Raw genomic sequence first — 57,671 nt, forward strand, 5'->3', positions numbered from 1 at the left:
GCCGCGATCTTCGCGAGCGAGCCGCCGAATTTGCCGACCGCGGTCCGCGCGGCCGATACGATCACTACGTCCGTCATTTCCCTTTCCTCCAGGCCCGCACGACACGGCGCATCGCTACCGGCCCTGTTAAAAAAACTGCGGTGCACCGGACAGCGTGCGCCGCTGTCCGTCTTTCGTCAATCGCGCTGCAACACGTAGCGACCCGGCGCCGGTTCGATCACCGGGAACTGCGCGGAACCGGCCTTGGCGGGCGGCGCCACCTTGCGGCCGCCGTACTGGTCGAGCCACTCGACCCAGGTCGTCCACCAGCTGCCCGGCTGCTCGGTCGCGCCGGCGAACCAGTCGTCCGCGGATTCGGGCAGATCGTTGTCGTTGACCCAGTAGCTGCGCTTCTTCTTCGCCGGCGGATTGATCACGCCCGCGATGTGGCCCGACGCGCCGAGCACGAACTTCAACGGGCCCGTCAGGATCGACGTCGACGCGTAGGCCGTCTGCCACGGCACGATGTGATCCTCGCGCGACCCGTAGATGAAGGTCGGCACGTCGATGCGCGACAGGTCGACGGATTCGCCGCACACGGTCAGCGCGCCCGGCACGCGGAGCTTGTTCTCGAGATAGGTATTGCGCAGGTACCACGCGTACATCGGGCCCGGCAGACTCGTCGAGTCGCTGTTCCAGTACAGCAGGTCGAACGCGGCGGGCGTGCGGCCCTTCAGGTAGTTGTCGACGACGTAGTTCCACACGAGGTCGTTCGGCCGCAGGAACGAGAACGTGTTCGCGAACTCGACGCCGCGCATCAGCCCCGGTGCCGCGCCGTTCTTGCCGCCGATGGTCTGCTCGCGCATCTGCACGTGCGCCTCGTCGACGAACACGTCGAGGATGCCGGTGTCGGTGAAATCGAGCATCGCGGTCAGCAGCGTCATCGACGCGGCCGGATGTTCGCCGCGCGCGGCGAGCACCGACAGCGCGGTCGCGAGCATCGTGCCGCCGACGCAGAAGCCGAGCGTGTTGATCTGCTCGCGGCCGCTGATCTGCTGCACGGCGTCGATCGCCGCGAGCAGCCCTTCGTTCATGTAGTCGTCCCACGTCTTGTGCGCGACCGACGCATCGGCGTTGCGCCACGACACGAGGAACACCTGATGGCCGTTCGACAGCGCATGCGCGACGAGCGAATTCTCGGGCTGCAGGTCGAGGATGTAGAACTTGTTGATGCACGGCGGCACGATCAGGAGCGGCCGCTCGAACACCTTGTCCGTCTTCGGCGCGTACTGGATCAGCTGGATCAGGTCGTTCTCGTAGACGACCGAGCCTTCGGTACACCCAAGGTTCTTGCCGACCACGAATTGCGATTCGTCGGTCTGCGAAATCTTGCCGCGCTGCATGTCGCCGAGCAGGTTCATCATCCCCTGCCGCAGGCTTTCGCCCTGCGTCTCGAGGATCGATTTCTGTGCATCGGGATTGAGCGCAAGGAAGTTGCTCGGCGCGGCGGCGGCGGTCCATTGCTGGACGGAGAAACGGATACGTTCGCGCGTCTTCGGATCGGTCTCGAGCGCGTCGGCCAGTTCCTGCAGGTAGCGCGCGTTGAGCAGATACCACGCAGCGGCGAACGCATGCGCGGGCGAAGCCTTCCACGCATCCGCGCTGAAGCGGCGGTCCTTCAGTTCAGGCGACTCGAGCTTCGCCGCGGCGGCCTGCTGCATCAGCGTCATGCAATCGCGCGCGTAGTCGGCCTGCAGCTTCTGGAGCCGTTCCGGCGGGATCGCGGCCACCGGCAACTTCAGTCCCGCGAACGGCGAAGCCAAGCCGCCGAAGGCGCCCAGATCGGGCATCGACGGCATCTGGAACGGAACGGATGTCGGGAACTGGAATGCGGCGAACGGATTCGCGGTGGTCGCCGCCGATGCGGCGCGCGCCGGATCGGCGAAACCGCGCCAGGCGTTCAGCCATGCCTCGAACATCTGCTGCATCGGCTGGGTAGCCTGGTCGAATCCGGTGCTGCCTGCGGAAGTGCCCGCCTGAGCGGACGTCGACGAATTTTTCGATGCTGTCATTACCTGCCTTACCGGTGATTCGTGAGCGTCAATCGTGAAATCCTGCTCGCGCGCGGCGTGCCGGCTGCGAGCCGGGCCGTCATGCTCTGGAGAGGCGTCTCCAGATTCTGCCGCAGTGCGGTATTTTTATCATTATCGTTTTCCCCATGTGAAGCACTGCGTCAAACCACCGAACATTTCTGCTCGGAGATAATCCGTGCGCAACAAGCGGGACAAGGCTTCCGGCGAAACATAAAACATTTTGATCGACTTGACTTCGCGATTATTCATTCGGTTGTCCATGCAACGCCGCATTGCCGCGCCAATATCGGAATAACCGATTTCGCAGCGCAACAAACCAAGCCGCGCGCGAGCGCGCGCGGTCAGCCGTCAATCTGCCAGCCAGATCGCCGCCGCCATGCGGCCGGTCACGCGGTCGCGCCGGTACGAATAGAAGCGCGCGTGTTCGGTGACCGTGCAGGCGGTCCCGCCGCTCACGTGCGCCACGCCTGCACGCGCGAGGCGCAGGCGCGCAAGCGCGTAGAGGTCGGCGAGATACTTGCCGGGCGCGCCGTCGATCGCGACGAACGCTTGCCGCGTCTCATCATGCTCCGACTGCGGAGCCGTGTCGAGAAACGCCTCGCGCACATCGGCGCCGACTTCGAATGCCCGCGGGCCGATCGCGGGCCCGAGGTACGCATGGAGTTCATCCGTCGCGCCGCCGGCGAGTGCCGCGACGCGCGCCGCGGTCTGCTCGACGATGCCGGCCGCGAGCCCCCGCCAGCCAGCATGCGCGGCACCCACCGCGCGACCCCGCGCGTCGCACAACAGCACCGGCAGGCAATCCGCGACCATCACGACACAGACCGCGCCCGCGCGGTCCGTCACGCTCGCGTCGGCCTGCACGGGCGCCTCGGCACCCGGCGCGGCCTCGATCACCTCGTCCGCGCGCACGATCCGCGCGCCGTGAACCTGTTCGAGCCATGCCGCTCGCGACTGGCCCGCCAGCGCGAGCAAGCGCGCGCGATTCGCGGCGACATGGGCCGGATCGTCACCGGTATGCAGGCCGAGATTCATCCCGCCCGGCAACGCGGCGCCGTCCTGCCAGCGCCCGTACGGGCCCTCGCTCACGCCGCCGTCGCGCGTCGTGATCAGCGCACGCACGCGCGGCGCCACCTGCCAGTCGGGCTGCACGCAGTCCTGCCACGTCAACGGCGCCAGGTTCGTCATCGGCACTCACTCCTCCTCATCGTCGTAATCGTCGTCGTGATCCTGATAATCGCCGGCGAAATCGTCATCGTCGTAGACACCGTCTTCATCGTCGAATTCCTCGTCGCCCTGCCCGAAGCCCAGCGCCGCGACGAGCGCGTTCATGTCGTCCGGCAACGGACAACGCCACTGCATCGTCTTGCCCGTCACCGGATGCACGAGGCCGAGCCGCCAGGCGTGCAGCGCCTGCCGCGCGAACCCGCCCGGCAGCGGCGCGACCGAGCGCTTGCCGCGCGCGCGCCCGTACACCGGATCGCCGAGCAGCGGATGCCCGACATGCGAGCAGTGCACGCGGATCTGATGCGTGCGGCCGGTTTCGAGATCGCACTGGATCGCGGACACCGGCTGACGTTGCCACATGCATGTGTCAACCGTGCGGAAATGCGTGCGCGCGGGCTTGCCCGACGCGCCGGTGACGACGGCCATGCGCGTGCGCTCGCGCGGATCGCGGCCGATCGGCGCGTCGATCGTGCCGTCTTCGGGCATCATGCCCCAGACGAGCGCGAAATAGCGGCGCTTCACCGTGCGGGCCTGCAGCTGGCGCACGAGGTCGGTCTGCGCGGCGAGTGTGCGCGCAACCACCATGAGGCCGGACGTCTCCTTGTCGAGCCGGTGCACGATGCCCGCGCGCGGCAGGCCGGCCGCCGCGTCGCCGTAGCGGTGCAGCAGGCCGTTGAGGATCGTGCCGCTCCAGTTGCCGGCAGCCGGGTGGACGACGAGGCCCGCCGGCTTGTTGATGACGACGAGCGCGTCGTCCTCGTAAATCACGTCGAGCGGCACCGGCTCCGGCGTAAACGCCAGCTGCTCGGGCAGCAGGTCGGGCACGAGCTCGATCCTCGCGCCGAGCGGCACCGGCTGGCGGATCTTCGCCGGCGCGCCGTCGACCAGCACGCGCTGCGCCTCGATCCAGCTCTGCAGGCGGCTGCGGGAGAATTCGGGGAACAGTTGGGCAAGCGCTTTATCGAGGCGCTCACCCGCGAGCGACAGCGGCACTTCGACGACGCGCGGCGCTTCGTCGGCCGCCGCGGACGGCACGACAGGCGGCTGCATCGCGTCTGCAGCGAGATCGTCGTCGGGAGAATCCCCCGACGCAGCGTCGGCGGGCCGATCGCTTGGGCTATAATCTTCGCGATTTGACTTGCCCCGCGGGGCATTCTGCGAACTTGAACGGGTCATTTAGACTGGGTCACCGAGACTTGAAGCTAGGACATGCGAGCATGATGAATTCGACCAAACGTACGGCCAAAACCGTCGCCGCCCGAGCTGCGGTGGTAGCGGCCGCGGCCCTCATCGCCGGCTGCCACGGCTTGCCGCAGAAGCAGGACGAGACGGCTACCTGGTCGAACAACAAATTATACTCAGAGGCCCAGGACGCACTGTCCGGCGGCGACTGGGGCAAGTGCGCGAAATATTTCGAATCGCTGCAAGGTCGCGATCCGTTCGGCCGTTTCGCGCAACAGGCGCAGATCAACGTCGCGTACTGCAGCTGGAAGGACAACGAAGCGGCAGCCGCCGATCAGGCCGTCGACCGCTTCATCCAGCTGCATCCGGATCACCCGGACATCCCGTACGCGTACTACCTGAAGGGGATGATCCACTTCAACGACGATCTCGGCCTGTTCGGCCGCTTCTCCGGCCAGGACATGAGCGAGCGCGATCCGCAGGCACTGCGCGAATCGTATGACGCGTTCAAGGTCGTCGTCGACCGGTTCCCGAAGAGCAAGTACGCGCCCGACGCCGCCGCCCGGATGCGCTACATCGTCAACGCGCTCGCCTCGCACGAAGTGCACGCGGCCGACTACTACTATCGGCGCGGCGCCTATGTCGCGGCGATCAACCGCGCGCAGCTCGCGATCAAGGACTACAAGGGCGCGCCGGCGATCGAGGACGCGCTGCACATCATGATCCTGTCGTACGGCAAGCTGAACCAGCCGGAACTCGCGGAAGACACGAAGCGCGTGCTCGCCGGAACCTTCCCGGACAGCCCGTACATCACCGGCCATTCGCGCCCCGGCACGAAGAAGTCGTGGTGGCAGTTCTGAGCGACGCCCAAGCACCAACAAAAAACCCGGCCATCGAGCCGGGTTTTTTGTTGGTGCCGCCCGCAGCAGGCGGCAGCGCGGTCACGCGCGTTTTGCCGCGCGATGCTCGTCGAAGAAATCCTGCACGACCGCGATCTCGCGGGTGCGCTTGAACGGCGGCAGGCTCTGCCAGATCCGTCGACCGTAAGGCTTGTCGACGAGCCGCGTGTCGCAGATCATCAGCACGCCGCGATCCGTCTCCGCGCGAATCAGCCGGCCCGCGCCCTGCTTCAGCGTGATCACAGCCTGGGGCAGCTGGTGAACCGCGAACGGGCTCAAGCCCTTCTTGGTCAACGCATCGAGCCGCGCGGCCAGCACCGGATCGTCGGGCGGCGCGAACGGCAGCTTGTCGATCACGACGAGCGACAGCGCGTCGCCGCGCACGTCGACGCCTTCCCAGAAGCTCTGGCTGCCGACGAGAATCGCATTGCCGTACGAACGGAACCGATCGAGCAGTTCGGTACGGCTGGCATCGCCCTGCACCAGCAGCGGCGTGTTCCAGCCGCGCGACTCGATCACGTCGCGCAGTTTCGACGCGATCCGGTCGACCGCGCGCAGCGTCGTGCACAGCATGAACACGCCACCGCCCGATGCCTCGATCGCCGGCAACGCGGCATCGAACACGGCATCGGTAAACGCCGGTGACGACGGCTGCGGCAAGTTGCGCGGCACATACAGCAGGCCCTGCGTCTGATAGTCGAACGGGCTTGCGAGCGTCATCGAGCGCCGCGAGCTGAGGCCCATCTGGGCCGCGTAGTGCGTGAAGTCGCCGCGCACCGACAGCGTCGCCGACGTGAACACCCACGCGCGGGGCACGCCGGCACGCTGCTTCGCGAAAATCGGCGCAACCGACAGCGGCGTCTCGTGCAGCTGGACGGTATGCGCGAACACTTCGACCCAGCGCACCTTCTCGTTCGGGTCGTCGGTGGCCGCGTTGTCGCCGGCGGCCGCGGCATCGGCCTTCGCGGCCGATTCCGCCGCGCCGGGCGCGACCCAGCCCGCGAGCAGGTCCTGCAGCTCGCGTGCGCGCCGCAGGCACGCACCGAGCGACTCCGCCCGCTCGGCCTGGCTCGCGAGCGCCGAGGCAAGCGCATCGAGCGCCACCTCGAGCGCGTCAAGCGCGCCGAACATCGGGTGATCGTCGCCCAGTTGCGCGAGCGACATGCGCACGATCTGGTCGTTTGCGAACGCGAGACGCAGGTCGCGCGCCGCACGTTCGAGATCGCCGCCGAGCTTCACCCACTCGACCGCATCGCGCGCATGGCTCAGGCCTTCGGCGACCGTGTCGCGCGCGAGTTCGAGGATCTGCGTGGTCGACAGCGTCTCGCCGAAGAACAGCGTGGCCGTCTCCGGCAGCTGGTGCGCTTCGTCGAAGATCACCGTGTTCGCGTTCGGCAGCAGTTCGGCCATCCCTGTGTCGCGCAGCATGATGTCCGCGAAGAACAGGTGATGGTTGACGACGACGATGTCCGCCTGCTGCGCCTCGCGGCGCGCCTGCATCACGAAGCACTCCTTGTAATGCGGGCACTCCTGGCCAAGGCAGTTGTCGCGCGTCGACGTGACCATCGACCACACGGGTGCCGTCTCCGGCACGCTCGCGAGCTCGGCCTTGTCACCGCTCTTCGTGACCTTGGCGAACCGGACGATTTCCTGCAGATACGCGGTGTCCTGGCGCGACGGCAGGCGGCCGTTGTCGGCCGTGCGCTGCAGGTAGTAATGGCACAGGTAGTTCGAGCGGCCCTTGAGCATCGCGACCGTCACCGGCACCGCGAGCGCATTGCGCACCGTCGGGATGTCGCGCTGGAACAGCTGGTCCTGCAGGTGCTTCGTGCCGGTCGACACGATCACCTTGCCGCCCCACAGCATCGCGGGCACCAGATACGCATAGGTCTTGCCGGTACCGGTGCCGGCCTCGACGATCAGCGTGTTGTCGCCGGCGTCGCCGTCGGCTTCGACCGCAGCCCCCTCCGCGGCGGATTCGGCCGCCTTGTCGCCTTCGCCGAGGCGGCGTGCCGGCCGCTTGCGGGTCTCGAAGATTTCCGGCTCGGGCATCCGGCGCGCGGACGCCTCCATCGCGGACGCGACCGCGCGCGCCATCTCGATTTGCGACTGACGCGGGTGATAGCCGTCGAGCGCGCGCGCGAGCAATCCGCCATCGCCGAAGATCGTGTCGAGTTCGTCGACGCGCTTGCGGCTCAGCTCGAAGGTGCCTTCGGGCGCACGAACGCGCCCGGCGGACGACGCGTCACGCCGGGCATCGGGGTTGGCTTCAAGCGGTGAATTCAAGGCAAGCGTTCCTGTGTCCAGCGCCCGGGCGGCGCCGGCGCTTGCCAGGCCGCGCTCAGGCGCGCTTATCCGGTTCCAGCTGCGATTGCAGCAAAATGATTTTGTCCTTGGCCGCCAGCTTTTCCTTCTTCAGCCGGTGCAGCGTGATGTCGTCGATGTCGGAGTGTCCTTCCTTCAGCTCGATCTCCCGAGCGAGCTGCTGGTGCTGCTCCTGCAATGCAGCCAAACGGTTGTGCAATTCCTGCTGCTGTTCCGTGGGACGGTTTTGCATATGCGCCTCCTCATCGAAGCAGCGCGCCGACTGGCGTGCCGGCACGCACGAGACTGACTCCGGATCAATCCAACACGTTACTGCCCCTGCTGTTGCTGCTGCTTGGCCTTGTCGGCCGCTTCCTGCTGACGCCGCTCGACATCGGCCTTGTGCTGCGCGGCTTCCTTCTGCTTCTGCTCGTAGCGCGCGGCGTTGTCCGCCCGCTCCTGCGCCTTCTGCGCGCCCTGCTGGCGCGCCTGGTCGAGCTTGCGCTGGAAGTCTGCCTGCTTCTGGTCGTATGCCTGCTTGTTCGCGGCGCGCTGCGGCCCCTCGGCGCCGCGCTGCGCCTGCTTCAGTGCATTCTGCTCCTGCTTGTCGCGGAACGCAGCCGCGTTCGCCGCATCGTTCGCCGCGCGCTGCGGCGCTTCCGCCGCATTCTGCGCCTGCTTCAACGCCTGCTGCTGGTCGCGCTGCTGCGCCCGCACCGCGCGCTGCTCGTCGTCGAGCGCGAGCTGCTCCTGACGGATGCTCGCCCGCTCCTCGCGCATCCGGTCGCGCGCATTGCCGAGACAATGATTGACAAAGAACTTGCTGTAGCAATCGTGCTCCGCCACGGCATAACGATAATCGTTTTCCGCGGAACGTTGATTGAGCACTTTTTGACGGGCGTCAAAATCCTGCGTGGCGGGGGGGGCGACGGGCGCGGCCACTGCGGCGTCCGGCGCGGTTGCGCCCGATGCCTGTGCGTACGTGACGGTAGACCCGGCGGACAAAGCCGCGGCAAGCGCTGCGCCAAGCGCGACGAGAGAAATGCGGGAAGTTGGCAACGTCGTAGGAAAGCTGCGGGACATGTTCAAATTCTATCACCCCCGGCTGGACGCTCCGCCATTTATGGCAAAATGCCCCGCTTCACTCACCCGCGGCATCTGGTCCGGCGGGCCCGTCTAGCAGCCCGCGCCGCGCGGCCTGCCGGCCCGCGCCGCGATTTCAGCAGGCAGATCATCCACGACATGACGGAAACCGTAGCACTCAAGATCGTACAGCGCATCGCCACCGAACTGTCCGTCCAGCCGCGCCAGGTCGCGGCGGCCGTGCAACTCCTCGACGAAGGCTCGACCGTTCCGTTCATTGCCCGGTACCGCAAGGAAGTGACCGGCAACCTGGACGACACGCAGCTGCGCCAGCTCGAGGAACGCCTCCTGTATCTGCGCGAGCTCGAGGACCGCCGCGCGGCGATCCTGTCGAGCATCGACGAACAGGGCAAGCTGACCGACGAACTGCGCGCCGCGATCGACGCGGCCGACAGCAAGCAGGTGCTCGAAGACCTTTATCTGCCGTACAAGCCGAAGCGCCGCACGCGCGCGCAGATCGCGCGCGAAGCCGGCCTCGAGCCGCTCGCGCAGGCGCTGCTCGCGAATCCGCTGCTCGACCCGCAGACGGAAGCCGCCGCGTACGTCGATGCCGACAAGGGCGTCGCCGACGTGAAGGCCGCGCTCGACGGCGCGCGCGACATCCTGTCCGAACAATTCGGCGAAACGGCCGAACTGCTCGGCAAGCTGCGCGACTACCTGCACAGCCAGGGCGTCGTATCCTCCGCGGTCGTCGAAGGCAAGGAAAACGAGGAAGGCGAGAAGTTCCGCGATTACTACGACTACGCGGAAACGATCCGGACCGTGCCGTCGCACCGCGCGCTGGCACTGTTCCGCGGCCGCAATGCCGGCGTGCTGACCGTCAAGCTCGGGCTCGGCGAGGAACTCGACGCGCAAGTCCCGCATCCCGGCGAAGCGATGATCGCGCGCCATTTCGGGATCGCGAACCAGAGCCGCCCGGCGGACAAGTGGCTGTCGGACGTGTGCCGCTGGTGCTGGCGCGTGAAGGTGCAGCCGCACATCGAGAATGAACTGCTCACGCAACTGCGCGAAACGGCGGAAGCCGAAGCGATCCGCGTGTTCGCCCGCAACCTGAAGGACCTGCTGCTGGCCGCGCCGGCCGGCCCGAAGGCCGTGATCGGTCTCGACCCCGGCCTGCGCACGGGCGTGAAGGTTGCCGTGGTCGACCGCACCGGCAAGCTGCTCGCGACCGATACGATCTACCCGCACGAGCCGCGCCGCGACTGGGACGGCTCGCTCGCGAAGCTCGCGCGCATCGCCGCACAGACGCAGGCCGAGCTGATCAGTATCGGCAACGGCACCGCGTCCCGTGAAACCGACAAGCTCGCGAGCGAGCTGATCTCGAAGCATCCGGAACTGCGGCTGCAGAAGATCGTCGTGTCGGAAGCCGGTGCGTCGGTCTACTCGGCGTCCGAGCTGGCCGCAAAGGAATTCCCGGAGCTCGACGTGTCGCTGCGCGGCGCCGTGTCGATCGCCCGCCGCCTGCAGGACCCGCTCGCCGAGCTCGTGAAGATCGAGCCGAAGGCGATCGGCGTCGGCCAGTACCAGCACGACGTGAACCAGCGCGAACTCGCCCGCTCGCTCGATGCGGTGGTCGAGGATTGCGTGAACGCGGTCGGCGTCGACGCGAACACCGCGTCGGTTGCGCTGCTCGCGCGCGTCTCGGGCCTGAACGCCACGCTCGCGCGCAACATCGTCGACTACCGCGACGCGAACGGGCCGTTCCCGTCGCGCGATCACCTGCGCAAGGTGCCGCGCCTCGGCGACAAGACCTTCGAGCAGGCAGCCGGCTTCCTGCGCATCAACGGCGGCGAGAATCCGCTCGACCGCTCGTCGGTCCACCCGGAGGCTTATCCGGTCGTCGAACGGATCCTCGCGAAGATCAGCAAGCGGATCGACGACGTGCTCGGCAGCCGCGATGCGCTGTCCGGCCTGTCGCCGGCCGAATTCGTCGACGAACGTTTCGGCCTGCCGACCGTGCGCGACATCCTGTCCGAACTCGAAAAACCGGGTCGCGACCCGCGCCCCGAATTCAAGACCGCAACGTTCCGTGACGGCGTCGAAAAGGTGTCCGACCTGATGCCGGGCATGCTGCTTGAAGGTGTCGTGACGAACGTCGCGGCGTTCGGCGCATTCGTGGATGTCGGCGTGCATCAGGACGGCCTCGTCCACGTGTCCGCGATGTCGACGAAGTTCATCAAGGATCCGCACGAAGTCGTGAAGGCCGGCCAGGTCGTCAAGGTCAAGGTGCTCGACGTCGACGTGAAGCGTCAGCGCATTTCGCTGACGATGCGCCTGGACGACGAAGCGGCCACACCGGGCCTGGCGCCGCGCGCCGGTCAGGATCGCGGCAATGCCGGCCGCGGCGCGGCCCGTCCCCAGCGTTCGCGCGAGCCGGAACCGGCCGGCGCGATGGCCGCGGCGTTCGCGAAGCTGAAGCGCTGAGCACGCGAAGGCTGTCGACGAACGAAAAAAGCCCGCCGGAAGGCGGGCTTTTTCATGGCCTCGGCAAGCGCGGCCGAACCGGCTTGGGCCGCATATGCGGCCCGCGTGCCGGTCAGATTTCGATCTTGGTGCCGAGCTCGACCACGCGGTTCGCCGGGATCGAGAAGAAGTCGGTGGGCTTCGCCGCGTTCTGATGCATCCATGCGAACACGCGTTCGCGCCAGATCGACATGCCGGGCAGATGCGTCGGCACGACCGTTTCGCGCGCGAGGAAAAACGACGTATCCATCAGTTCGAACGTCATGTCATGGGTGCGGCCGAATTCCTCGAGCACTGCCTTCACGTCCGGCGTCTCGTTGAAGCCGTATTCGGCCTTGACGATGTACAGGCCGCCGCCCGCGTCGCGCGCACTCAGGCGCTTGTCGTCGCGCACATACGGGATGTCACGCGTGACGAACGTCAGGAAAATGGTCCGCTCATGCAGCACCTTGTTGTGCTTCAGGTTGTGCAGCAGGCTGACGGGCACGAGCTTGTCGTTACCGGTCAGGTAGATCGCGGTGCCCGACACACGGTGCGGCGGATGCGCGAGCAGCCCCTGCAGGAACGGCTCGAGCGGGATACCGTCGGCAGCCGTACGCTCCTTGACGATGTGGCGGCCCGTGTACCAGGTCATCAGCAGGAAGAACAACAGCGCGCCGATGCCGAGCGGCAGCCAACCGCCCTGCGCGACCTTGAGCAGGTTCGCGCCGAAAAAGCCCAGGTCGACCGCGAGGAACACCGCGATGATCGCGCCGACGAGCAGCCGGTTCCACTTCCACACCTTCACCATCACGACGGCCGCGAGCACGGTCGTGATCACCATCGTCGCCGTCACCGCGATACCGTATGCTGCGGCGAGGTTGTCGGAGCTCTTGAAGCCGATCACGATGCAGAGGATCACGAACAGCAGCAGCCAGTTCACGACCGGCACGTAGATCTGGCCGATCGCCAATTCGGACGTATGCAGCACCTTCATGCGCGGCACGTAGCCGAGCTGGATCGCCTGCGACGTCAGCGAATACGCGCCGGAGATCACGGCCTGCGAAGCGATCACGGTCGCAACCGTCGACAGCACGACGAGCGGCAGCAGCGCCCATTCCGGCGCCAACAGGAAGAACGGGTTCTCGATCGCCTTCGGGTTCTGGATCAGCAGCGCGCCCTGGCCGAAGTAGTTCAGCACGAGCGACGGCATCACGAGCCCGTATGCGGCGAGGCGAATCGGCTTCGCACCGAAGTGGCCCATGTCCGCGTAGAGCGCTTCCGCGCCAGTCAGCACCAGCACGACCGAACCGAGCACGACGTAGGCCTGCAGCACATGCTCCGACATGAACGATGCCGCGTAATACGGGTTGATCGCCGCGATGATGCCCGGCACGCGCACGATGTGATACACGCCGAGCGCCGCGATCGCGATGAACCACAGCACCATGATCGGCCCGAACAGCTTGCCGACCATCGCGGTGCCGTGACGCTGGATCCAGAACAGCGCGATCAGAATCACGATCGTGATCGGCATCACGAGATGGGACAGGTGCGGCGTCGCGATCTCCAGACCTTCGACCGCCGACATCACGGAAATCGCCGGCGTGATCACGGCGTCGCCGTAGAACATGCACGCGCCGAAGATCCCGAGCGCCATCAGCGCGCCCGCGACGCGGGTTTTCGAGTCCAGCGGCCGCAGCGACAGCGCCATCAGCGCGAGCACGCCGCCCTCGCCGTTGTTGTCGGCCCGCATCACGAACAGCAGATACTTGATGCCGACCACCAGGATGATCGCCCAGAACAGCAGCGAGATCACCCCGAGAATCGAGCCTTCGGTGAGCGGAATGCCGTGTGCGGGGCTGAACGCCTCCTTCAGCGAATACAGCGGGCTCGTGCCGATATCGCCGAACACGACGCCGATGGCCGCTATCGCAAGCGCCCGCATCGAATGTTGGTGCGTCGAATGCGCATGGGCTGCGTCGGTCGCCTGGATCGTGTCGTTCATATGAAGCTTAATAATCGGGTCCGGTTCGGACAAAACGAGCGCTATTCTACTCGCGCCCCCCTGAAAAACCGTCCTGCCCTGTTGCCCTGAAGCCACGTGATCCACGCCGCGCATGCAATCCCGCGCAAGCTGTGGCAGGGCTGCCATCATAGCCGGGGACGCGCCGTCTGCCTACCGCGAACACCGATTGTGGCGCTCACCGGCCCGCCGCTGCAATAAAAAACGGCGCCGCAAGCGGCGCCGTACAAGGCTTTCCTTCGATCGACCGGCCGCTCACGCGCCCGAGCCGTCGCGCTGCGCGCGACCGCGCTTGATCCACGCCTCGAGATTGTGAGGACGAACCGTGTCCCACTCTTCGAACGGCTGATGAATCCACGGATTCGTCGGCAGATACTGCGTGTGATAGTCAGGCTTGACCTTCGAGCAACCCTTGTACCAGAGCACCGCCGAGCGCACGGCCTTGACCGCCGGATAACGCTCCTTCAGGTGCTCCTGCACGCGCGCGAGCGTAACGCCCGAATCGACGAGATCGTCGACCAGCAGCACGTTGCCCTCGAGGTTGCCACGCGTCATCGTGATGTACTGCGCGATGTCGAGCTCGCCCTGCTCGGTGCCGGCCGCTTCGCGATACGAACTCGTCGCGAGGATCGCGAGCGGGACGTCGTAGATGCGCGACAGTTGATCGCCGACGCGCAGACCGCCGCGCGCGAGGCACAGGATCTGGTCGAACTTCCAGCCCGATGCATGCACCTGGAGCGCAAGCAGCTCGATCAGACGATGGTATTCGTCCCAGCCTACCCACAGGTTCTTGTCGTCGTTGCGCGGATCGGTCATCAAGTCTGCCGCCGTCATCGTGATTTGCTGCGTCATGCTGAGAATTACACCTTGAACGGATGGCGAAGCAGGATCGTCTCGTCGCGATCCGGCCCCGTCGAAACCATGTCGACCGGCACGCCGGCCACTTCCTGGACACGGGTCAGGTATGCCTGAGCATTCGCCGGCAATGCGTCCCACGTCTTGATGCCGACGGTGCTTTCCTTCCAGCCGGCGAACGTTTCGTACACGGGCTCGCAGCGCGCGACGTCGGCCGCACCGCGCGGCAGGATGTCCACATCCTTGCCGTCGATCTTGTAGCCGACGCACAGCTTGACTTCATCGAGGCCGTCGAGCACGTCGAGCTTCGTCATGCACAGGCCCGACACGCCGTTGATCTGGATCGAGCGGCGCAGTGCCGCTGCGTCGAGCCAGCCGGTGCGGCGCGGACGGCCGGTGACCGAGCCGAATTCCTTGCCGACGTTCGCCAGCGTAACGCCGATCTGGTCCTGGCGCTGCGGATTGTCCGCGTCGTACAACTCGCTCGGGAACGGGCCCGAGCCGACACGCGTGCAGTACGCCTTCGTGATGCCGAGGATGTAGTTCAGCTTCTGCGGACCGACGCCGGCGCCCGCCGATGCCGCACCCGCGACGCAGTTGCTCGACGTGACGAACGGATAGGTGCCGTGGTCGATGTCGAGCAGCGTGCCTTGCGCGCCTTCGAACAGCAGGTTCTGACCGGCGTTGTTCGCGTCGTACAGGCGGCGCGACACGTCGGCCACCATCGGCTTCAGGCGATCGGCATAGCCGAGCATCGTGTCGAGCGTGGCCTGGAAATCGACGGCCGCGCCACCCAGGTACTGGGTCAGCACGAAGTTGTGGAAATCGAGATTTTCGCGCAGGCGGTCGGCGAAGGTCTTCGCGTCGAACAGGTCCTGCACGCGCAGCGCGCGGCGGCCGACCTTGTCTTCGTACGCGGGGCCGATGCCGCGGCCGGTCGTACCAATCTTGCCGGCGCCCTTGCGCGCTTCGCGCGCCTGGTCGATTGCGATGTGGTACGGCAGGATCAGCGTCGTGGCTTCGGAGATGAACAGGCGATCGCGCACGTTCACGCCGGCCTCTTCCAGCTCGCCGATTTCCTTGAACAGTGCCTCGGGGGACAGGACGACGCCATTGCCGATGTAGCAGGCGACGCCTTCACGCATGATGCCCGACGGAATGAGGCGCAAGATGGTTTTCTTGCCGCCGATGATGAGGGTGTGGCCGGCGTTGTGACCGCCCTGGAAACGCACGACGCCCTGAGCGTGGTCCGTCAGCCAGTCGACGATCTTGCCCTTGCCTTCATCACCCCATTGCGTTCCCACGACGACGACATTGCGCCCGGGAGTCACGTTCACTGCGCTGGCAGACATGTTGATTCGTTAGCTGGTTAAAAACGTATTCTACCTATGTTCGCGGGCGATTCCGAATTTTTCCGTTTCGCTTCAACGATATGCACGTCGAACGACGGCCCGCGAACCTTTGTTTAACGGGGTTCGACCACCCACGCACCGTTACGCTCGACAAGCGAACGGTCGCAGGCGAACTCGTCGAGCACGTGGTCATGCCCCGGCAACGCCTGGATCACGACCTCGCCCGCATCGCGCAACGCCGCAACGGCCGCGCTCAGCGCGTCGTCCTGTGCCCACGGCGCGAGAATCGCGGTACCGCGCGCCTCGATCGGCGAAATCCGCGCAAGCTCGCGCAGGTCGAGTGAGAAGCCCGTCGCCGGGCGGGCGCGACCGTAGGCCTGGCCCACGTGGTCGTAACGGCCGCCGCGCGCGATCGCGTTCGGCACGCCGTCGATGTACGCCGTGAACATCGCGCCGCTGTGGTACGCGTAGCCACGGAGGTCGGCGAGATCGATCGCCACCTCGACACCCTTCGCCTGCGCCGCGAGCTGCGCGAGATCGTCGAGCGCGCGCGTGATCTCGGGCAGCACCGGCAGGCGTGCACGTGCCTCGTCGAGCACGCTCGCGTCGCCGTACAGATGCGGCAGCGTCCGCAGCGCCGCGCGCGTATCGGCGCCGAGATCGTCGGTGAGTTCATTCAGCAGCGGCACGTCCTTGCCCGACAGCGCGTCGTAGAGCGCCTCGCCGCGCTCGGCGGCCTGCGCGTCGCGTGCGAGCAGCGCCGCGAGCACGCCCGCGTGACACAGATCCAGACGGATCCGCGACAGCCCCGCAAGGTGCAGCGCGTCGAGCATCAGCTGCTGGATCTCGAGATCGGCTTCCAGTCCGGCATGTCCGTAGATTTCGGCGCCGATCTGGATCTGCTCGCGCGTCGCATGCAGGCCGCGCGGACGCGTATGCATCACGTGGCCCGCATAACAGAGACGCGTCACGCCCTGGCGGTTCAGCAGGTGCGCGTCGATACGCGCAACCTGCGGCGTGATGTCCGCGCGCAGGCCGAGCGTGCGGCCCGACAGCTGATCGACCAGCTTGAAAGTACGCAAGCGCAGGTCGGCGCCGCCGCTCGTCAGCAGCGACTCGAGATATTCGAGCAGCGGCGGCATCACCATTTCGTAGCCGTACGAACGGAAGCGATCGAGCAGCCTGCGGCGCAGCTCCTCGATCTTGCGCGCTTCCGACGGCAGTACGTCGGCGATATTCTCGGGAAGTAACCAGGTCGACATCGTTACGGTCCTACGACAGGAAACAGGGCGCGACACGCGCGCCGCGAGATGAATCGGAAATCGGAAATCGGGCGGAACGAACGGCGGGTGCGCCGTCCGGATCAGGTGGCGAGCAGCAGCAGGACGAGCCCGAGCGCCATCACGATGAGCCCGCCGATCCGGATATGATGCGGCGGCCGCTCCGCTATTCTACGAAACGTGTCGCGCCAGGCGACGGGAAACACGAAGGGGAACGCCCCCTCGATGATCAGCATCAGTGCTACCGCGAGCAACAACGAGCCAGCCAGATCCATGCGAGCGACGGCGCCGCTCGACGCGGCGCCCCAAGGTCAGTGTTTGCGGGGAGCGGGTGCCGCCGGTGCGGCACCGCCCGTCGGGCTGCGCATGAAACGGAAAAACTCGCTGTCGGGGTCGACGACGATGATGTCGTTGCGCTTGAAGGTATTCCGGTAAGCCTGCAGGCTCGCGTAGAACTGGTAGAACTGCGGATCGCGGCCGAACGCATCGGCGGCGATCGACGCGGCCTTCGCGTCGCCCTCGCCCTTGATCGTCTGCGCGGACTTGTACGCATTCGCGAGCACCGCCTGCTGTTCGCGTTCCGCGTCGGCCTTGATCTGCTCGACATCGGCGGCGCCATCCGCGCGCACCCGTGCGGCCTGGTCGCGCAGCGCGGCAATCATCCGCTGATAGACGGCATCCGTCTGCGCAGCCGGCAAGTCGACGCGCGTCAACTGCACGTCGACCACGTCGACGCCGAAGCCCGACGCCTTCGCGCGCACCGCGTCGCGCGCCGCATTGGCGATGTCGCGCTGGCCGCCGAGCGCGTCGTCGAGCGCACGCTTGCCGAACGCGTCGCCGAGTGCGCTCTTCAGCGCGCCGGCCAGACGCTCGGTGGCGGCCGCCGGGTCGCCGCCCGTCGCCGTGAAATACTTCATCGGATCGCTGATCCGGTACTTGACCGCATACGCGACGAGCAGGTCGTGCTTGTCTTCGGTCGCCAATTGCAGCGGATCCGACGACTCGAGCGATTGCAGGCGCGTGTCGATCAGCGTCGCCGTTTGCAGCGGCGGCGGCAGCTTGAAATGGATGCCGGGGCCCGCGAGTTCGGGTTGCGCGCCGTCGCGGCCCGACAGCACGGCAGTGTGGCGCGGGTCGACGGTCAGGACGGTCGACGATGCCGCGAAGGCGGCGATCACGATTGCGACGACGAGCGCAATGATTCGGTTCATGTTCTGCGCTCTCCGTTACTTCGTATCGTCTTCACGCGAGCGGCTGCGGAACGCTTCGCGCGACCGCAGCACGTCGCTGCCCGGTGCGGGCGCCGCTGCGCCCGAAGCCGCGCTCGCGGGTGCGCTCGACGCAGCGGCGGCCGGAGCCGAAGCCGCGACGGGCGCGGACGCACCGGCAGGCGTCGTGGCATTCGCGGCGTCTTGTCGCCCCTGCTCGACGAGCTTGTCGAGCGGCAGATACACGACGCTGTTGCCACCCTTGTTGCCGACGAACACTTTCGTCGCGTTCGAATAGATTTCCTGCATCGTCTCGAGGTACATCCGCTCGCGGATCACCGCGGGCGCCTTCGAATACTGTGCATAGACCTGCTTGAACCGGTCGGCGTCGCCCTCTGCCTCCGTGACCACGCGATCGGCATACGCCTTCGCTTCGTCGGCGAGTTTCGCGGCATTGCCCTGCGCCTTCGGCAGCAGGTCGTTCGCATAGGCCTGCGCGGCACGCTTCGCGGCCTCGCGATCTTCGCGCGCCTTCGCGACTTCGGCGTACGCGGCCTGCGTCTGCTCAGGCGCCGCGACGCTCTGCATCGTGACGGCCGTGATCTCGAGGCCCGATTGGTAGCGATCGAGATCGCGCTGGATCGCGGCGGACAATTGCTCGCGCAGTGCATCGCGATCCTGGTTCAGCATGTCGGCCGCGCTGCGCGTGCCGACGATCGCGCGCACCGCGGCCTGGGCGGCCTGCGACACACTGCGCTCCGGATCGACGCTGCGGAACAGGTAGTCGGTTGCCGAACGAATCCGATACTGGACGATGAAACGCACGTCGACGATGTCGGCGTCGCGCGTCAGCATCGCCGCTTCCTTCACGTTCGCGAGACGCACGACGTTGTTGCGGCCGATCTCGATCGAACGGACCTGCGACGTGTCGACGATCTCGTGCGACGCGAACGGATACGGTGCGCGCCAGTGCACGCCCTGGCCTACCGTGCCGGACAACTTGCCGAACTGCAGCACGACGCCCGTCTGGCCGTCCTGCACGACGAACAGCCCGCTGCCCGCGTAGACCGCGACCAGCACGCCGATCACGATGCCGACGCCGACGCGCGCGGCCCGGCCATTGTCGGGCCGGAAGCCGTTGCCGCCCTTGCCGCCGAACAGGCCGCTCAGACGCCGGTTGAAGTTGCGCCACATCTCGTCGAGATCGGGCGGACCGTCACCGTCGCCACCGGGCGGACGCTTCGATTCATTCGCACGCGGACGGGATCCGTCGTTGCCCTTGCCTTCGCCGCGCCCCCAGCGGGGATCGTTGATCGACAGCAAGGCGCGCATCCGCCGCCAGGTACTCCGCTCGTTGTATTCGTTCACCAGAGTTTGTTCACCAGATTAGACGCCGGCGAACCGGCCGGGACCGGTTAGCGCCCGTGTTCGGAAATCGTGTGGTCTTCGTGTGGTTCAGCGGGTGCGCCGTCGAGCGCGCCGTTGGGTAACGTCGCGCCGGAAAGGTGTTCCGCGGAGGCGATCTCGGCGATGGCGGCACGCAACGCATCAAGACCCTGACCGGTGCGTGCGCTCAAAAAGACGCGCGAAATATTACCATACTCGTCCCGCTCGACCGCGTCGCCGCGGGCCGCCAGCTCGGGCACGGCGTCGATCTTGTTGAACACCAGCACCTGCCGGATCGTGTCCGCACCGATCTCGTGCAGCACGCCGTTCACCTGCTCGATCTGTTCGAGCCGCACCGCGCTCGACGCGTCGACGACGTGCAGCAGCAGATCCGCATGGATCGTTTCCTCGAGGGTCGCGCGAAACGCGGCAACCAATTGGTGAGGCAGTTCGCGAATGAACCCGACCGTATCGGATACGACAATCTGACCTGCCTCGTCGCCGAGGTACACGCGCCGCGACGTCGTATCGAGCGTGGCAAACAGCTGGTCGGCCGCATAGGCCTGCGCTTTCGTCAGCGCATTGAACAGCGTCGACTTGCCCGCGTTCGTATAGCCGACGAGCGACACCGACATCGTGCCGCTGCGCGCGCGCTGACGACGCTGCGTGCTGTGCTGCCTGCGCAGCCGGTCGAGCCGCGACTTCAGCATCTTGATGCGCTCGCCGATCAACCGGCGGTCGGTTTCGAGCTGGGTTTCCCCGGGGCCGCGCAGGCCGATACCGCCCTTTTGCCGCTCCAGGTGGGTCCACGCGCGAATCAGGCGGGTCGACAGGTATTGCAGCTGCGCCAGCTCGACCTGCAGCTTGCCTTCGTGGCTGCGGGCACGCTGCGCGAAGATATCGAGGATGAGGCTCGTGCGATCGACCACCCGCCTGTTAAGCGCCTGCTCCAGATTGCGTTGCTGGGCCGGTGCCAGTGCGTGGTTGAAGATGACGATTTCGACGTTGTGCGCGTCGCAGGCAAGCCGCAATTCTTCGGCTTTGCCGCTGCCGATGAACATCTTGGCATCGGGACTGGCGCGACGACCCGTGAGGGTGACGGCGGGACGGGCCCCCGCACTGGAGGCGAGAAGACTGAGTTCTTCGAGGCTGGCTTCGAAATCGGTCTTGCCGAAGTCGATGCCGACGAGCGCTGCGTTGATCAAATTATCGGGTGTCAAGATAAGGCGGCTGGCATCGGTCGCTCGCGGCGACCGGACGCCGGCCGCTGCGATGGGTTAGGACGAGGCTTCCGCGTCCGGGTGGAAATTCACCGGGCGCGCCGGCACGACCGTCGAGATGGCGTGCTTGTAGACCATCTGGGTCACCGTATTACGGAGCAACACGACGTACTGGTCGAACGATTCAATGTTCCCTTGCAGCTTGATGCCGTTGACGAGATAGATCGAAACGGGAACGTGCTCTTTGCGCAGTGCGTTCAAAAACGGGTCTTGTAACAATTGCCCTTTGTTGCTCATGGCGTACTCCATCTTTTTTTGCAGGTTGATCTGGATTGGCGACGAAGAAAAAGAGATCCGGCGCCAATCGCTACACTATAGCCGATTTTGCATGCCCCGCCCGGGCGTAGGCCATGCGGCCTATCCCTTGCAGGACATGCTTCAGCCCTTGTCCGCGTACGGGTTGTTCGACGAACGGAACTCTATGCGCAATGGAGTCCCGGTCAGTGAGAAAGTTTCGCGGAATCGGTTTTCGAGGTAACGCTTGTAGGTTTCCGTCACGGCGTCGAGCGCGTTGCCATGGATGACGATCAGCGGCGGATTCTGGCCGCCCTGGTGCGCGTAGCGCAGCTTCGGACGCACCGGACCGCGACGTCGCGGCTGCTGGAACTCGACGGCCTCGATCAGCGCGCGCGTGAGCTTCGGCGTCGGCAGTTTCGCCATCGCCGCCGCGTACGCGTCGTCGACCGAGCGCATCAGCGCGCCGATGCCGGTCTTCTTCGCGGCCGAAATGTAGTGCGATTTCGCGAAGTCGAGGAATTTCAGCTTGCGGGTCAAATCCGCTTTCGCGCGATCGCGTGCGTGATCGTCGAGACCGTCCCACTTGTTGACGCCGATCACGAGCGCGCGGCCCTGTTCGACGACGAAGCCGGCGATGTGCGCGTCCTGGTCGGAAATGTCCTGCTGCGCATCCAGCAGAAGAATGACGACGTTCGCGTCCGAGATCGACTGCAGCGTCTTCACGACCGAGAATTTCTCGATCGCCTCGAACACCTTGCCGCGGCGGCGCAGGCCCGCGGTGTCGATCAACGTATATTTCTTGCCGTTGCGCTCGAAGTCGACGTAGATCGAATCGCGCGTCGTGCCTGGCATGTCGAACGCGATCACGCGGTCCTCGCCGATCAGCGCGTTCACGAGCGTCGACTTGCCGACGTTCGGCCGGCCAACGATCGCGATCTTGATGCCGCGCGACGGATCGTCCTCGTCCGCTTCCTCGGGCTGGCCCGCGTATGCGACTTCCAGCGCCTCGTTGATCATGTCGGTCACGCCGTCGCCGTGCGCGGCCGAGATCGCGCGCGGATCGCCGAGCCCGAGCTCGTAGAAGTCCGTCGCGACCGCCGTGTACTTCATCCCCTCGGCCTTGTTGACGACCAGGAAGATCGGCCGGCCAGTCTTGCGCAGGTAGTCGGCGATCGACTTGTCCTGCGGCGCGAGGCCGTTACGGCCGTCGACGATGAACACGACGACGTCGGCTTCCTCGACGGCCTGGCGCGTCTGACGTGCCATCTCGTGCAGGATGCCGTCCTTCGCGACGGGCTCGAAGCCGCCGGTATCGACGACCAGATACGGCCGTGCGCCGACCCGCCCTTCGCCATAATGGCGATCGCGCGTCAGGCCCGGCAAGTCGGCGACCAGCGCATCGCGCGAACGCGTGAGCCGGTTGAACAGCGTGGATTTCCCCACATTGGGGCGCCCAACGAGGGCAATGACCGGTTTCATCTGTGCTTTCTACGGTGATGCGCAGCAGCGGGAGGCCCGCTGCTGCGGGCGGCTGCGCTGAATGAAAATATCACGAATTCGCGCCGCGCCGGATGCGCGCGCCGGGCGCGCGTTGCGCGCCGTCGTCTTTCGTTTCGAACAGCCTTTCAAATACCGAGCGGCCGGGGACACCGGCCGCCTTCATGTCGCGCGACCGCGGCGCGCGGGACGAGCCCGCAGCGCCACGGTCGCGCCTGTTACGTGCGCGTCAGCGCGGACGGAACCCGTACAGACCACCGTCCCTCGTCTGCACGACGAGCGTATTGCCCGCCAGGACCGGCGCCGCGGTGATCGCGCTGCCGTCGGTCTTCATTCGGGCGATGAAGCTGCCGTCCTCGCGCGACAGGAAGTGCACGAAGCCCTGATAATCGCCCATCACGACCGCATGGCCGAGCAGGTAGGGCACGCCGACGTCGCGGCTCTTCAGCTTGTCGTTACGCCAGAGCTGGTTGCCGCTCGCCGCGTCGTAGGCCGTCACGACCGACCAGTCGTCGCCGCCGGCGACGACCGAATCGTCCTGCGCGAGACCGCTGCGGCTCGAGAACGCCTTTTCCCACAGCGGACGGCCCGAGTTCGCGTCGAAGCAGCCGAGCTGGCCCTGGAACGTGACCGCGCACGCTTCGGCACCCACGAGCGTCGGCGGACCGCTGACGTCGTTGATGCGCTCCACTTCGGTCACGCCCTTCGGGAACGACACGGGCGTCTGCCAGAACGGCTCGCCCGTCTGCAGGTTGATCGCGACGAGACCGCCGCCGGGGAAGCCCGCCAGCACAGCCGCATCGCCCGCGAAGGTCATGCCGGCCGACACGCGCAGGTTCAGCGGCACCGCGCGATTGCGGTAGTTCCACTTCTGTTCGCCCGTCTGCGCGTTGAACGCGATCACTTGGCCGTCGATCGTGCGCACGATCACGAGACCGTTGCCGACCAGCGGCGGCGAGAAGATCTCGCCCTGCACGCTCGTCTTCCACAGCTGCTTGCCGTCGGGGCCCAGCACGAACACGCCGCCCTTCAACGCGCCGACCGCGGTCAGGTTGCCATCACTGCCGACCCCGGCCGACAGGTCCGAACCGACCTTCGCGCGCCACAGCGTCTGGCCCGTCTTCGCGTCGATCTTCTCGACCGAACCGTTCTCGCCCGCCGCGTAGACGGCGTCGCCAACGGCCACCGGCGAGAACAGATAGCGCCCGCCCTTGCCGACGCTCGCCTTCCAGACCTGTTGCACGTCCATGACGGGCTTGAACTCGGTGAGCGGCGTCGGCACGCGGCGCGCGTCCTTCGACGACGAGCAGGCCGCCAATGCCAGGACAGCCGCCGCGCAGGCTACGGGCACAGCGTAACGTTTCAGCAAATTCATCGGTTAGCGAAGCAGAGTTAAGAGGTTGAGGGGGCCGGGATCAGCCGCCGAGCGCATCGAGCTTGAACTGCACGAGCTGACGCGCGGACTGGTCGTCCTGCGACAGGCCGGCGAGCGCGAGCTTGTACGCGGCGCGCGCATCGTCGGTCTTGCCTTGCGCCGCAAGCAGATCGCCACGGCGATCGGCCACGAGGCCCTTGAATGCATCGACCGGCGTGCCGGACAGCAGCGCGAGGCCCGCATCGTACGCCTTCTCGTCGAGCAGCAGCGATGCGAGACGCAGTTTCGCGATCTGCTTGTACTCGTCGTCCTTGGCGTGATCGACGGCCCATTGCAACTGCGCCTTCGCGCCGGCGGCGTCGCCGGCCGCGTACAACGTCTTCGCCGCCGACAGTGCGGTCATCTGCGCATACGGCGTGCTGCCGAACTTGCTTTCCATGTCGGCGGCCGCGCGAGCCATCGTCGCCTTGTCATTCGCGGCGGCGGCCTTCTGCACCTGCTCGTACAACCCGGAAGCCTCGGCGGCCTGACGGCGCTGCCAGTAATTCCAGCCGTTGAAACCGGCCGCGACGACCAGCGCCGCGAGCACGATCCACGTGGTGAGGTTGCCCCAGCGGGCCCACCACGCCTTGAGACTTTCAATCGATTCTTGTTCGTCGTGATAACTCATCGGCGAGCGATTCCTTCCTTTTCAGGCTTTTCTTGTCGAGCGAATGCCAGCGCGATCAGTCGTCGCCGTCTTCGGCGGATGCAACCATCGCATTGATTAGGAATTCGGTCAAGCTTTCGACCGGTACGGTCTGCTGAACGTTCTTTTCCCCGTCCTCGCCCGCACCGCGCAACGCTTTCACGCCGACCGTGCCGTTCGCGACCTCTTCTTCGCCGAAGATCACCGCGAACGCGGCACCGCTCGCATCGGCCCGCTTCATCTGCGACTTGAAGCTTGCCGGGCCGCCATCGGCGCTGCAGTGGAAAATCACGTCGAGGCCCGTATCGCGCAGACGCTCGGCCGCGATGAACGCCTGTTCGCGCGCCGTCTCACCCTGGTGCACCACGTACACGTCGACACCTTCCTGCTCGGGCGCGAGATCCTCTTCCTTCAGCAGCTCGAGAATGCGCTCGATGCCCATCGCCCAGCCGCACGCGGCGGTCGGCTTGCCGCCGAGCTGCTCGATCAGCGGATCGTAGCGGCCGCCGGCCGCGACCGTGCCCTGCGCGCCGAGCTTGTCGGTCACCCACTCGAACACGGTCAGATTGTAGTAGTCGAGGCCGCGCACGAGACGCGGGTTGATCTTGAACGGGATGTTGTTCGCGAGCAGCAGGCGCTGCAGCCCTTCGAAGTGGGCACGCGACTCGTCGCCCAGGAAGTCGATCAGCTTCGGCGCGTTCTGCGCGATTTCCTGCAGCGCGGGGTTCTTCGTGTCGAGCACGCGCAGCGGGTTCGTATACAGGCGACGCTTGGCGTCCTCGTCCAGGACATCGGCGAACTGCTCGAGATACTTGATCAGTTCGACGCGGTGCGCGGCACGCTCTTCGGCGAGGCCGAGCGAATTGATCTCGAGCTTGATGCCGGTCAGGCCGAGGTCGTCCCACAGGCGCTGGCACATCATGATGATCTCGGCATCCGCATCCGGGCCCGCGAAGCCGAGCGCCTCGACGCCGACCTGGTGAAACTGGCGGTAGCGGCCGCGCTGCGGACGCTCGTGACGGAACATCGGGCCGATGTACCACAGACGCTTCGGGCCGTCATACAGCATGTTGTGCTCGATCGACGCACGCACGACGGCTGCGGTGTTTTCCGGGCGCATCGTCAGGTTCTCGCCGTTCAGCGCGTCGGTGAAGCTGTACATCTCCTTCTCGACGATGTCCGTGACTTCGCCGATGCCGCGCGTGAAGAGCTGCGTATGTTCGACGATCGGCGTGCGGATGTTCTGATAGCCGTACGCGCGCAGCAGCGATTTCACGGTAGCTTCGAAGAACTCCCAGAGGCCGGCATCCTGCGGGAGGATGTCGTTCATGCCCTTGACGCCGGTGAGCTTCTCGATCTTGCGTTTCTGTTCAGTCATCGTTCGTGTGTGTGGACGAATTTAGTTCAGGGCCTCGGTGCGGCCGTAATTGCGTGCGACGTAGTCGCTGACGATCTGCTGGAATTCCTCGGCGATCCGCTCACCGCGCAGCGTCTTGACCTTCTCGCCGTCGATGAAGACGGGCGCGGCCGGGTTTTCGCCCGAACCCGGCAGGCTGATGCCGATGTTCGCGTGCTTCGACTCGCCCGGGCCGTTGACGATGCAGCCCATCACCGCGACGTTCATCTTCTCGACACCCGGATATTCCTTGCGCCAAACCGGCATCTGCTCACGCAGATAGGTCTGGATCTGCATCGCGAGTTCCTGGAACAGCGTGCTCGTCGTGCGGCCGCAGCCCGGGCACGCGATCACCATCGGCGCGAACGAGCGCAGGCCCATCGTCTGCAGGATTTCCTGGCCGACGATCACTTCGCCCGTGCGCGACGCGCCCGGCTCCGGCGTCAGCGAAATGCGGATCGTGTCGCCGATCCCTTCCTGCAGCAGCACGCCGAGCGCGGCCGTCGAAGCGACGATGCCCTTCGAGCCCATGCCGGCCTCGGTCAGACCGAGGTGCAGCGCGAAGCCGCAGCGGCGGCCGAGCTCACGGTACACGGCGATCAGGTCCTGCACGCCGCTGACCTTGCACGACAGCACGATGCGGTCACGGCCGAGACCCAGTTCGACCGCGCGCTCGGCCGAGCCGATCGCCGACTGGATCAGCGCCTCGTACATCACGCTCTGCGCATCCCACGGCTGCGAACGCGCGCCGTTCTCGTCCATCATGCGCGCGAGCAGATCCTGGTCGAGGCTGCCCCAGTTCACGCCGATCCGCACCGGCTTGTCGTACTTCGCCGCGGCTTCGATCATCTGCGCGAACTGCGTGTCGCGCTTCGCGCCCTGGCCGACGTTACCCGGGTTGATCCGGTACTTCGACAGCGACTCCGCGCAGCCCGGATAGTCGCGCAGCAGCAGGTGGCCGTTGTAGTGAAAATCTCCGACGAGCGGGACGGTCACACCCATCCGGTCGAGCTGCTCGCGGATCGCCGGCACGGCGGCCGCGGCCTCCGGCGTATTGACCGTGATACGCACCAGTTCGGAGCCCGCGTTCGCGAGCTCCTTGATCTGGATCGCCGTGCCGATCGCATCGGCCGTGTCCGTATTCGTCATCGACTGCACGCGCACCGGCGCATCGCCGCCGATCGTCACGAGCTGCCCGCCCCAACGAACATCCACCGCATGCGACACGCGACGCGGCTGATGCCCGCCGAACACCGGCTCGGTTGAACAAATCTGACTGCTGCGTGGGGATTGAGCTTCGGATTGCATCGATAGATCCATTTACGCGGAATGCGCCGCGAGGCGGCGCATGAATTGAAAAAGCGCCGTGCCCTCGCGGCCTGTCCAGGACAGACCTGCGTCACGGCGCTTGACGTCAGGGCAGCGTGAACCGCGCCACGTTACCCCGCGCTGCCGAATATTTCGCCGGATCGACAGGTTTTCCGTCGAACGCGACCGAATCAAGACCTGCCTTGTTGCCGATCGTCACCTTGAACGGCCCGTCGCCGGCAACCTGCTTCGTCTCGCCGGCCCGCACCAGCGCCGAGAACAGCTCCTTGCCGCTCTTGTCGCGCACGCTGAACCAGCAATCCTGCTTGACCTTCAGTTCGACCATCGACTGGCCTGCCGCCACCACGACGCTCGCGGGCTGCACCGCCGCGGCCGCGCTGCTCGCCGCTGCCGTCGCGACGATCGGTTGCGACGCAGGCGCGACGGCCGTCGGGGCCGGGGCTGAAGCAACCGGAGCAGCCGACGCAACGACCTGCGGTGCCGCGGCGGATGCTGCAACCTGCGCCGGGACGTCGTTGCCGACTGCCGTCGACGCACCGCCCGCGGCCGCCTCTTCGGCGGAAGACGCCGCCGGCGCGCTCGCCACCGACGCACGTTCGGTGTCGCCGCCGCCCTTGAAGCGCGCGAGCCAGCTCGACGAATCGCCGCCAGTGTGCCACATGAGCACCGCGATCACCGCGACAACAACGATCGCCGTTCCCCACAGCCACGGATGATGGCGCGACGAGCCGCCGAGCGGAATCGACACGCGACCACGCGGCAGATCCGTCCCCGACGACGCAGGCATCGACAGATCGACCTCCGGCACGCCCCGCTCGCGGCGCAATGCCTGCGCAAACGGCTCGGGATCGACACCAAGCATTTTCGCGTAGCTGCGCACGACGCCGAGCGCGAACGTCACGCCGGGCAAATGGCTGATGTCGCCTGCCTCGAGCGCACGCAGCTTCTGCGGGGCGACCTTGAGCCGCGCCGACACGTCGTCGACCGTCCAACCCTTGGCTTCCCGGAGCTGCGCCAGCCGGCTGCCGACGGCTGCCAGCGTTTCAAGCCCTGCCTGCGCCGGCTTCGCGGCATTCGTCTCTGCGCCGTTTGTCGGCTGCGGCTCACTCATCCTTGTCCTCGCGTCGATTCTTCTTCACTGGCGGGCGCCGCCGGCCCCCGCAACCGTCCATATCATGCGCGGCGCCGAGGCGCCGCGACCGATCGCTATTCGCGTGTTGTACCGCCAAAAGGTTCGGGCATCCCCGTCAAACCGCCCGAACTTCGATGATTTTTGCTGCTGCGCCCGTTCGCTCCGCCAGTCGCGTGCGATCCTTCACGGCGCCGGCCAGCTGGCCGCACGCGGCGTCAATGTCGTCGCCGCGCGTCTTGCGCACGGTCGTGACGACACCCGCGTCGATGAGGACCTGTGCGAAACGCTTGATCTGCTCCGGCTTCGAGCGGATGAGGCCCGATTCCGGAAACGGATTGAACGGGATCAGATTGAACTTGCAGGGCACGTCGCGCGTGACGGCCAGCAGTTCGCGCGCATGCGCTTCGGTGTCGTTGACGCCGTCGAGCATGCAGTATTCGAAAGTAATGAAGTCGCGTGGCGCAACTTTCAGATAACGCTGGCACGCGGCCATCAGCTCGCGAAGCGGATGCTTCTTGTTGAGCGGCACCAGCTCGTCGCGCAGCGCGTCGTTCGGCGCGTGCAGCGAAACAGCGAGCGCGACCGGCAGTTCGGCGCCGAGGCGGTCCATCATCGGCACCACGCCGGACGTCGACAACGTGACGCGGCGGCGCGACAGGCCGTAGGCGTTGTCGTCAAGCATCAGCCGCATCGCGGGCACGACCGCGCTGTAGTTCAGCAGCGGCTCGCCCATGCCCATCATCACCACGTTGGTGACGACCCGTTCGGCCTTGCCGTTCGGACCGGGCGCGCGACCAAGCGACGCACGCAGTGCAAATTCGGCCATCCGGAGCTGGCCGATGATTTCGGCTGTCGACAGATTGCGGGAGAAACCCTGCTTGCCCGTCGAGCAGAAGCGGCAGTTGACCGCACACCCAGCCTGCGACGACACGCACAGCGTGCCGCGCGTCTCTTCCGGGATGAAAACGGTTTCGACCGCATTGCCGTTTCCGACGTCGATCAGCCACTTGCGCGTGCCGTCGGTGGAAACGTGATCGCTGACGATATCGGGCATCACGATCGACGCGCGGCCCTTGAGCTTTTCTCTCAGGGACTTCGCAAGGTCGGTCATGCCGTCGAAGTCGCCGGCGTTGTACTGATGGATCCAGCGCTGCAACTGCTTGGCGCGGAACGGCTTCTCGCCGAGGCTGCCGCAGTACGCGACAAGACCCTCGGCATCGAAGTCGAGAAGATTGACGGAAGTTTCGCTCGTCATGATGTGCTGCCTTGCCGCGTGCGCTGAATCCTGCCTACTTGTTGCCAGCCAGGGCTTAGCGCGAGTAGACGTTCATTTCCGGGAAGAAGAACGCGATTTCGACCGCGGCCGTTTCGGCAGCGTCCGAGCCGTGCACGGCGTTCGCGTCGATGCTGTCGGCGAAGTCGGCGCGGATCGTGCCCTTTTCCGCCTTCTTCGGATCCGTCGCGCCCATCAGGTCGCGGTTCTTCAGGATCGCGCCTTCACCTTCCAGAACCTGGATCATCACCGGGCCCGAGATCATGAAATCGACGAGATCCTTGAAGAACGGACGTGCTGCGTGAACTGCGTAGAACTTCTCTGCGTCCGCACGCGACAGGTGTGCCATGCGCGATGCGACGATCTTCAGGCCGGCGCCTTCGAAACGGCTGTAGATCTGGCCGATCACGTTCTTTGCCACCGCATCCGGCTTGATGATCGACAGGGTGCGCTCGATTGCCATAAAAACTCCAAGAAATTAAGAAGTTACAGGTTCAAATGAATCCGCTATTGTAGCACGATCCCGTGTATCATTGCGATTGAACCCTTACACGAGTGAAAGGTTCAGAATCCATATGTTTTTGCGCCGCCGGCCATTGAAACCTCGCGGCGCGGAACGTATCTTAGCCATAGCTGCTCCGGTTTGCTGCGCCGCACACCGCGTGCGCCGAACCGGCCCGGGACGCCCACGCGTTCAATGTTAGGAGAAACCATGAACGACTATCCGTACAATTTCGGCCGCGGCGGCTCCGTCAGCACCGCGGAGGTTCGCAATCGCGTGCTGCGGAACACGTACTGGCTGCTCGCGCTGTCGATGGTGCCGACGGTGCTGGGCGCATGGGTCGGCGTCGCGACGGGCTTCTCGCTGTTCGCGGCCACGAGCCCGATGATGAGCCTGCTTGCGTTCTTCGCGATCGCGTTCGGCTTCATGTTCGCGATCGAGCGGACGAAAAACAGCGCGGCCGGCGTGTTCGTGCTGCTCGGCTTCACGTTCTTCATGGGCCTGATGCTGTCGCGCCTGCTGAGCTTCATCCTCGGCTTCTCGAACGGCCCGTCGCTGATCATGCTCGCGTTCGGCGGCACCGGCATCATCTTCGCCGCGATGGCGACGATCGCCACGATCAGCAAGCGTGACTTCTCGGGGCTCGGCAAGTGGCTGTTCATGGGCGTGATCGTGATCCTGCTTGCCTCGGTCGCGAACATCTTCCTGCAACTGCCGGCGCTGATGCTCACCGTGTCCGTGCTCGCGATCGCGATCTTCTCGGCCTACATGCTGTTCGACGTCCAGCGCGTCGTGAACGGCGGCGAGACGAACTACATCTCGGCTACGCTTGCGATCTACCTCGATCTGTACAACGTGTTCACGAACCTGCTCGCGCTGCTGGGCATCTTCGGCGGCAACCGCAACTGACGGTCGCTGCACACCATGAAAAAACCGGCCTCGAGGGCCGGTTTTTTTACGTCCGCAGCCCGTCCGCTCAGTCGCGCTCGAACAGCGCGATCGATTCGACGTGCGACGTATTCGGGAACATGTTCACGACCCCGGCACCCTTCAGCCGATAGCCGGCCTCGTGCACGAGCAGGCCCGCGTCGCGCGCGAGCGTCGACGGGTTGCACGATACGTAGACGATGCGCTTCGGCAGCGGGCCTTCGCCGCTCTGCGCGATTTCGGCCAGCGCCTTCGACACTGCGAGCGCGCCTTCGCGCGGCGGATCGATCAGGAACTTGTCGAACGCGCCGAGCGCACGAAGGTCGTCGCCCGTGACCTCGAACAGGTTCCGGCACGCGAACGTCGTGTGCCCGTCGACACCGTTCTCGCGCGCATTCGCCAGCGCGCGCGTCGTCAGCGTCTCGCTACCTTCGATGCCCATCACCTCGCGCGACAGCCGCGCCAGCGGCAGCGTGAAGTTGCCGATCCCGCAGAACAGGTCGAGCACGCGATCGTCGCGCGACGGCGCGAGCAGGCGCAGTGCGCGGCCCACCAGCACGCGGTTGATCTGATGGTTGACCTGCGTGAAGTCGGTCGGCTTGAACGGCATGCGGATGCCGAACTCCGGCAGCGTGTAGTCGAGCGGCACGTCGAGCGGATAGAACGGCGTGACCGTGTCCGGGCCCTTCGGCTGAAGCCAGAACTGCACCTTGTGCTCGTCCGCGAACGCGCGCAGCAGCGCTTCGTCATCCGCATTGATCGGCTCCAGCACGCGCAACACCAGCGCCGTGACTTGCGAACCGACCGCAAGCTCGATCTGCGGCATCCGGTCACGGATCGACAGCCCCTCCACCAGCCGACGCAGCGGCACGAGCATCGCCGACACGTGCGGCGGCAGCACTTCGCAGCTCGTCATATCGGCGACATAGCTGCTCTTCTTTTCATGGAATCCAACCAGCACGCCGCCCTTCTTCGCGACGTTGCGCACGGTCAGGCGCGCACGGTAGCGGTAGCCCCACGACGGGCCGTGGATCGGCGCGAACACTGTCTCGGCGCGCAGCTTCGACAGGTGCCACAGGTTGTCCTCGAGCACGCGCTGCTTGATCGCCACCTGCGCACGCATGTCGAGGTGCTGCATCGAGCAGCCGCCGCAGGTGCCGAAGAATTTGCACTTCGGCTGCGTGCGCAGCACGCTCGGGCGCAGAATATCGACAACGGTCGCCTGCTCGTAGCTCGGCTTGCGACGATAGCTCGAATAGGTCACGCGCTCGCCGGGCAGTGCGCCCTCGACGAAGATGACCTTGCCCGGCGAGCCGTCTTCGGTCGTCGTGCGGCCGACACCGCGCGCTTCCATGTCGAGCGATTCGATCTCGAGAACCGGGGCAGGCCCGGGCGCGACGGGCGCATTTTTCGATTTGCGCGCAGAAGTGGGGACGGCTTCGGACACCAGCTTTTCCTGACAAAACGTTGAAGAAGGCGAGATTGTAGACGACGAAAGCCCGCATCGCCTGCTTTCGTGGCGCAAGCGTCCAGATGGATGCGTCTACCGCGCGGCGTCATGCAGGAACGGCCTGCCGCCGGCCCGCATGCGCCGCGTCCCGCGCCAGGCCATGGGCGGCACAGGTTCTGCTCGCGGAAGACTCAGGAGACTCGACCATGCGACTGATCGACTGGAACGTTCAATGGGGTCGGGACGCGGACGGCGTCGTCGACCTCCCCCGCACCATCGCCGCCGCCCGCGGGCTCGGCGACTTCGACGTGTTGTGTCTGCAGGAAGTGACGCGCGGCTTCGGCGCCCTGCCCGGCCGGCCGGGCCCCGACCAGTTCGCCGAACTGGCGGCGTTGCTGCCCGGCTATACGATCGTCGACGCGATCGGCGCCGACTTGCCGGCGCTCGAACCCGGCGCGCCGCGCCGCCAGTTCGGCAATGCGATCGCGTCCCGGCTACCCGTCCGGCGCGTGCTGCGCCACCTGCTGCCGTGGCCGGCGGACGCGGGCGCACCGTCAATGCCGCGTGTCGCGCTCGACGTCGAGCTGGTAACGCCGTCGGGCCCGCTGCGGGTCGTCACGACGCACCTCGAATTCTATTCGGCGCGCCAGCGACTCGCGCAGGTCGATGCGTTGCGTGATCGGCATCGCGAGGCCTGCGCCCACGCGGACCGGCCCGCGCCGGCGGAAAACGCGACGGGGCCGTTCAGCGCGACCGGCCAGCCGCGCGACGCAATCGTCTGCGGCGATTTCAACAGCGCGTTCGACAGCGATGCGTACCGGCGCATGCTGGCGCCGATCGCCGACGCGCCGCCGTTCGCCGATGCGTGGATTGCCCGCCACCCGGGCTGCACGCCGCCGCCGACTGCCGGCGTCTACGATACGGCGCAATGGTCGGAAGGACCGCTCGCATGCGATTTCGTGTTCGTGACCGATACGCTGCTGCCACGCATCACGCGCTGCGAGATCGACGGCGACCTGCGCGCGTCGGATCACCAGCCTGTCGTGCTCGAATTCGATTGATCGCTGCCGCGGCGCGAGCCGCCCGCATCACACCTCGAAGCCGGCCAGGTATTCGGCCCAATGCGACGCGGGCTCCTGTGCCAGCGCGTTCTTCACGAGCAGGATCTCGTCAGCATATTCACTCGGCGTCAGGCCACCGCGCATCAACTGGAACCGGCAATACAGCAGGTAAGTATTAACGACGTCGGTTTCGCAATAGTTGCGGATTTCCTCGATCCGGCCGTCCTGGAACGCGGGCCACACCTGGCTGCCGTCCATCCCGAGCTTGCCCGGAAAACCGCACAGCTTCGCAAGCGCGTCGAGCGGCGCATTCGCGCGCGCCTGATACATCGCGAGCACGTCCATCAGATCGGTGTGTCGCGAGTGATAGCGCGAGATGTAGTTGTTCCACTTGAAGTCGCGGTCGTCCTCGCCCAGATCCCAGTAGCGCGTCGCGGGGATCCCGTGCACGAGCGCACGGTAGTGGAGCACCGGCAGATCGAAGCCGCCGCCGTTCCACGACACGAGCTGCGGCGTGTATTTCTCGATCACGCGATAGAACGACTGGACCAGCGTCGCCTCGTTGTCCTGGGGCGTGCCCAGCGAGCGCACGCGAAAACCGTTGTTGTCACGGAACACGCAGGAAATCGCCGCGATGCGCTGCAGGTGATGCGGCAGGAAATCGCTGCCGGTCTTCTCGCGGCGCGCGGCGAACGCATGTTCGGCCACCGCGGCATCGTCGAGCGTCGCGGGCAGGTCTTCCAGACGGCGAATGCCGTCGACATCGGGAATGGTCTCGATGTCAAAAACGAGAATCGGAGTCATCGGTTACAGAACGGCGTCCTTGCGCACGCCGTTGGAGGCAAAGAACCGCTTGAGGCGCACCAGCGCTTCCTGCTGGATCTGCCGCACGCGCTCGCGCGTGAGCCCCATCTCGTCGGCCAGCTCCTCGAGCGTGGCCGGTTCGATGTGGTTCAGGCCGAAGCGGCGCTCGATCACGTGCCGATGCTTGTCGGACAGCCGCGACAGCCACGCGCGCGTCAGCGTCTCGAGTTCGCGGTGCTGCACCTCGGCGTCGGGCGACTGGCTCTGGTCGTCGGGCAGCAGGTCGAGCAGGCTGCTCGCGGGATCGAGATCGAGCGGTGCGTCGAGCGACGCGGTGTGCTCGTTGAGCGCGAGGATGTCGGTGACTTCCTCGGCGGTCTTGCCGGTGAGATAGGCGATGTCGTCGATGCTGGCTTCGCGGCGCTCGGCCGCCTCGCCCGTCGACATCGAATTCTTTTCGAGGTGGCGCTTCGCACGCAGCACCTGGTTCAGTTCGCGGATCACGTGCACGGGCAGGCGCACGGTGCGAGCCTGGTTCATGATCGCCCGTTCGATGCTCTGGCGGATCCACCACGTCGCGTAGGTCGAGAAACGAAAGCCGCGCGTCGGGTCGAATTTCTCGATCGCGTGCATCAGGCCGAGGTTGCCTTCCTCGATCAGGTCGAGCAATGGCACGCCGCGGTTCAGGTAACCCTTCGCGATGCTGACGACGAGACGCAGGTTGCGCTCGATCATCACCTGCCGCGCCTCGAATTCGCCAGCCTTCGCGAGACGCGAATAGCGCTGCTCCTCCTCGACGGTCAGGAGCGGCTTCACGCTGATGCGATTCAGGTAATGCTGGATCGTGTCGGCCGTGAGTTCGGCCTGCAGCAATGCGCGGAAATCGTCGACGTCGGGCGCGGCTTCCGCACGGCCTTCGCGCTCGTCGTCGCCGTCCGTTTCGGCGTCGCGCGCCTCGAGATCACGTTCGTTTTCCGCGACGTCGTCTTCGTCGTCCGTCGAAGCGCCAGCTCGCTCCGCCGATGCTTGCGTGGCACGACTGATCTTCTCAGACTCGGCTTGCGGCTCGTGGCGCTTCGATTTCGGCATGGTCGTCTCGGTTATTGAGGCGGCAAATACTTCAGCGGATCGACAGGTTTACCCTGCCGGCGAACCTCGAAATGCAGCATCACGCGGTCGGCATCGCTGTTACCCATCTCGGCGATCTTTTGCCCCTTCGTCACCGCGTCCCCCTCTTTTACCATCAAAGCGCGATTGTGTGCATACGCTGTGAGGTAAGTTGCATCGTGCTTGATGATAATGAGGTTGCCGTAACCACGCAGGCCGTTGCCCGAGTAGACGACGCGGCCGTCGGCCGCCGCCTTCACGGCCTCGCCGGACGTGCCGCCGATATTGACGCCCTTGTTCTTCGCGTCGTCGAAACCGTTCAGCACCGGGCCGCGCACGGGCCATGCAAACGTCACGGGGCCGCTGGGCGCTGCGGCCGTATCGCTCGATGCGGCGGCAGCCGGCGGCGTGCTCGCGGACGACGAGCCCGCGGCCGACGTCGCGGGACCGCTGCTGAGCGGTGCGGTCGCGACGGCAGCGCCGGCGATCGGCGCGGCAGCCGGCGAGCCGGCAACCGCGGCACCGCCCGGCGGCGCGACGCGCAGCAATTGGTCGACTTCGATCTGGTTCGGGTTCGCCAGGTTGTTCCACGTGGCGATGTCGCGATAATTCTGCCCGTTTTCGAGCGCGATCCGGTACAGCGTATCGCCCGGTTTCACACGGTAGAAGCCGGGCGGCGGCGGGCCGAGCGGCACCGCCGGCTGCGCGGCGGCGGTCGTGCCGAGCGTTCCGGAGCGGTCGACGACGGGCGCGTTGTCGAGCCGCGTCGCACAGGCGGCCAGTAGCGTGGAGAACGCAGCCACACAGATCGCGCGCTGGGCGAACGTGAGCGGTTCCCTGGTTCGGTTGTTTTGCATCGCGCGCAACATACTCATCGGTTTCAAATCACTCCGGATTTTAAAGGGACAAAGAAAACGCGATCAAGCCGCGACTCCCGCCATTGCGCGTGCGCGACGCGCTCGACGAGCGTGAGCACCTGGGGCTGCCCGCTCTGCGCGCCGACCGGCGCGACGAGCCGCCCGCCGATCGCGAGTTGCTCGAGCAGCGCCTGCGGCACGTCGAGCCCCGCCGCCGCGATCACGATCGCGTCGAACGGGCCCGCAGCCGGCAGGCCGACACGCCCGTCGCCGTAATGCAGACGGATGTTCGGCACGCGCAGCGGCCGCAGGTTCAGCTTCGCGCGCTCGTAGAGCGGCTTGATGCGTTCAATCGAATACACGTCGCGCGCCACGTGACTCAGCACCGCGGCCTGGTAGCCGCAACCGGTGCCGATCTCGAGGACGCGCTCGAGCGTGCGGCCGGCCATCGCGAGCTCGATCATGCGCGCGACGACCGACGGCTTTGAAATCGTTTGCTGGTGGCCGATCGGCAGCGCGGCATCCTCATAGGCCTGCGTCGCGAGCCCCGGATCCACGAACATGTGGCGCGGCACCGCGGCCATCGCATCCAGCACGCGCGCGTCGGTCACGCCGTTCGCGCGCAGGCGTTCGACCATGCGCTCGCGCACACGTTCCGACGTCAGCGCGAACGCACCGGCCGGCGCGACGCTCGGCGCAGCCGGCTTGGGCATCGCGGGCTTCGGCACGGTCGGTTTCGGCGCGGTCGCCGGCTTCGCGGCGGTCGTGCCGTGCACCGGGCGGGCGACGCCCGTCTTCACCGCCACCGGCTTCAGCACGGTGGCGGACTTGTCGACGGCCTTCGGCACCGCGCCCGCCGCATGGCGTTCGCCGGCCCGGCCTTCCGATTTGCGTGGCGCTCGCTTGAGATCTTCGAGCGCGAGCGGAAACCGCTTCGCGCGCTCGCCGCTCATGAAGCCCGCCCTCCTGCGCGCACCCATTCGCGCGTCGCAGGCAGCATTTGCGTATGCGTGAGATCGAGCTGCAGCGGCGTGATCGATACGAAACCGTTTGCGACGGCGTGGAAATCGGTGCCTTCGCTCGCGTCCAGCGCCGCACCCGCGGCACCGATCCAGTAGACTGGTTCGCCGCGCGGGTCGGTCTGGCGAATCACCGGCTGGGACGGGTGACGCTTGCCGAGGCGCGTGACCTGCCAGCCTCTCAGTTCGTCGTACGGCAGATTCGGAATATTGACGTTCAGCAGCGGCTGACCGGGCAGCGGATGCGCGAGATAGTGTTCGACGATTTCGGCGGCGACGCGCGCCGCGTCCGTCAGATGCGCCCAGCCCTTCTCGGCCAGAGAAAACGCGATGGCCGGCACGCCGAACATGATGCCTTCGGTGGCGGCCGCAACTGTCCCTGAATAGAGCGTGTCTTCGCCCATGTTCTGGCCGTTGTTGATCCCGGACACGACGAGGTCGGGCCTCGCGTCGGCCATCCCCGTCAACGCGACGTGCACCGAATCGGTCGGCGTGCCGTTCACGTAGAAGAAACCCGTATTCGTCGCGCGCTGCACCGACAGCGGCCGCGACAGCGTGAGGGAATTCGATGCGCCGCTGCAGTTCTGCTCGGGCGCGATCACCGTGAGGTCGGCAAGCGGCTGCAGCGCGTCGCTGAGCGCGGCGAGACCGGGGGCGAGATAGCCGTCGTCGTTGCTGAGTAGGATTCGCATCCGGCGATTGTAACCGAGGAAAGATGGCGCGAGAGCGACAGTCAGGCGGCTGCGGACGGGCCTGCGTGCACGGTGCGCCGCCGCATTGCGCGGCGGCGTTCCGCAGACGCGAGACAACGTTTTGCCACCCGGCGTTTTCCGCCCCGAAGGGTGCCCGTCCGGAGAGGTTGCCCCGCCGGAGACCCGGCGCAAAGCGCCCGGCCTTGGGGCGCTCAGATCGCGCCTGCCTCGCGCAGCGCGGCGATCGCCTGTGCGTCGTAGCCGAGGCCGCGCAGCACCTCGTCCGTATGCTCGCCGAGTTCGGGCCCGAGCCAGCGCGTTTCGCCCGGCGTGTCGGACAGCTTCGGCGTGATGTTCGGCAGCGGAATGTCGGTGCCGTCGGCCAGCTTGAAACGCTGGATCATCTGCCGCGCGACGAACTGCGGATCGGTGAACATGTCTGCGGCGCTGTAGATGCGCCCGGCCGGCACGTCGGCCGCGTTGAGCACGACGAGCGCCTCGTCGATCGTGCGCGGCGCGAGCCACGCGGCGATCGCATCGTCGATCTCCTGCGTGCGCGGCACGCGTCCGTCGTTCCGTGCAAGCGCCGGATCGTCGGCGAGATCGTCGCGTTCGATCGCCTTCATCAGTCGCTTGAAGATCGGGTCGCTGTTGCCGCCGATCACGATGCTGCCGTCGCGGCACGCGTAGGTGTTCGACGGCACGATGCCCGGCAGCGACGCACCGGTGCGCTCGCGCACCATCCCGTACACGCCGTACTCGGGCACCACGCTTTCCATCATGTTGAACACCGCTTCATACAGTGCAACGTCGACCACCTGCCCCGTGCCGCCGTTCACCTTGCGGTGGTGAAGTGCCATCAGCGCGCCGATCACGCCGTGCAGCGCGGCGATCGAGTCGCCGATCGAGATGCCGATGCGCGGCGGCGGCAGGTCCGGATAGCCGGTGATGTGGCGCAACCCGCCCATCGATTCGGCGATCGCGCCGAAGCCGGGCCGGTCGCGGTACGGGCCCGTCTGCCCGTAGCCGGACAGGCGCACCATCACGAGACCGGGGTTGTCGGCCGACAGCGCGTCGTAGCCGAGCCCGAGCTTCTCGAGCAGGCCCGGGCGGAAGTTTTCGATCACGATGTCGGCCTCGCGCGCGAGCTGCCGCGCGATCGTCTTGCCGGCATCGGATTTCAGGTTGAGGGTGACCGATTTCTTGTTGCGTGCCTGGACCGACCACCACAACGACGTGCCGCCCTGCTCCGGATGCAGCTTGCGCCACTTGCGCAGCGGGTCGCCGCCGTTCGGATCCTCGATCTTGATCACTTCCGCGCCGAATTCAGCAAAGAGGCGCGACGCGAACGGCCCCGCGATCAGCGTCCCGAATTCGAGCACTTTGACGCCCGCGAGGGGGCCCTGGCTGGTGCTCATGTGTCTCCCTGACATGAGAAACGGCGCCGCCGGCCGGCGGCGCCCGGCTTACATCGTGCGGCGGTCGAGCATCGCGCGGGCGATCGTGCCCGCGTCGACGTATTCGAGCTCGCCGCCCACCGGCACGCCGCGCGCGAGGCGCGTGACCGCGAGCCCGCGCGCCTTCAGCGTCTGGCCGAGGTAGTGCGCGGTGGCTTCGCCCTCGTTCGTGAAGTTGGTCGCGAGCACGACCTCCTTGACGATCCCGTCGGACGCGCGCCGCACGAGGCGGTCGAAATGGATTTCCTTCGGGCCGATCCCGTCGAGCGGGCTCAGCCGCCCCATCAGCACGAAATACAGCCCGCGATACGTCATCGTCTGCTCGAGCATGATCTGGTCGGCCGGCGTCTCGACGACACACAGCAGCGTCGGATCACGCTCCTCGTCGCTGCACAACTCGCAGATCTGCGCTTCCGTGAACGTATTGCACTTCTCGCAGTGCTGCAGGTGCTCGGTCGCGAACAGCAGCGACCGGCCGAGCCGCTCCGCGCCCTCCCGATCGTGCTGCATCAGGTGGTACGCCATGCGCTGCGCGGATTTCGGCCCGACGCCGGGCAATACGCGCAACGCTTCGACGAGCGCGGACAGGGCGGACGGCTGTTTCATACGGCGGCTGAAAGCTGAACGGACGCTGCGCTCAGAACGGCAGCTTGAAGCCCGGGGGCAGCGGCAGGCCCGACGTCATGCCGCTCATCTTTTCCTGCGACGTCGCCTCGGCCTTGCGCACGGCATCGTTGAACGCGGCCGCGACCAGATCCTCGAGCATGTCCTTGTCGTCCGCGAGCAGGCTCGGGTCGATCGCCACGCGACGCACTTCGTTGCGGCAGGTCATCGTCACCTTGACGAGGCCGGCACCCGACTGCCCTTCGACTTCGATCTGCGCAAGCTGCTCCTGCATCTTCTTCATGTTTTCCTGCATTTGCTGCGCTTGCTTCATCAGTCCGGCGAGGTTGCCTTTCAACATGGGAATACTCCTTCTTGATCGTGTGAAAACCGGCACGCGGCGCGTGCCGGTCAATGTGTGCGGGCGTGATTGTGCCTGTCGCGGTGCGATTCGTTCAATGCAGCGTCGGGGGCGTGCCGTCCGGCGCCGAATCGGCGAGCGGCCGCACCGAGCCTTCGACGATACGCGCGCCGAAGTCACGCACGAGTTGCTGGACGAACGGATCGCCATGGATGTCCTGCTCGGCCTCGCGCTGGCGTGCCGCACGCGCGGCCGCATCCAGCGCCGCCGCGGTGCGCCGTGCGGGCCCGACCTCGACCGCGACCTCGACGGGCTTGCCGAGCGCGTCGGCCAGGGCGGCCTTCAGCTTCGCGACCTGGGCGGCGTCCGCATACTGCGGCACCGGCACGGACAGTTTCAACGTCGTCGCGTCGACGGCCGTCAGCTCGCTGTTGAACGCGAGCTGATACGCGACGCCCTTCAGCGGCAGCCGTGCGGCCAGCGCCGGCCATTCGCCGTCGAAACCGACCGGATCGAGCGCGATCGCGGGCGGCAGCGGGCGCGTGTCGACCGGTGCCGACGGACGGGCCTCAGCCGGCTTCGGCGCAATGCGCACGTCGTCGGGGCCGCTGTCGAACACCGGCACGAAGCCGTCGTCCGCCGCACCGCCGAACATCTCGTCGGCGCTGAGCGGCACGTATTCGTCCGGCGGAATGTCTTCCCACGGCGGCGGGGCCTGACGCGTGTCGGCCGGCTGCGGCGCGCGTGCCGCCGCGCGCGGCGTCGGCACCTGCACGGCAGGTCGCGATGCCGTCGGTTTCTCCGGGGCCGGTTGGGCCGGCGCCGGTTTCGACGCGCCGCCCGTCCGCGAGCGCTCGGACGACACGCGCATGCCGGCATTGCGCAGCACGTCGAGTGCGGCAGCCGCACCCCCGCGGGCCGACGGGCGCGCGGCGGACTCGGCCGGCACTGCACGCGGCGCCTGTTCGGCAGCCGGCACCGGTTCGTCGTTGCGCTTGGCGGCAGCAGGCAATTCGGGTTCGTTGCGGACCGCGGGCAACGCATCGCTCGTCGGCGCCGCTTGCGGTGCCGCGTTCGCTTCCGGCTGCGGCGCGACCGGCGCCGCGGCCGCTGCCGGCGTCGAAACAGGCTTCACGGCAGGCGGAGTCACGGGATCGTCAGACCGGGGCGGCGACGGACGCGCAGCAGGCGCGACCGGAGCGGCCGCTTGCGGGCGCGCCGCGTCCGCGGCGGCTGCCGGTACCGAAGACGGCTTGGGCGCCGCCGACGCGGCGGCAGCCACACGCGGCGACGCGGGCGCGGATACGGCACGCGGCACGGCCGGCTGACCGCCCGGCGCACTGCCGGCGCCGACGGCCGGCTCGAACGCGAGCATCCGCAGCAATGTCATCGTGAAGCCGGCGTATTCGTCCGGTGCAAGGCCGAGCTCGGCGCGCCCGACCGTCGCGATCTGATAGAACAGTTGAACCTGCTCGGGGCTCAGCGTCTCCGCGAAGCGGCGCAGGTCAGCCGCTTCCGGCCATTCGTCGAGGACCGAGCCCGGCGCGAACTGCGCCCATGCGATCCGATGCAGCAGGCTCGCAAGATCCTGCAGCGCGGTGGAAAAGGACAGGCTGCGCAGCGACATCTCGTCGGCGATCGCGAGAATCTCCGGGCCGTTGCCGGCCGCGAGCGCATCGAGCAGGCGCACCATGTAGGTCTGGTCGAGCGCGCCGAGCATGCCCGACACGGCCGATTCGGTCACTTCGTTCGCCGAATAGGCGATCGCCTGATCGGTCAGCGACAGCGCATCGCGCATGCTGCCCTGCGCGGCACGCGCGAGCAGGCGCAGCGCCTGTTGCTCGAACGAGATGCGCTCTTCGCCGAGGATCCGTTCGAGATGCGACACGATGTGCCCGGCCGGCATCTGCTTCAGGTTGAACTGCAGGCAGCGCGACAGCACGGTGACGGGAATCTTCTGCGGATCGGTCGTCGCGAGGATGAACTTGACGTGCGGCGGCGGCTCCTCGAGCGTCTTCAGCATCGCGTTGAACGCATGATTCGTCAGCATGTGCACTTCGTCGATCATGTAGACCTTGAAGCGCGCATCGACGGGCGCGTACACCGCGCGCTCGAGCAGCGCGGCCATTTCGTCGACGCCGCGGTTGCTCGCCGCGTCCATTTCGACGTAATCGACGAAGCGGCCTTCGTCGATCTCGCGGCACGCGCGACACACACCGCACGGCTGCGACGTGACGCCGGTTTCGCAGTTGAGCGCCTTCGCGAAGATCCGCGACAGCGTCGTCTTGCCGACGCCGCGGGTTCCGGTAAACAGATAGGCGTGATGGAGACGCCCGCCGTCGAGCGCGTGCGTGAGCGCCCTGACGACGTGCTCCTGGCCGACGAGCGAAGCGAAATCCTTCGGACGCCACTTGCGTGCGAGAACTTGATAGGTCATCGGGAAATTGTATCAGTAACGCTGCGTTGCGCCGACACGCGAAACGGTGCGGAAAACGGGCAACACGCAGGTAAAACGCAGAATGACGCAGAAATAAAAAACGCCCGGCGAACGGGGCGAGAGGAAAGGTGACGAGCCCGACCCTCGGCACTGGCGAAAAACGATTGTGGCTGCTTCGTTCCCGACCTGACCAGGTTCACCGCCCCACCATGCGAGGAGGCCCGTCACGGCATATTCTATCACCGCTTGCTACCGAATGCGACCGTTTGTTCGCAACAAAGCGAAAGATCGAGCAAACCGACGCGCGTACGGGCGCGCCGATCCAGCGCGGGCTTGCGAATATATATCGTGACGTTTCGTGACTCTTGTATTTTGCGCACCGGCCTCCACCTTCGGGACACAACGGTCGAACGGCGCGTCGTACCCCTACTCGCGTAGCGGCTACTATCGCTGCCCGCAGCAGATAGCAATTTAGGCTAATATGACGCCCGAACGACCCGCGAGCCGCGCCATGCAGCGCTTACGCCCTTCCTTCGGAGAGCGGAGTGACCTGCCGCAGCGGCCGGTAGCCAATAAGGCCGCCGGAGCGCCGCAACGCGCCGAGCAGGCAGTCCCCGAACCGTAAGAGGTATTGACCCAATGAGCGAACAGATCAAACACATCAGCGACGCATCGTTCGAACAGGACGTCGTCAAATCCGACAAGCCCGTGCTCGTCGACTTCTGGGCCGAATGGTGCGGCCCGTGCAAGATGATCGCCCCGATCCTCGACGAAGTCGCGAAGGATTACGGCGACAAGCTGCAGATCGCGAAGATCAACGTCGACGACAACCAGGCAACGCCCGCGAAGTTCGGCGTGCGCGGCATCCCGACGCTGATCCTGTTCAAGAACGGCGCGGCCGCCGCGCAGAAGGTCGGCGCGCTGTCGAAGTCGCAGCTCACCGCATTCCTGGACAGCCACCTGTAATACCGGCCGTTCCGCGGACGTGTTGTCAACCGACAACACGTCCGCCGTCAAGCCGCCGATCGGCCGCTCAGGCGCGAATCGGCGTATGCTAGAATCAAAAAACGTCTACAAGACGCATTAAGTCTCAGAGCGCTTCCGCTCGCCCTCCTCCCTTATTCCTTTTCGTCGCTTCTCCTCCCTGGCGGGTTCTCCGTATGCATTTATCCGAGCTCAAGTCTCTGCACGTGTCCGAACTGATCGAAATGGCCAATGGCCTGGAGATCGAAAACGCGAACCGCCTGCGCAAGCAGGAGCTGATGTTCGCCATTCTCAAAAAGCGCGCCAAGACGGGAGAGACGATCTTCGGCGACGGCACGCTCGAAGTGCTGCCGGACGGTTTCGGCTTCCTGCGCTCGCCGGAAATGTCGTACCTCGCGAGCACCGACGACATCTATATCAGCCCGTCGCAGATCCGCCGCTTCAACCTGCACACCGGCGACACCATCGAAGGTGAAGTCCGCACGCCGAAGGACGGCGAGCGCTACTTCGCGCTGGTGAAGGTCGACAAAGTCAACGGGCAGCCGCCCGAGGCCTCGAAACACAAGATCATGTTCGAGAACCTCACGCCGCTGCACCCGAACAAGCCGCTGTCGCTCGAACGCGAAATGCGCGGCGAAGAGAACGTCACGGGCCGCATCATCGACATGATCGCGCCGATCGGCAAGGGCCAGCGCGGCCTGCTCGTCGCGTCGCCGAAGTCGGGCAAGACCGTGATGCTCCAGCACATCGCACACGCGATCAAGCAGAACCATCCGGACGTCATCCTGTTCGTGCTGCTGATCGACGAGCGCCCCGAAGAAGTGACCGAAATGCAGCGCTCCGTCGCCGGCGAAGTGATCGCCTCGACGTTCGACGAACCGGCCACGCGTCACGTGCAGGTCGCCGAAATGGTGATCGAGAAGGCCAAGCGCCTCGTCGAAATGAAGCACGACGTCGTGATCCTGCTCGACTCGATCACGCGTCTCGCACGCGCATACAACACCGTGATCCCGGCGTCGGGCAAGGTGCTGACGGGCGGTGTCGACGCGAACGCGCTGCAGCGCCCGAAGCGCTTCTTCGGCGCGGCGCGCAACATCGAGGAAGGCGGCTCGCTGACGATCATCGGCACCGCGCTGATCGAAACCGGCAGCCGCATGGACGACGTGATCTACGAAGAATTCAAGGGCACCGGCAACATGGAAGTGCACCTCGAGCGTCGTCTCGCGGAAAAGCGCGTCTATCCGTCGATCAACCTGAACAAGTCGGGCACGCGCCGCGAAGAAATGCTGATCAAGCCCGAGATCCTTCAAAAGATCTGGGTGCTGCGCAAGTTCATTCACGACATGGACGAAGTCGAGGCGATGGAATTCCTGCTCGACAAGATCCGCCAGACGAAGAGCAACTCCGAGTTCTTCGACCTGATGCGCCGCGGCGGCTGATCGCCCCGCCCCGCAACGAACGGCCGCCCGCGCGTTTCGCCCGGCGGCCGTTTTTTCATGCCAACCTGAACGTGAACGTACAGGTTGATCTATAATCGCGCCATTGCCCCGACCCAGACCCCGCCATCCCGATGCCGAACGACACTTCCCCCTCGCTGCTGACCGTGAGCGACGCGGCGTCGCGGCTCGGCGTCACACCGCGCACACTGAAGTATTACGAAGAGCGCGGGCTCGTCACGCCGTCACGCAGCGGCGGCCGCTATCGCCTTTACGACGAAGCCGATCTCGAACGCTTCGCCCGCATCCTGCGGCTGCGCGCGCTCGGCTTTTCGCTACACGGCATCACCGAGATGCTCAAGCGCCCGCTGGAAGAAACGGGCGACGGCCGGCGCCGTTATTCGGACGCGTCGTTGCGCGACATCCGCTCGGGGCTCGCCGGGCAAATCGACACGCTCGATCGGCGGATCGCGGCCGTCCAGCGCGAGTTGAAGGAAGCCGTCGCGCTGCGCAAGGAACTGCAGCACGACATCGACTACATCGAACGTCGCCTCGCCGGCGAAAACCCCGACACGCTGATCGCGCAGCGGCAAGCCGAAGCCGGCACGCGGCGCGCGCGCAAGGACCGGGAATGAACGTCGCGCCAGGTCGCCCGCCACTGTGGAGCCGCGCGAACCTGCGCGCGGACCTGTTCCCGTGGGCGCTCGCGCTCGTCACCGGCATCGACTACTTCGACAACGCGGCCTTCTCGTTCTTCGCGAGCTATATCGCGGGTGGCATCAACGCATCGCCCGACGAACTCGTGTGGTCGTCGAGCGCGTATGCGGTCACGGCCGTGCTCGGCATCCTGCAGCAGCAATGGTGGGTCGATCGGCTCGGGCATCGCCGCTACGTCGCCGGCTGCATGCTGATGTTCTCGTTCGGCGCGATCGCGGCGGCGCTTGCCGACACGTCGCTCGAGCTCGCGTTCGCGCGCGGCTTCCAGGGCTACTTCATCGGCCCGATGATGGGTGCATGCCGGATCCTGATCCAGATCAGCTTCAAGCCGCAGGAGCGGCCGCCCGCCACGCGCGCGTTCCTGATCATGATCCTGCTCGGCAGCGCGCTTGCACCGATCGTCGGCGGCCTGCTCGTCGCGCATTCGACGTGGCGCGCGCTGTTTGCGTGCACCGCGCCCGCGGGCATCGCGTTCGCGATTCTCGCGCTCCTCACGCTGCCCGATTCGGGCAGGACGCCCGACGACGAACGCGGCTCCGGGCATTTCTGGCCGTACGTCGTGTTCGCGCTCGCGCAAGGCGCGCTGCAGATCGTGCTGCAGCAGGTGCACTACCAGCTCTACAGCGGCTCGCCGATGCTGATCCTGCTGACGATCGCGGGCCTCGGCGCGCTCGCGTGGTTCGCGTATCACCAGTGGAACCATCCGACGCCGCTCGTGCGACTGCATGCGTTTCGCGAGCGCACCTTCCAGGTCGGGCTGCTGCTGTACATGTTCTATTACTACGAGTCGACGGGCTTCAGCTACCTGACCTCCCGCCTGCTCGAAGGCGGGCTCGGCTATCCGGTCGAGAACGCCGGGCGCCTGGTCGGCACGATGTCGCTGATCTCGGCCACCGCGCTGTTCGCCTACCTGCGCCATGCGAAGCGCGTCACGCACAAGAAATGGTTCGTCGTGCCGGGGTTCGCGATCGCGATCGTCGCCGCGCTGTGGATGACGCGGATGACGCCCCAGGTCGGCGAGGCCGCGCTGATCGTCCCGTTGCTGCTGCGCGGGCTGTTGCTGCTGTTCATCGTGCTGCCGGTCGCGAACCTGACGTTCCGCATCTTCGCGATCGACGAATACACGCATGGCTACCGGCTGAAGAACATCGTGCGACAACTGACGATCTCGTTCGCGACGTCGTCGGTGATCATCGTCGAGCAGCACCGACTGGCGGTACATCAGACGCGGCTCGTGGAGCGCGCGAACGTGTTCGATCCGCTGTTCCAGCAAACGGTCGACACACTCACGCACAGCTATGCGGCCGCCGGCCATGCACTGAGCGAGGCGCACGCCCTCGCGATCGCATCTGTCGCCCGGATGGTCGCGCAACAGGCGTCGTTTCTCGCGTCGCTCGACGGTTTCTATTTCCTCGCGGGTGTCGCGCTCGTCGGCGGCCTCTTCGCGGCATGGCAAAAAGAGATCGATTGAGTTAAAAGACAGGCTTTGGATTCTCCCGCGCTGCCTCCATGCTCTCGAAACTGACCCGCTGGTTCGACGACCGCCGCCGCGACCGCGCGCTGCGCAGCCATCCGATTCCCGATGCGCTGTGGCAGGACACCGTCGCACGCCTGCCGTTCCTCGACGCGCTGTCGCCCGGCGACCTGGGCCGGCTGCGCGAGCTGACGAGCCTGTTCATCGCGAAGAAATCGTTCTCGACCGCGCATGGGCTCGAGCTGACCGACGAGATGATCGTCGCGATCGCCGCGCAGGCGTGCCTGCCCGTGCTGAACCTCGATCTGTCGCTGTACGACGGCTGGGTCGGCGTCGTCGTGTATCCGGGCGAATTCGTCATCCGCAAGACCGTGCAGGACGAGGACGGTGTCGTCCATGAAGTCGAGCAGGATGCGAGCGGCGAAGCGTGGGAAGGCGGCCCGGTGATCCTGTCGTGGGAAGACGCGCAGATGACGGACGGCCGCGACGCGTACAACGTCGTGATCCACGAGTTCGCGCACAAGATCGACATGGTCAACGGCGAGGCCGACGGGTATCCACCCCTTTTTCGCCGCTGGCACGCGCCGCACCTCGACGCGCAGGCGTGGGCCGACGTGTTCGAGCATGCGTACGACCAGTTCTGCGCGCGCGTCGATGCGGTGCCGGATCGCGCGTGGGCGCGCTTCGAGCGCGACTCGCTGATCGATCCCTATGCGGCCGATCACCCGTCGGAGTTCTTCGCAGTGTGCAGCGAGGCGCTGTTCGTGCGACCGCGCGCGTTCGAGTCCGAATTTCCGGAACTCTACCGGCTGCTCGCCCGCTACTATCGACAGGATCCGGCCCGGACGGGCGCCCTCGACGCGCGGTGAAAATTATTCGTCAACCGTCTGATTTTCTGGCATAATCGCCGTTTTTCGACCTTAGGCAAGTGGCTCGCGCCGGGCTTGACGTCGGCTGAATCGCGCAAATGCGTGCGGTCCGGCACGGCAAGCGGCGGGTTGGCTACCGCTCTCACCAAGGAACATCATGAAACCTGGCATTCACCCGGACTACCGCGAAGTCGTCTTCCAAGACATGTCGAACGGCTTCAAGTTCATCACGCGCTCGACGATCCAGACGCGTGAAACCATCGAACACGAAGGCAAGACCTACCCGCTCGCCAAGATCGAAGTGTCGTCGGAATCGCACTCGTTCTACACGGGTCAGCAAAAGATCATGGACACGGCAGGCCGTGTCGAGAAGTTCAAGAACAAGTTCGGCGCACGCGCCAGCGGCAAGGTCGCGAAGTAAGCTTCGCACCGATCCGGTGGTTGCAACGCACCGGTACCGCACGAAAGGGCAGCCCAGGCTGCCCTTTTTTGTCTCCGCTCGCCGGGAAAACACCGCTCGCAGGCCGGTGCCGGGGCAATCGTCCGACGCGCAACGGCCGGCGCGTCTACAATGCCGGATGCTCGAATCCGGCGCCGTCGGCGGGCGCATGACCGCGCCGGCCGCCCGCCCATAACAAATCGCTCATCTGCATGAAGCCAGTCGTTCGTCTCACCGCCTCCGCCACGCGCGCGCTGCCGCGCTGGCTGCTGCTCACGCTCTGCCTCGTCTACGCGGCGTTCGGCCTGTTCGGCCGCGACCCGTGGAAGAACGAGGACGCGGCAGGTTTCGGCGTGATGTGGACGATGGCCACCGGCGGCTGGCACGACTGGCTGCTGCCGAATCTCGTCGGCAAGTTCATCACGACCGACGGGCCGCTCGGCTACTGGCTCGGCGCGCTGTCGATCCGCGCGCTGGCGCCGTGGGTCGACGCGAGCAACGCGTCGCGCGTGGACACGGGCGTGCTGTTCTGCGTCGCGTGCGCGTTCGTCTGGTACGCCGCCTACCTGCTCGGCCGGCGCGCCGAGGTCCAGCCGTTCAAGTACGCATTCGGCGGCGAGCCGGAGCCGCGCGACTACGGCCGCACGCTCGCCGACGGCGCGCTGCTGGTCCTCGTCGCGTGCTTCGGGCTCGCGGAGCGCGGCCACGAAACCACGCCGCAGCTCGCGCAGTTCGCGTGGATCGCGATGTTCGTGTACGGCATCGTGCGCGGCATCGACAAGCCGATGCAGGGTGCGCTGTGGTGGGGCATCGCAATCGGTCTCGTCGCGCTGTCCGGCAACCCGGTGCTCGTCGTCGCGCTGCTCGCCGGCACCGCCGCGCTGTGGCTCGTCACGCCGGAAATGCGCAATCTGCGCCTGCCGCTGATCGGCCTGCCGCTCGCGGCCGCGATCTTCGCGCTGTGGCCGCTCGCCGCGTTCCACGCGGCACCCGACGACGCCGCGTGGTTCTTCAACCAGTGGATCCATGGCAGCCTGATGCGCTTCTCGGGGCCGCCGACCGCGGTGCTCGCCTACGCGGCGAAGAACCTGCCGCTGTTCACGTGGCCCGCGTGGCCGCTCGCGATCTGGGCCTGGTGGAGCTGGGCCGGCATGCGCCGCCGCGCGCACATCGCGATTCCGCTGTCGGTCGTGGTGCCGCTCGTCGCGCTCGTGATCCTGCAGAGCCAGCAGTCGAACCGCATGTACATGCTGCTGCTGCCGCCGCTCGCGGTGCTCGCCACCTTCGCGCTGCCGACGCTCAAGCGCGGCGCGATCAACGCATTCGACTGGTTCGCGGTGCTGAGCTTCACGATTCTCGGCACCTTCGTGTGGCTCGTATGGCTCGCGTCGCTCACCGGCTTCCCGCACCCGCTCGCGCGCAACCTCGCGCGCCTCGTGCCGGGCTACGAACCGCACTTCAAGATCCTGTCGTTCATCTGCGCGGTGATCGTCACCGTGTGCTGGTGCCTGCTCGCGCGCTGGCGCATCTCGCGCCAGCCGAAGGTGCTGTGGCGCAGCGTCGTGCTGTCGGGCGCGGGCACCACGCTGATGTGGGTGCTGCTGATGACGCTGTGGCTGCCGATCGTCAACTACGGCCGGACCTACAGCGACGTCGCGCAGCAGATCGCGTCGCATCTGCCGAAAGACTACGAGTGCATCTCGCCCGTGCGGCTCGGCGATGCGCAGATCGCGACCTTCGCATACTTCGGCGACATGCACTTCGAATTTTCGGGCGACTGCGACGTGATCCTGCGCCAGGATCGCGCGGACTTCGGCGAGCCGAGCGCGATGTCGCAATACGTGTGGCGTCTCGTGTGGGAAGGCCGCCGCGTCGCCGACCGCGACGAGCGCTTCCGCCTGTACGAGCGCATCGAGCGGCCGACGGCGCCCGTCAAGCGCCGCGGCGCGCGCCACCGGACGGTCGATTGACGATGTTCGCCGACATCCGCCGGATCGTCGGTCTCGCATGGCCGGTGCTCGTCGGCCAGCTCGCGATCATCGCGTTCGGCGTGATCGACACGGCAATGGTCGGCCGCTATTCGGCCATCGACCTGGCCGCACTCGGGCTCGGTTCGTCGATCTACGTGTCGGTCTACATCGGGATGACGGGCATCCTGTCCGCGCTGCAGCCGATCACCGGGCAACTGTACGGTGCGCGGCGCTACGCGGAAATCGGCGAAGAGGTCCGCCAGGCGCTGTGGCTCGCGCTGATGCTCGCGGTGCCCGGCTTCCTGCTGCTGCATTTTCCCGAACCGCTGCTGCACATCGCCCACGCGCCGCCCGCGCTGCACGACCGCACGGTCGATTACCTGCGAATCCTGTCGTACGGCCTGCCGGCGAGCCTCGTGTTCCGGATCTACAACGCGCTGACCAACGCAGCCGGCAAGCCGCGCCTCGCGATGATCCTGCAGGTCGGCGCGCTGCTGCTCAAGTTTCCGCTCAACGTGTGGTTCATCTTCGGCGGCCTCGGCGTGCCGGCCCTCGGCGGCCCCGGCTGCGGGCTCGCCAGCACGCTGATCAACTGGGCGCTCGCGCTGATCGGCTTCACGCTGCTCGCAAAGCTCGACGTGTTCTCGCCGCTTTCGATCTTCTCGCGCTTTTGCTGGCCCGTCTGGGCACGCCAGAAGGCGATCCTGAAGCTCGGCGTGCCGATGGGCCTGTCGTACCTGATCGAGGTCACGTCGTACACGTGCATGGCGCTCTTCATCGCGCAATTCGGCACGACGACGCTCGCCGGCCATCAGATCGCCGGCAACATCGGCGCGGTGCTGTACATGACGCCGCTGTCGATCGGCGTCGCGGCGTCGACGCTGGTGGCGCGCGCACTCGGCGCCGGCCGCCCGGACGAGGCACGCCTGCTCGGCCGGCACAGCGTGATGCTCGCGTGCGGAATCGCGGCCGCGTACGGCGTGCTCGTGTTCACGCTGCGTCCGCTGATCGTCGGCGGCTACACACCGAACCCGGCCGTGGCCGCCGCCGCGCTGCCGCTGGTCGCAATCGTCACCTGCTACCACTTCTTCGACGCGCTGCAGATCACGTCGGCCTTCGTGCTGCGCGCGTACAAGGTCGCGGTCGTGCCGACCGTGATCTATGCGGTCGCGCTGTGGGGCGTCGGGCTCGGCGGCGGCTACGTGCTCGGCTTCGACGTCGGCGGCATCGCACCGGCCTGGCTGACCGGCGCGCGCGGCTTCTGGTTCGCGAACACGATCAGCCTGATGCTCGCGGGCGCGGGCCTCGCGCTCTACCTGCGCCACGTCAGCCGCGCGCAACCGGCCGTCAGCGCATACAGCGCATGACGCACGGCGCGCGGCCTACGCGTCCTCCAGCACGTCGGCCGCGTGGTACGAGGACCGCACGAGCGGGCCTGCAACGACTTCCCTGAAACCGAGCGCCAACCCCTCGTCGCGCCACGCGGCGAACGCGTCGGGGCTCACGTAGCGGCGCACCGGCAGATGATGCGCGGACGGCGCGAGATACTGGCCGAGCGTCAGCACGTCGACCTCGTGCGCGCGCAGGTCGCGCAGCGTGTCCCGCACCTCGTCGTCGCGCTCGCCGAGCCCGAGCATCAAACCGGATTTCGTCACGAGCGTCGGCCGCGCGGCCTTCGCCTGCGCGAGCAGGTCGAGCGAACCGCGATAATCGGCGCCCGGCCGCGCCGCCCGATACAGCGACGGCACCGTTTCGAGGTTGTGATTGAACACGTCCGGCCACGCCGACGACAACGCATCGAGCGCCCGCGCGACGCGGCCACGGAAGTCGGGCGTCAGCACCTCGACGCCGATGCCCGGCACGCTCGCGCGCACCGCCGCGATGCAGGCCGCAAAATGCGCGGCGCCGCCGTCGCGCAGGTCGTCGCGATCGACCGACGTGATCACGACGTAGCGCAGCCCGAGCGCCGCGACCGCGTCGGCGAGCCGCGCGGGCTCGTCGGGATCCAGCGGCTCGGGGCGGCCGTGCGCGACGTCACAGAACGGGCAGCGCCGCGTGCACAGTCCGCCCATGATCATGAACGTCGCGGTGCGCTGCGCGAAGCATTCGCCGATGTTCGGGCACATCGCCTCCTCGCAGACGGAATGCAGCCGGTGATCGCGCAGCACGGCCGCCATGTCGGCGACCGCCCCGCTCATCATCGGCCGCGCCCGCAGCCACGGCGGCTTCGGCAGCGCCGCGCCGGCCGCAGGCTCGACGCGCACCGGGATGCGCGCGAGCTTGTCGCGGCTCCTCGCGCCCGGCTGGCCGAGCGCGGTGAGGCTGGGTCGTTCGAGCGCGGCGGCCATCGTCAGTCTCCGAGAAACGCGACGATCAGGCGGTTCACGTCGGCAGCCGCCTCCATCTGCACCATGTGACCGCTGCCGGCGATCACCTCGGCCCGCACGCCGTCCGGCAAGCCCTGCGCATGCTGCGCCGGAATCACCTGGTCGCGCTCGCCCCAGATCACGAGCGTGCGCGGCGCGAGCGCCCCGACGCGGTCGCGGAACACGCGCCGCTGGGACGCGCCGTCGAACGCGGCGTTCGCGATCTTCTCCAGCGCGGCCTGCACGCCTTCGAGCCGCTTGTACTTGACGAGATCCTCGACCAGTTGCCGCGTGACGAGCGCGTTGTCGGCGAACAACGCACCGAGGTGCGGCTTCAGCGTATTGCGGCTGTTGCCGGCGACGAAGCCGTCGATGTAGCCGCGGTTGATATCGACGCCAAGCCCGGCGCTCGCGATCAGCGTCAGCGAGGCCACGCGTTGCGGCGCGCGCTCCGCCGCCGCCATCGCGACCGCGCCGCCCATCGAGTGCCCGATCAGGTGCGCGCGATCGATGTGCTGCGCATCGAGCAGCACGAGCACCGCGTCGGCCAGTTCGTCGAGACTGCCGGTGTCGACCGCCTTGCCCGACTCGCCGTGCCCGGGCAGGTCGAGCGCCCATACGGGCCGATGCGCGGCGAGCTCCGCGTGGTTGAACAACCAGTTGTTCAGGTCGCCGCCGAAGCCGTGGATCAGCACCGCTGGCGTGCCCGACCCGTCGCCGAGCTTCAGGAACCGGACCGTGCGTCCACCGATCTGCGCCTTCTCGGGTTGCGGACCGGCCGCGTCGTCGGCGGCCGCGGTCGGCACGAAGTCGCGCTGGAATTCGGCGATCGCCGCGTCGATGTCGGCATCGCTTGCCTCGGCCGCAGCCACCACGCCGAGCAGCGCACCGACCGGCAGCGTCTCGCCTTCCTGCGCGACCTGACGGCGCAGCGTGCCGTCGAACGCGCATTCGACGCCCGACGAGATCTTGTCGGTCTCGACGTCGAGCACTTCGTCGCCCTTCGTCACGCGTTCGCCGATCGCCTTCAGCCAGCCGTTGACCTGCCCCTGCTCCATCGACAGCCCCCACTTGGGCATCGTGATCATGTGAATCGACATCGTGTCAGCTCCTCGTCTTGAGTACCGCCTGCGCGATCGCATCGGCGGACGGGATGTAAAGGTCTTCCAGCACGCCGGCGAACGGCGCGGGCGTGTGCGGTGCGGTCACGAGCTCGATCGGTGCCTTGAGCGATCGGAACGCGCGCCGTGCGACGAGCGCGGCGATGTCGGTCGCGATCGAGCAGCGCGGGTTCGCTTCATCGACCACCACCACGCGTCCGGTGCGCTCCGCGCTTTCGAGGATCGTTTCCTCGTCGAGCGGCGACGTCGTGCGCAGGTCGATCACGTCGACCTGAATGCCGTCCTTCGCGAGCTTCGCGGCCGCGTCGGTCGCGAGATGCACCATGCGTCCGTACGTGACGATCGTCGCGTCGTCGCCGTCGCGCACGACGTTCGCCTCGCCGAACGGAATCGCATAGGATTCCTCAGGCACATCGCCTTCGCGGGTGTAAAGCAGCTTGTGTTCGAGGAAGATCACGGGATCGTTGTCGCGGATCGACTGGATCAGCAGCCCCTTCGCGTCGTAAGGCGTCGACGGGCACACGACCTTCAGCCCCGGGATGTGCGTAAACAGCGACGTGAGCATCTGCGAATGCTGCGCGGCCGCGCGCAGGCCGGCGCCGTACATCGCGCGGATCACGACCGGCGTCACGGCCTTGCCGCCGAACATGTAGCGGAATTTCGCGGCCTGGTTGAAGATCTGGTCGAAGCACACGCCCATGAAATCGATGAACATCAGCTCCGCGACGGGCCGCATCCCGCACGCGGCCGCACCGACCGCCGCGCCGATGTAGCCGCCTTCCGACAGCGGCGTATCGAGCACGCGGCCCGGAAACTTGTGGAACAGCCCCTTCGTCACGCCGAGCACGCCGCCCCATGCGTCGTCCTCGCCCGGCGCGCCCGCGCCGCCCGCGTTGTCCTCGCCCATCACGATCACGCTGTCGTCGCGCGCCATTTCCTGCGCGAGCGCCTCGTTGATCGCCTGCGAATAAGTGATCTTCCTTGCCATGTCCGTCTCCTGGAATATTGGGTTCGCCGTGCCGGCGTCGGGCCGGTGGCCGCTGTGTCACATCGCGCTCACGGGTACGACACGTACACGTCGGTCAGCAGGTCGGCCGCGTCGGGCAGCGGCGCGGCCTTCGCCTGCGCGACCGCGTCGTCGATCAACGCCTTCACCTGCGCATCGACCGCGCGCAGTTCGTCGGTCGTCAGCGCCTCGGCACGCACGACGCGCGCTTCGAAATGCTTCAGGCAGTCCTTCTCGTCGCGCAGCTTCTGCACTTCGCCCGGCGCGCGATAGGTCTGCGCATCGCCTTCGAAGTGACCGAAATAGCGCGTGAACTTCACTTCGACGAGCGTCGGGCCACCACCGTTGCGTGCCCGCGCGACGGCTTCGCCGAGCGCCTCGTGCACCGCGAAGAAATCGAAACCGTCGACGATCACGCCCGGCATCCCGAAGCCGTTCGCGCGATCGGCGATGTTGTCGGTCGCGACCGACCAGCTCGACGACGTCGCTTCCGCATAGCCGTTGTTTTCGGCCACGAAGATCGCCGGCAGCCGCCACACCGACGCGAGGTTCATCGATTCGAAGATCACGCCCTGGTTCGACGCGCCGTCGCCGAAGAAGCACACGCCGACGCCGCCCGTCTTCTTGTGCTTGGCCGCGAGCGCCGCGCCACACACGAGCGGGCCGCCCGCGCCGACGATCCCGTTCGCGCCGAGCATCCCCATCGACAGGTCGGCGATGTGCATCGAGCCGCCCTTGCCGTGGCAGACGCCCGTCTTCTTGCCGTAGATCTCGGCCATCATCCCGTGCACGTCGACGCCTTTCGCGATGCAGTGGCCGTGCCCGCGGTGCGTGGTGGCGACATAGTCTTCAAGTCCGAGGTGCAGCATCGTGCCGACCGCGGAGGCCTCCTCGCCCGCGTACAGGTGAACGAAGCCGGGGATTTCGCCGGTCGCGAACTCGACGTGCAGGCGTTCCTCGAATTCGCGGATCGTGCGCATCAGCCGGTAGGCGTCCAGCAGCGTGTCCCTGCTGAGCTGTGTCGAAACGGTCATGTGTGTCTCCTGGGTAGGTCTGACTGCGAATGCCGCCGCGGCAACGCCCCGGCGACGGATTGCACGACGGCCCGGCCGTCGGTGAAACGTGAAGCCATCGTCAGTCGCGCCACGCGCCGGCATCGCGCAACAACTGCCGCGACGACGCGTAACGCAGCGTGCGGCCGACATCGACCGTCAGCGGTCCGCGCCAGTCGAGCGCGATCTCGTAGCGGTCGCCGCGCGCGACCTCGATCTCGCGCTCGCCATCGAACGCGAGCGTGCCGTGCTCGAACGGGATCGTCTGCCACGCACCCGGCTCGAGCCGCTCGCAACTGCGCATCACGACGCGATCGACGCGCCCGGGTGCGATCGGCGCGACGAGCGGCGTGCCGGCGGTCTTGCCGTCGACGGCGAAACGCATCGCGAGCCCGTGCGGCGCACCGCGCTCGAGCGGCGCCCACGCGCCGCCGAGCGCGGACAGGCCGATGCCGTCCGGCTCCGCGAAAGTCAGATAAAGCGTGTCGATGTCGTCGGGCCCCGAGATCGCGCGCGCGCCGATGAAGCGCTGGCGGGCCGCGCACACGTCGACGAGCGCGATTTCCTCGCGCCCCGCGTTCGCGCCCGCCGCGCAGCGCACGACGAGCCGCTTGTTGCGCGCGAACGCGACCTCGGCCGGCACGGCGCCGGTCGCGGCGAGTCCTGCCGCGACGCCCGCGACGGTCGCCTCGCGATGTTCGGGAAACGCGTTGTTGGTGCCGGTGGACAGCGCGACGAGCGGCGTCGCGCCGCAATGCGCGGCGACCGCGCGATGGGTGCCGTCGCCGCCGAGCACGACGATCAGCGCGACTTCCATCCGGTGCATGTATGCGGCGCCGGCGTGCGTGTCGGCGACGGTATCGGAGATCGGCAGGTCGACGAATTCGACGTCGGGCCAGCGCTCGCGCGGCGCGACCGCGCGATGCGTGTCGAGCGCACGCATCAGCAGCGTCGCGATGCCCGTCTTGTCGCGCAAGATCAGCACGCGCTCGACGCCCATCGCGCCGAGGCCGGCAAGCAGACGCACGACCATGTTGGCCTTTTCCGCCGTCGGGAACACGGATGCATGCGTCGTCAGGCGGCGAATGTCGCGCCCCGATGCGGGGTTCGCGATCACGCCGACGGTCACGGGCGTCGTCACGGGCTTGTCTCCATCCAGTGGACCGGCGCTCGCGCCGGCCCTGCATGTGTCGTCCGCCGTCATCGAGGGCAGCGGATCGTCGTCGCCGACGCGACCGCGCCGAGCTTGCCCGTGACATCTGCAAGCGGCGTGCCACCGTGAGTGCCACGACCACGGAACCCGCTTGCAGACTGGCGCGGCGGCCATGCCGGCCATCGCCTGCTGTTGCCGCGACAGCCCGACGCCCCGCGAAACCG

General features: G+C 66.7%; 50 protein-coding genes and 1 other RNA gene. 12 read left to right on the top strand and 39 right to left on the bottom strand.

Features of this window, described 5'->3' with window-relative positions; genetic code table 11:
• Positions 1–176: 176 nt before the first annotated feature.
• The 3 genes from phaC to WS46_RS31275 all read right to left on the bottom strand — a co-directional run bounded on the left by phaC (position 177) and on the right by WS46_RS31275 (position 4,475).
• On the bottom strand, positions 177–2,051 hold the full coding sequence (gene phaC, locus WS46_RS31265) for a class I poly(R)-hydroxyalkanoic acid synthase (protein ID WP_059693214.1): 1,875 nt from the start codon (positions 2,049–2,051) through the stop codon (positions 177–179).
• Positions 2,052–2,420: 369 nt separating this feature from the next.
• Positions 2,421–3,260: a peptidoglycan editing factor PgeF gene (pgeF, locus tag WS46_RS31270; RefSeq protein WP_059693606.1), complete on the bottom strand. Its 840-nt coding sequence runs from the start codon at positions 3,258–3,260 to the stop codon at positions 2,421–2,423.
• A 6-nt stretch (positions 3,261–3,266) separates the two neighbouring features.
• Positions 3,267–4,475, bottom strand: a complete 1,209-nt coding sequence (locus WS46_RS31275) for an RluA family pseudouridine synthase (RefSeq protein WP_059693216.1) — start codon at positions 4,473–4,475, stop codon at positions 3,267–3,269.
• Positions 4,476–4,516: 41 nt separating this feature from the next.
• Here WS46_RS31275 and WS46_RS31280 point away from each other — a divergent pair, with 41 nt between their 5' ends.
• Positions 4,517–5,341: an outer membrane protein assembly factor BamD gene (locus tag WS46_RS31280; protein ID WP_059526052.1), complete on the top strand. Its 825-nt coding sequence runs from the start codon at positions 4,517–4,519 to the stop codon at positions 5,339–5,341.
• Positions 5,342–5,422: 81 nt separating this feature from the next.
• Here WS46_RS31280 and WS46_RS31285 read toward each other — a convergent pair whose 3' ends face one another.
• The 3 genes from WS46_RS31285 to WS46_RS31295 all read right to left on the bottom strand — a co-directional run bounded on the left by WS46_RS31285 (position 5,423) and on the right by WS46_RS31295 (position 8,767).
• Entirely contained in the window at positions 5,423–7,666 is a 2,244-nt protein-coding gene (locus WS46_RS31285; RefSeq protein WP_059693218.1) for an ATP-dependent DNA helicase, read from the bottom strand.
• 55 nt (positions 7,667–7,721) lie between these two features.
• Entirely contained in the window at positions 7,722–7,937 is a 216-nt protein-coding gene (locus tag WS46_RS31290; RefSeq protein ID WP_006755091.1) for a YdcH family protein, read from the bottom strand.
• Positions 7,938–8,014: 77 nt separating this feature from the next.
• Positions 8,015–8,767, bottom strand: coding sequence for a hypothetical protein (locus WS46_RS31295; RefSeq protein ID WP_059693220.1), 753 nt, complete (start codon positions 8,765–8,767; stop codon positions 8,015–8,017).
• Between the two features lie 159 nt (positions 8,768–8,926).
• Here WS46_RS31295 and WS46_RS31300 point away from each other — a divergent pair, with 159 nt between their 5' ends.
• The gene (locus tag WS46_RS31300) at positions 8,927–11,251 is read left to right on the top strand and encodes a Tex family protein (protein WP_059526047.1); all 2,325 of its coding nucleotides are present in this window, start codon (positions 8,927–8,929) and stop codon (positions 11,249–11,251) included.
• 112 nt (positions 11,252–11,363) lie between these two features.
• Here WS46_RS31300 and WS46_RS31305 read toward each other — a convergent pair whose 3' ends face one another.
• The 17 genes from WS46_RS31305 to ndk all read right to left on the bottom strand — a co-directional run bounded on the left by WS46_RS31305 (position 11,364) and on the right by ndk (position 30,046).
• Positions 11,364–13,277: a potassium transporter Kup gene (locus WS46_RS31305; protein ID WP_059693222.1), complete on the bottom strand. Its 1,914-nt coding sequence runs from the start codon at positions 13,275–13,277 to the stop codon at positions 11,364–11,366.
• A gap of 273 nt (positions 13,278–13,550) precedes the next feature.
• Positions 13,551–14,147 carry a phosphoribosyltransferase gene (locus tag WS46_RS31310; RefSeq protein ID WP_059464415.1) on the bottom strand — a complete coding sequence of 199 codons (597 nt, stop codon included), beginning with the start codon at positions 14,145–14,147 and terminating at the stop codon, positions 13,551–13,553.
• Positions 14,148–14,155: 8 nt separating this feature from the next.
• A complete protein-coding gene (locus WS46_RS31315) occupies positions 14,156–15,502 on the bottom strand; it encodes an adenylosuccinate synthase (protein ID WP_059693224.1) in 1,347 nt (448 codons plus the stop codon).
• 113 nt (positions 15,503–15,615) lie between these two features.
• Positions 15,616–16,764 (bottom strand): ATP phosphoribosyltransferase regulatory subunit, encoded by a 1,149-nt coding sequence (locus WS46_RS31320; protein WP_059693226.1) that lies wholly within the window; start codon positions 16,762–16,764, stop codon positions 15,616–15,618.
• A 101-nt stretch (positions 16,765–16,865) separates the two neighbouring features.
• A complete protein-coding gene (locus WS46_RS31325; protein ID WP_009687995.1) occupies positions 16,866–17,057 on the bottom strand; it encodes a DUF2065 domain-containing protein in 192 nt (63 codons plus the stop codon).
• Positions 17,058–17,093: 36 nt separating this feature from the next.
• Positions 17,094–17,993: a protease modulator HflC gene (gene hflC, locus WS46_RS31330; protein ID WP_059529941.1), complete on the bottom strand. Its 900-nt coding sequence runs from the start codon at positions 17,991–17,993 to the stop codon at positions 17,094–17,096.
• A 15-nt stretch (positions 17,994–18,008) separates the two neighbouring features.
• A complete protein-coding gene (hflK, locus tag WS46_RS31335; protein WP_059693228.1) occupies positions 18,009–19,358 on the bottom strand; it encodes an FtsH protease activity modulator HflK in 1,350 nt (449 codons plus the stop codon).
• Positions 19,359–19,405: 47 nt separating this feature from the next.
• Positions 19,406–20,581, bottom strand: a complete 1,176-nt coding sequence (gene hflX / locus WS46_RS31340; protein WP_174908897.1) for a GTPase HflX — start codon at positions 20,579–20,581, stop codon at positions 19,406–19,408.
• Positions 20,582–20,653: 72 nt separating this feature from the next.
• Positions 20,654–20,893, bottom strand: a complete 240-nt coding sequence (gene hfq / locus WS46_RS31345; RefSeq protein WP_006399927.1) for an RNA chaperone Hfq — start codon at positions 20,891–20,893, stop codon at positions 20,654–20,656.
• Between the two features lie 141 nt (positions 20,894–21,034).
• Complete coding sequence (gene der, locus WS46_RS31350; RefSeq protein WP_044848985.1) at positions 21,035–22,372, bottom strand: ribosome biogenesis GTPase Der; 1,338 nt, start codon at positions 22,370–22,372, stop codon at positions 21,035–21,037.
• A gap of 247 nt (positions 22,373–22,619) precedes the next feature.
• Positions 22,620–23,765, bottom strand: a complete 1,146-nt coding sequence (bamB, locus tag WS46_RS31355; RefSeq protein WP_059693230.1) for an outer membrane protein assembly factor BamB — start codon at positions 23,763–23,765, stop codon at positions 22,620–22,622.
• Positions 23,766–23,805: 40 nt separating this feature from the next.
• A complete protein-coding gene (locus WS46_RS31360) occupies positions 23,806–24,435 on the bottom strand; it encodes a tetratricopeptide repeat protein (RefSeq protein ID WP_059529930.1) in 630 nt (209 codons plus the stop codon).
• A gap of 55 nt (positions 24,436–24,490) precedes the next feature.
• On the bottom strand, positions 24,491–25,831 hold the full coding sequence (gene hisS / locus WS46_RS31365; protein WP_044848982.1) for a histidine--tRNA ligase: 1,341 nt from the start codon (positions 25,829–25,831) through the stop codon (positions 24,491–24,493).
• Positions 25,832–25,852: 21 nt separating this feature from the next.
• On the bottom strand, positions 25,853–27,157 hold the full coding sequence (gene ispG, locus WS46_RS31370; protein ID WP_027787235.1) for a flavodoxin-dependent (E)-4-hydroxy-3-methylbut-2-enyl-diphosphate synthase: 1,305 nt from the start codon (positions 27,155–27,157) through the stop codon (positions 25,853–25,855).
• Positions 27,158–27,263: 106 nt separating this feature from the next.
• Complete coding sequence (locus WS46_RS31375; protein ID WP_059693232.1) at positions 27,264–28,289, bottom strand: helix-turn-helix domain-containing protein; 1,026 nt, start codon at positions 28,287–28,289, stop codon at positions 27,264–27,266.
• Between the two features lie 136 nt (positions 28,290–28,425).
• On the bottom strand, positions 28,426–29,565 hold the full coding sequence (gene rlmN / locus WS46_RS31380) for a 23S rRNA (adenine(2503)-C(2))-methyltransferase RlmN (protein ID WP_014896906.1): 1,140 nt from the start codon (positions 29,563–29,565) through the stop codon (positions 28,426–28,428).
• 55 nt (positions 29,566–29,620) lie between these two features.
• Positions 29,621–30,046, bottom strand: coding sequence for a nucleoside-diphosphate kinase (ndk, locus tag WS46_RS31385; RefSeq protein ID WP_006478674.1), 426 nt, complete (start codon positions 30,044–30,046; stop codon positions 29,621–29,623).
• Positions 30,047–30,295: 249 nt separating this feature from the next.
• On the opposite strand from ndk, the gene WS46_RS31390 reads away from it, so the two are divergent.
• The gene (locus WS46_RS31390; RefSeq protein ID WP_059693234.1) at positions 30,296–30,994 is read left to right on the top strand and encodes a Bax inhibitor-1/YccA family protein; all 699 of its coding nucleotides are present in this window, start codon (positions 30,296–30,298) and stop codon (positions 30,992–30,994) included.
• A 67-nt stretch (positions 30,995–31,061) separates the two neighbouring features.
• Here WS46_RS31390 and rlmD read toward each other — a convergent pair whose 3' ends face one another.
• Positions 31,062–32,459: a 23S rRNA (uracil(1939)-C(5))-methyltransferase RlmD gene (rlmD, locus tag WS46_RS31395; protein WP_082721843.1), complete on the bottom strand. Its 1,398-nt coding sequence runs from the start codon at positions 32,457–32,459 to the stop codon at positions 31,062–31,064.
• A gap of 209 nt (positions 32,460–32,668) precedes the next feature.
• On the opposite strand from rlmD, the gene WS46_RS31400 reads away from it, so the two are divergent.
• Entirely contained in the window at positions 32,669–33,523 is an 855-nt protein-coding gene (locus WS46_RS31400) for an endonuclease/exonuclease/phosphatase family protein (RefSeq protein WP_059693236.1), read from the top strand.
• A gap of 27 nt (positions 33,524–33,550) precedes the next feature.
• Here the strand turns inward: WS46_RS31400 and WS46_RS31405 are convergent, their stop codons facing one another.
• The 10 genes from WS46_RS31405 to ffs all read right to left on the bottom strand — a co-directional run bounded on the left by WS46_RS31405 (position 33,551) and on the right by ffs (position 43,086).
• Positions 33,551–34,327, bottom strand: coding sequence for a 3'-5' exonuclease (locus tag WS46_RS31405; protein ID WP_059529916.1), 777 nt, complete (start codon positions 34,325–34,327; stop codon positions 33,551–33,553).
• 3 nt (positions 34,328–34,330) lie between these two features.
• Positions 34,331–35,416 carry an RNA polymerase sigma factor RpoS gene (rpoS, locus tag WS46_RS31410; RefSeq protein ID WP_059529914.1) on the bottom strand — a complete coding sequence of 362 codons (1,086 nt, stop codon included), beginning with the start codon at positions 35,414–35,416 and terminating at the stop codon, positions 34,331–34,333.
• Between the two features lie 11 nt (positions 35,417–35,427).
• Complete coding sequence (locus WS46_RS31415) at positions 35,428–36,309, bottom strand: peptidoglycan DD-metalloendopeptidase family protein (protein WP_059693239.1); 882 nt, start codon at positions 36,307–36,309, stop codon at positions 35,428–35,430.
• Between the two features lie 5 nt (positions 36,310–36,314).
• Positions 36,315–37,244: a protein-L-isoaspartate(D-aspartate) O-methyltransferase gene (locus WS46_RS31420; RefSeq protein ID WP_059693241.1), complete on the bottom strand. Its 930-nt coding sequence runs from the start codon at positions 37,242–37,244 to the stop codon at positions 36,315–36,317.
• Positions 37,241–38,002 carry a 5'/3'-nucleotidase SurE gene (gene surE, locus WS46_RS31425; protein WP_059693244.1) on the bottom strand — a complete coding sequence of 254 codons (762 nt, stop codon included), beginning with the start codon at positions 38,000–38,002 and terminating at the stop codon, positions 37,241–37,243. The genes WS46_RS31420 and surE overlap by 4 nt, the downstream gene beginning before the upstream one ends.
• Before the next feature lie 212 nt (positions 38,003–38,214).
• Positions 38,215–39,420 (bottom strand): CaiB/BaiF CoA-transferase family protein, encoded by a 1,206-nt coding sequence (locus WS46_RS31430; protein WP_059693246.1) that lies wholly within the window; start codon positions 39,418–39,420, stop codon positions 38,215–38,217.
• A gap of 48 nt (positions 39,421–39,468) precedes the next feature.
• Positions 39,469–40,065 (bottom strand): recombination mediator RecR, encoded by a 597-nt coding sequence (recR, locus tag WS46_RS31435; protein ID WP_059693248.1) that lies wholly within the window; start codon positions 40,063–40,065, stop codon positions 39,469–39,471.
• Positions 40,066–40,096: 31 nt separating this feature from the next.
• Complete coding sequence (locus WS46_RS31440) at positions 40,097–40,423, bottom strand: YbaB/EbfC family nucleoid-associated protein (protein ID WP_006755698.1); 327 nt, start codon at positions 40,421–40,423, stop codon at positions 40,097–40,099.
• Between the two features lie 94 nt (positions 40,424–40,517).
• A complete protein-coding gene (gene dnaX, locus WS46_RS31445) occupies positions 40,518–42,860 on the bottom strand; it encodes a DNA polymerase III subunit gamma/tau (RefSeq protein WP_059693250.1) in 2,343 nt (780 codons plus the stop codon).
• Between the two features lie 127 nt (positions 42,861–42,987).
• Positions 42,988–43,086: signal recognition particle sRNA small type (gene ffs, locus WS46_RS31450), an RNA gene on the bottom strand.
• A gap of 413 nt (positions 43,087–43,499) precedes the next feature.
• Between ffs and trxA the strand changes: the two genes are divergently transcribed.
• From trxA to WS46_RS31490, 8 genes are all read left to right on the top strand, one after another.
• Positions 43,500–43,826, top strand: a complete 327-nt coding sequence (trxA, locus tag WS46_RS31455; RefSeq protein WP_006402348.1) for a thioredoxin TrxA — start codon at positions 43,500–43,502, stop codon at positions 43,824–43,826.
• 194 nt (positions 43,827–44,020) lie between these two features.
• The gene (rho, locus tag WS46_RS31460; RefSeq protein WP_006478662.1) at positions 44,021–45,283 is read left to right on the top strand and encodes a transcription termination factor Rho; all 1,263 of its coding nucleotides are present in this window, start codon (positions 44,021–44,023) and stop codon (positions 45,281–45,283) included.
• Between the two features lie 131 nt (positions 45,284–45,414).
• Positions 45,415–45,915 carry a MerR family transcriptional regulator gene (locus WS46_RS31465; RefSeq protein ID WP_059693252.1) on the top strand — a complete coding sequence of 167 codons (501 nt, stop codon included), beginning with the start codon at positions 45,415–45,417 and terminating at the stop codon, positions 45,913–45,915.
• Positions 45,912–47,468 carry an MFS transporter gene (locus WS46_RS31470; protein ID WP_059693254.1) on the top strand — a complete coding sequence of 519 codons (1,557 nt, stop codon included), beginning with the start codon at positions 45,912–45,914 and terminating at the stop codon, positions 47,466–47,468. The genes WS46_RS31465 and WS46_RS31470 overlap by 4 nt, the downstream gene beginning before the upstream one ends.
• A 38-nt stretch (positions 47,469–47,506) precedes the next feature.
• On the top strand, positions 47,507–48,340 hold the full coding sequence (locus tag WS46_RS31475; RefSeq protein ID WP_059529890.1) for a zinc-dependent peptidase: 834 nt from the start codon (positions 47,507–47,509) through the stop codon (positions 48,338–48,340).
• A 157-nt stretch (positions 48,341–48,497) separates the two neighbouring features.
• On the top strand, positions 48,498–48,761 hold the full coding sequence (locus WS46_RS31480) for a type B 50S ribosomal protein L31 (protein WP_040144297.1): 264 nt from the start codon (positions 48,498–48,500) through the stop codon (positions 48,759–48,761).
• 230 nt (positions 48,762–48,991) lie between these two features.
• Positions 48,992–50,749, top strand: coding sequence for a glycosyltransferase family 39 protein (locus WS46_RS31485; RefSeq protein WP_059693257.1), 1,758 nt, complete (start codon positions 48,992–48,994; stop codon positions 50,747–50,749).
• A gap of 2 nt (positions 50,750–50,751) precedes the next feature.
• Entirely contained in the window at positions 50,752–52,116 is a 1,365-nt protein-coding gene (locus tag WS46_RS31490) for an MATE family efflux transporter (RefSeq protein WP_059529884.1), read from the top strand.
• Between the two features lie 15 nt (positions 52,117–52,131).
• Here the strand turns inward: WS46_RS31490 and lipA are convergent, their stop codons facing one another.
• The 5 genes from lipA to WS46_RS31515 all read right to left on the bottom strand — a co-directional run bounded on the left by lipA (position 52,132) and on the right by WS46_RS31515 (position 57,435).
• Positions 52,132–53,097 (bottom strand): lipoyl synthase, encoded by a 966-nt coding sequence (gene lipA / locus WS46_RS31495; RefSeq protein ID WP_059693259.1) that lies wholly within the window; start codon positions 53,095–53,097, stop codon positions 52,132–52,134.
• Between the two features lie 2 nt (positions 53,098–53,099).
• Positions 53,100–54,215 carry an acetoin dehydrogenase dihydrolipoyllysine-residue acetyltransferase subunit gene (locus WS46_RS31500; RefSeq protein ID WP_059693260.1) on the bottom strand — a complete coding sequence of 372 codons (1,116 nt, stop codon included), beginning with the start codon at positions 54,213–54,215 and terminating at the stop codon, positions 53,100–53,102.
• Between the two features lie 4 nt (positions 54,216–54,219).
• A complete protein-coding gene (locus tag WS46_RS31505) occupies positions 54,220–55,224 on the bottom strand; it encodes an alpha-ketoacid dehydrogenase subunit beta (protein WP_059529875.1) in 1,005 nt (334 codons plus the stop codon).
• A gap of 68 nt (positions 55,225–55,292) precedes the next feature.
• Positions 55,293–56,276 carry a thiamine pyrophosphate-dependent dehydrogenase E1 component subunit alpha gene (locus WS46_RS31510; RefSeq protein ID WP_059529873.1) on the bottom strand — a complete coding sequence of 328 codons (984 nt, stop codon included), beginning with the start codon at positions 56,274–56,276 and terminating at the stop codon, positions 55,293–55,295.
• Positions 56,277–56,376: 100 nt separating this feature from the next.
• On the bottom strand, positions 56,377–57,435 hold the full coding sequence (locus WS46_RS31515; RefSeq protein ID WP_059693262.1) for an ATP-NAD kinase family protein: 1,059 nt from the start codon (positions 57,433–57,435) through the stop codon (positions 56,377–56,379).
• Positions 57,436–57,671: the final 236 nt, after the last annotated feature.

This window comes from Burkholderia sp. RF4-BP95 (genome assembly GCF_001521985.1).
GTDB lineage: Bacteria > Pseudomonadota > Gammaproteobacteria > Burkholderiales > Burkholderiaceae > Burkholderia > Burkholderia diffusa.

Bases quoted from the DNA above. Each gene is read 5' to 3' on its own strand.
- WS46_RS31300 (WP_059526047.1), top strand. From the start codon at position 8,927: ATGACGGAAACCGTAGCACTCAAGATCGTACAGCGCATCGCCACCGAA.
- pgeF (WP_059693606.1), bottom strand. From the start codon at position 3,260: ATGACGAACCTGGCGCCGTTGACGTGGCAGGACTGCGTGCAGCCCGAC.
- WS46_RS31470 (WP_059693254.1), top strand. From the start codon at position 45,912: ATGAACGTCGCGCCAGGTCGCCCGCCACTGTGGAGCCGCGCGAACCTG.
- WS46_RS31315 (WP_059693224.1), bottom strand. From the start codon at position 15,502: ATGTCTGCCAGCGCAGTGAACGTGACTCCCGGGCGCAATGTCGTCGTC.
- WS46_RS31420 (WP_059693241.1), bottom strand. From the start codon at position 37,244: ATGAGCGGCGAGCGCGCGAAGCGGTTTCCGCTCGCGCTCGAAGATCTC.
- WS46_RS31275 (WP_059693216.1), bottom strand. From the start codon at position 4,475: ATGACCCGTTCAAGTTCGCAGAATGCCCCGCGGGGCAAGTCAAATCGC.
- WS46_RS31390 (WP_059693234.1), top strand. From the start codon at position 30,296: ATGAACGACTATCCGTACAATTTCGGCCGCGGCGGCTCCGTCAGCACC.
- der (WP_044848985.1), bottom strand. From the start codon at position 22,372: ATGAAACCGGTCATTGCCCTCGTTGGGCGCCCCAATGTGGGGAAATCC.
- ndk (WP_006478674.1), bottom strand. From the start codon at position 30,046: ATGGCAATCGAGCGCACCCTGTCGATCATCAAGCCGGATGCGGTGGCA.
- WS46_RS31475 (WP_059529890.1), top strand. From the start codon at position 47,507: ATGCTCTCGAAACTGACCCGCTGGTTCGACGACCGCCGCCGCGACCGC.
- WS46_RS31465 (WP_059693252.1), top strand. From the start codon at position 45,415: ATGCCGAACGACACTTCCCCCTCGCTGCTGACCGTGAGCGACGCGGCG.
- WS46_RS31500 (WP_059693260.1), bottom strand. From the start codon at position 54,215: ATGTCGATTCACATGATCACGATGCCCAAGTGGGGGCTGTCGATGGAG.
- ispG (WP_027787235.1), bottom strand. From the start codon at position 27,157: ATGCAATCCGAAGCTCAATCCCCACGCAGCAGTCAGATTTGTTCAACC.
- WS46_RS31505 (WP_059529875.1), bottom strand. From the start codon at position 55,224: ATGGCAAGGAAGATCACTTATTCGCAGGCGATCAACGAGGCGCTCGCG.
- WS46_RS31280 (WP_059526052.1), top strand. From the start codon at position 4,517: ATGATGAATTCGACCAAACGTACGGCCAAAACCGTCGCCGCCCGAGCT.
- dnaX (WP_059693250.1), bottom strand. From the start codon at position 42,860: ATGACCTATCAAGTTCTCGCACGCAAGTGGCGTCCGAAGGATTTCGCT.
- WS46_RS31440 (WP_006755698.1), bottom strand. From the start codon at position 40,423: ATGTTGAAAGGCAACCTCGCCGGACTGATGAAGCAAGCGCAGCAAATG.
- WS46_RS31405 (WP_059529916.1), bottom strand. From the start codon at position 34,327: ATGACTCCGATTCTCGTTTTTGACATCGAGACCATTCCCGATGTCGAC.
- lipA (WP_059693259.1), bottom strand. From the start codon at position 53,097: ATGGCCGCCGCGCTCGAACGACCCAGCCTCACCGCGCTCGGCCAGCCG.
- WS46_RS31305 (WP_059693222.1), bottom strand. From the start codon at position 13,277: ATGAACGACACGATCCAGGCGACCGACGCAGCCCATGCGCATTCGACG.
- hfq (WP_006399927.1), bottom strand. From the start codon at position 20,893: ATGAGCAACAAAGGGCAATTGTTACAAGACCCGTTTTTGAACGCACTG.
- phaC (WP_059693214.1), bottom strand. From the start codon at position 2,051: ATGACAGCATCGAAAAATTCGTCGACGTCCGCTCAGGCGGGCACTTCC.
- WS46_RS31295 (WP_059693220.1), bottom strand. From the start codon at position 8,767: ATGTCCCGCAGCTTTCCTACGACGTTGCCAACTTCCCGCATTTCTCTC.
- WS46_RS31400 (WP_059693236.1), top strand. From the start codon at position 32,669: ATGCGACTGATCGACTGGAACGTTCAATGGGGTCGGGACGCGGACGGC.
- recR (WP_059693248.1), bottom strand. From the start codon at position 40,065: ATGAAACAGCCGTCCGCCCTGTCCGCGCTCGTCGAAGCGTTGCGCGTA.
- WS46_RS31415 (WP_059693239.1), bottom strand. From the start codon at position 36,309: ATGAGTATGTTGCGCGCGATGCAAAACAACCGAACCAGGGAACCGCTC.
- rlmN (WP_014896906.1), bottom strand. From the start codon at position 29,565: ATGACGAGCGAAACTTCCGTCAATCTTCTCGACTTCGATGCCGAGGGT.
- rpoS (WP_059529914.1), bottom strand. From the start codon at position 35,416: ATGCCGAAATCGAAGCGCCACGAGCCGCAAGCCGAGTCTGAGAAGATC.
- bamB (WP_059693230.1), bottom strand. From the start codon at position 23,765: ATGAATTTGCTGAAACGTTACGCTGTGCCCGTAGCCTGCGCGGCGGCT.
- rho (WP_006478662.1), top strand. From the start codon at position 44,021: ATGCATTTATCCGAGCTCAAGTCTCTGCACGTGTCCGAACTGATCGAA.
- WS46_RS31375 (WP_059693232.1), bottom strand. From the start codon at position 28,289: ATGAGTGAGCCGCAGCCGACAAACGGCGCAGAGACGAATGCCGCGAAG.
- surE (WP_059693244.1), bottom strand. From the start codon at position 38,002: ATGCGAATCCTACTCAGCAACGACGACGGCTATCTCGCCCCCGGTCTC.
- WS46_RS31320 (WP_059693226.1), bottom strand. From the start codon at position 16,764: ATGTCGACCTGGTTACTTCCCGAGAATATCGCCGACGTACTGCCGTCG.
- WS46_RS31290 (WP_006755091.1), bottom strand. From the start codon at position 7,937: ATGCAAAACCGTCCCACGGAACAGCAGCAGGAATTGCACAACCGTTTG.
- hflC (WP_059529941.1), bottom strand. From the start codon at position 17,993: ATGAACCGAATCATTGCGCTCGTCGTCGCAATCGTGATCGCCGCCTTC.
- WS46_RS31485 (WP_059693257.1), top strand. From the start codon at position 48,992: ATGAAGCCAGTCGTTCGTCTCACCGCCTCCGCCACGCGCGCGCTGCCG.
- WS46_RS31360 (WP_059529930.1), bottom strand. From the start codon at position 24,435: ATGAGTTATCACGACGAACAAGAATCGATTGAAAGTCTCAAGGCGTGG.
- WS46_RS31310 (WP_059464415.1), bottom strand. From the start codon at position 14,147: ATGACGCAGCAAATCACGATGACGGCGGCAGACTTGATGACCGATCCG.
- WS46_RS31430 (WP_059693246.1), bottom strand. From the start codon at position 39,420: ATGAGCACCAGCCAGGGCCCCCTCGCGGGCGTCAAAGTGCTCGAATTC.
- WS46_RS31490 (WP_059529884.1), top strand. From the start codon at position 50,752: ATGTTCGCCGACATCCGCCGGATCGTCGGTCTCGCATGGCCGGTGCTC.
- WS46_RS31510 (WP_059529873.1), bottom strand. From the start codon at position 56,276: ATGACCGTTTCGACACAGCTCAGCAGGGACACGCTGCTGGACGCCTAC.
- WS46_RS31325 (WP_009687995.1), bottom strand. From the start codon at position 17,057: ATGGATCTGGCTGGCTCGTTGTTGCTCGCGGTAGCACTGATGCTGATC.
- hisS (WP_044848982.1), bottom strand. From the start codon at position 25,831: ATGACTGAACAGAAACGCAAGATCGAGAAGCTCACCGGCGTCAAGGGC.
- WS46_RS31480 (WP_040144297.1), top strand. From the start codon at position 48,498: ATGAAACCTGGCATTCACCCGGACTACCGCGAAGTCGTCTTCCAAGAC.
- trxA (WP_006402348.1), top strand. From the start codon at position 43,500: ATGAGCGAACAGATCAAACACATCAGCGACGCATCGTTCGAACAGGAC.